The 57,165-nt window shown below is 69.7% G+C and carries 50 protein-coding genes and 3 tRNA genes (2 of these 53 running past the window's edge); 24 read left to right on the top strand and 29 right to left on the bottom strand.

The window, feature by feature from the left end; translation table 11 throughout:
* On the top strand, positions 1-10,573 hold the 3' portion of the coding sequence (locus AC4GYY_RS15885; protein WP_491121949.1) for a filamentous hemagglutinin family protein. The gene continues 2,723 nt to the left of window position 1, outside the view; the window shows 10,573 of its 13,296 coding nt (coding positions 2,724-13,296); its start codon lies beyond the left edge, outside the window; the stop codon is at positions 10,571-10,573.
* Positions 10,574-11,038: 465 nt separating this feature from the next.
* Here AC4GYY_RS15885 and AC4GYY_RS15880 read toward each other — a convergent pair whose 3' ends face one another.
* Positions 11,039-12,949: a substrate-binding domain-containing protein gene (locus AC4GYY_RS15880; protein ID WP_491121947.1), complete on the bottom strand. Its 1,911-nt coding sequence runs from the start codon at positions 12,947-12,949 to the stop codon at positions 11,039-11,041.
* Between the two features lie 418 nt (positions 12,950-13,367).
* Between AC4GYY_RS15880 and AC4GYY_RS15875 the strand changes: the two genes are divergently transcribed.
* From AC4GYY_RS15875 to AC4GYY_RS15820, 12 genes are all read left to right on the top strand, one after another.
* A complete protein-coding gene (locus AC4GYY_RS15875; RefSeq protein WP_491121945.1) occupies positions 13,368-15,053 on the top strand; it encodes a GspE/PulE family protein in 1,686 nt (561 codons plus the stop codon).
* 1 nt (position 15,054) lies between these two features.
* A complete protein-coding gene (locus tag AC4GYY_RS15870; protein ID WP_491121943.1) occupies positions 15,055-16,266 on the top strand; it encodes a type II secretion system F family protein in 1,212 nt (403 codons plus the stop codon).
* A complete protein-coding gene (gene gspG / locus AC4GYY_RS15865) occupies positions 16,263-16,760 on the top strand; it encodes a type II secretion system major pseudopilin GspG (protein WP_491121941.1) in 498 nt (165 codons plus the stop codon). Before AC4GYY_RS15870 ends, gspG begins: the two co-directional genes overlap by 4 nt.
* Entirely contained in the window at positions 16,744-17,160 is a 417-nt protein-coding gene (locus AC4GYY_RS15860; RefSeq protein WP_491121939.1) for a pilus assembly FimT family protein, read from the top strand. Before gspG ends, AC4GYY_RS15860 begins: the two co-directional genes overlap by 17 nt.
* Entirely contained in the window at positions 17,157-17,525 is a 369-nt protein-coding gene (locus AC4GYY_RS15855; protein ID WP_491121937.1) for a type II secretion system protein, read from the top strand. The genes AC4GYY_RS15860 and AC4GYY_RS15855 overlap by 4 nt, the downstream gene beginning before the upstream one ends.
* Entirely contained in the window at positions 17,522-18,184 is a 663-nt protein-coding gene (locus AC4GYY_RS15850; RefSeq protein WP_491121935.1) for a PulJ/GspJ family protein, read from the top strand. Before AC4GYY_RS15855 ends, AC4GYY_RS15850 begins: the two co-directional genes overlap by 4 nt.
* Complete coding sequence (locus tag AC4GYY_RS15845) at positions 18,181-19,164, top strand: hypothetical protein (protein WP_491121933.1); 984 nt, start codon at positions 18,181-18,183, stop codon at positions 19,162-19,164. Before AC4GYY_RS15850 ends, AC4GYY_RS15845 begins: the two co-directional genes overlap by 4 nt.
* The gene (gene gspM / locus AC4GYY_RS15840; protein WP_491121931.1) at positions 19,164-19,715 is read left to right on the top strand and encodes a type II secretion system protein GspM; all 552 of its coding nucleotides are present in this window, start codon (positions 19,164-19,166) and stop codon (positions 19,713-19,715) included. The genes AC4GYY_RS15845 and gspM overlap by 1 nt, the downstream gene beginning before the upstream one ends.
* A complete protein-coding gene (locus AC4GYY_RS15835) occupies positions 19,675-20,199 on the top strand; it encodes a hypothetical protein (RefSeq protein WP_491121930.1) in 525 nt (174 codons plus the stop codon). Before gspM ends, AC4GYY_RS15835 begins: the two co-directional genes overlap by 41 nt.
* Positions 20,199-22,277 (top strand): type II secretion system secretin GspD, encoded by a 2,079-nt coding sequence (gene gspD / locus AC4GYY_RS15830; RefSeq protein ID WP_491121928.1) that lies wholly within the window; start codon positions 20,199-20,201, stop codon positions 22,275-22,277. Before AC4GYY_RS15835 ends, gspD begins: the two co-directional genes overlap by 1 nt.
* Positions 22,274-23,125: a type II secretion system minor pseudopilin gene (locus tag AC4GYY_RS15825; protein WP_491121926.1), complete on the top strand. Its 852-nt coding sequence runs from the start codon at positions 22,274-22,276 to the stop codon at positions 23,123-23,125. The genes gspD and AC4GYY_RS15825 overlap by 4 nt, the downstream gene beginning before the upstream one ends.
* Positions 23,126-23,338: 213 nt before the next feature.
* Positions 23,339-23,665: a hypothetical protein gene (locus AC4GYY_RS15820; RefSeq protein WP_491121924.1), complete on the top strand. Its 327-nt coding sequence runs from the start codon at positions 23,339-23,341 to the stop codon at positions 23,663-23,665.
* Positions 23,666-23,672: 7 nt separating this feature from the next.
* Here AC4GYY_RS15820 and AC4GYY_RS15815 read toward each other — a convergent pair whose 3' ends face one another.
* Positions 23,673-24,389: a cell wall hydrolase gene (locus AC4GYY_RS15815; RefSeq protein WP_491121923.1), complete on the bottom strand. Its 717-nt coding sequence runs from the start codon at positions 24,387-24,389 to the stop codon at positions 23,673-23,675.
* A 138-nt stretch (positions 24,390-24,527) separates the two neighbouring features.
* Between AC4GYY_RS15815 and AC4GYY_RS15810 the strand changes: the two genes are divergently transcribed.
* Positions 24,528-25,052, top strand: coding sequence for a hypothetical protein (locus AC4GYY_RS15810; RefSeq protein ID WP_491121921.1), 525 nt, complete (start codon positions 24,528-24,530; stop codon positions 25,050-25,052).
* Here the strand turns inward: AC4GYY_RS15810 and AC4GYY_RS15805 are convergent.
* From AC4GYY_RS15805 to AC4GYY_RS15770, 8 genes are all read right to left on the bottom strand, one after another.
* Entirely contained in the window at positions 25,049-25,690 is a 642-nt protein-coding gene (locus tag AC4GYY_RS15805; RefSeq protein ID WP_491121919.1) for a 3-oxoacid CoA-transferase subunit B, read from the bottom strand. The two genes, AC4GYY_RS15810 and AC4GYY_RS15805, sit on opposite strands and share 4 nt — an antisense overlap.
* The gene (locus AC4GYY_RS15800; protein ID WP_491121917.1) at positions 25,690-25,998 is read right to left on the bottom strand and encodes a DUF5076 domain-containing protein; all 309 of its coding nucleotides are present in this window, start codon (positions 25,996-25,998) and stop codon (positions 25,690-25,692) included. The genes AC4GYY_RS15805 and AC4GYY_RS15800 overlap by 1 nt, the downstream gene beginning before the upstream one ends.
* A complete protein-coding gene (locus tag AC4GYY_RS15795) occupies positions 25,995-26,849 on the bottom strand; it encodes an HAD family acid phosphatase (RefSeq protein WP_491122028.1) in 855 nt (284 codons plus the stop codon). Before AC4GYY_RS15795 ends, AC4GYY_RS15800 begins: the two co-directional genes overlap by 4 nt.
* 161 nt (positions 26,850-27,010) lie before the next feature.
* Positions 27,011-27,742, bottom strand: a complete 732-nt coding sequence (locus AC4GYY_RS15790) for a CoA transferase subunit A (RefSeq protein ID WP_491122026.1) — start codon at positions 27,740-27,742, stop codon at positions 27,011-27,013.
* Positions 27,743-27,779: 37 nt separating this feature from the next.
* Entirely contained in the window at positions 27,780-28,430 is a 651-nt protein-coding gene (locus AC4GYY_RS15785; protein ID WP_491121915.1) for an HAD-IA family hydrolase, read from the bottom strand.
* A gap of 65 nt (positions 28,431-28,495) precedes the next feature.
* Positions 28,496-28,930, bottom strand: a complete 435-nt coding sequence (locus tag AC4GYY_RS15780) for a hypothetical protein (protein ID WP_491121914.1) — start codon at positions 28,928-28,930, stop codon at positions 28,496-28,498.
* Positions 28,927-30,141, bottom strand: a complete 1,215-nt coding sequence (locus AC4GYY_RS15775) for a DNA/RNA non-specific endonuclease (protein ID WP_491121912.1) — start codon at positions 30,139-30,141, stop codon at positions 28,927-28,929. The genes AC4GYY_RS15780 and AC4GYY_RS15775 overlap by 4 nt, the downstream gene beginning before the upstream one ends.
* A gap of 67 nt (positions 30,142-30,208) precedes the next feature.
* Positions 30,209-31,129, bottom strand: a complete 921-nt coding sequence (locus tag AC4GYY_RS15770) for an SMP-30/gluconolactonase/LRE family protein (RefSeq protein ID WP_491121910.1) — start codon at positions 31,127-31,129, stop codon at positions 30,209-30,211.
* Between the two features lie 53 nt (positions 31,130-31,182).
* Between AC4GYY_RS15770 and AC4GYY_RS15765 the strand changes: the two genes are divergently transcribed.
* Positions 31,183-32,823 carry a thiamine pyrophosphate-binding protein gene (locus AC4GYY_RS15765; protein ID WP_491121908.1) on the top strand — a complete coding sequence of 547 codons (1,641 nt, stop codon included), beginning with the start codon at positions 31,183-31,185 and terminating at the stop codon, positions 32,821-32,823.
* 38 nt (positions 32,824-32,861) lie between these two features.
* On the opposite strand, the gene AC4GYY_RS15760 is transcribed toward AC4GYY_RS15765, so the two are convergent.
* Complete coding sequence (locus tag AC4GYY_RS15760) at positions 32,862-34,151, bottom strand: sugar MFS transporter (protein ID WP_491121906.1); 1,290 nt, start codon at positions 34,149-34,151, stop codon at positions 32,862-32,864.
* 86 nt (positions 34,152-34,237) lie between these two features.
* Between AC4GYY_RS15760 and AC4GYY_RS15755 the strand changes: the two genes are divergently transcribed.
* Positions 34,238-34,771, top strand: coding sequence for a (2Fe-2S)-binding protein (locus tag AC4GYY_RS15755; RefSeq protein WP_491121904.1), 534 nt, complete (start codon positions 34,238-34,240; stop codon positions 34,769-34,771).
* Here AC4GYY_RS15755 and AC4GYY_RS15750 read toward each other — a convergent pair.
* Positions 34,768-36,036 carry an MFS transporter gene (locus AC4GYY_RS15750; RefSeq protein WP_491121903.1) on the bottom strand — a complete coding sequence of 423 codons (1,269 nt, stop codon included), beginning with the start codon at positions 36,034-36,036 and terminating at the stop codon, positions 34,768-34,770. The two genes, AC4GYY_RS15755 and AC4GYY_RS15750, sit on opposite strands and share 4 nt — an antisense overlap.
* 85 nt (positions 36,037-36,121) lie before the next feature.
* On the opposite strand from AC4GYY_RS15750, the gene AC4GYY_RS15745 reads away from it, so the two are divergent.
* Positions 36,122-36,550 (top strand): hypothetical protein, encoded by a 429-nt coding sequence (locus AC4GYY_RS15745; protein ID WP_491121901.1) that lies wholly within the window; start codon positions 36,122-36,124, stop codon positions 36,548-36,550.
* 134 nt (positions 36,551-36,684) lie between these two features.
* On the opposite strand, the gene murA is transcribed toward AC4GYY_RS15745, so the two are convergent.
* Positions 36,685-37,968, bottom strand: a complete 1,284-nt coding sequence (murA, locus tag AC4GYY_RS15740) for a UDP-N-acetylglucosamine 1-carboxyvinyltransferase (protein ID WP_491121899.1) — start codon at positions 37,966-37,968, stop codon at positions 36,685-36,687.
* A 172-nt stretch (positions 37,969-38,140) separates the two neighbouring features.
* Here murA and dapB point away from each other — a divergent pair, with 172 nt between their 5' ends.
* The 4 genes from dapB to AC4GYY_RS15720 all read left to right on the top strand — a co-directional run bounded on the left by dapB (position 38,141) and on the right by AC4GYY_RS15720 (position 40,045).
* On the top strand, positions 38,141-38,869 hold the full coding sequence (gene dapB / locus AC4GYY_RS15735; RefSeq protein ID WP_491121897.1) for a 4-hydroxy-tetrahydrodipicolinate reductase: 729 nt from the start codon (positions 38,141-38,143) through the stop codon (positions 38,867-38,869).
* 10 nt (positions 38,870-38,879) lie between these two features.
* Positions 38,880-39,542 carry an endonuclease III gene (nth, locus tag AC4GYY_RS15730; RefSeq protein ID WP_491121896.1) on the top strand — a complete coding sequence of 221 codons (663 nt, stop codon included), beginning with the start codon at positions 38,880-38,882 and terminating at the stop codon, positions 39,540-39,542.
* A 4-nt stretch (positions 39,543-39,546) separates the two neighbouring features.
* Positions 39,547-39,927 carry a hypothetical protein gene (locus AC4GYY_RS15725; protein ID WP_491121895.1) on the top strand — a complete coding sequence of 127 codons (381 nt, stop codon included), beginning with the start codon at positions 39,547-39,549 and terminating at the stop codon, positions 39,925-39,927.
* Between the two features lie 41 nt (positions 39,928-39,968).
* Positions 39,969-40,045: transfer RNA gene (locus tag AC4GYY_RS15720), tRNA-Arg, on the top strand.
* Between the two features lie 114 nt (positions 40,046-40,159).
* Here the strand turns inward: AC4GYY_RS15720 and AC4GYY_RS15715 are convergent.
* The 9 genes from AC4GYY_RS15715 to AC4GYY_RS15675 all read right to left on the bottom strand — a co-directional run bounded on the left by AC4GYY_RS15715 (position 40,160) and on the right by AC4GYY_RS15675 (position 52,054).
* A complete protein-coding gene (locus AC4GYY_RS15715) occupies positions 40,160-42,724 on the bottom strand; it encodes a S8 family serine peptidase (RefSeq protein WP_491121893.1) in 2,565 nt (854 codons plus the stop codon).
* Between the two features lie 129 nt (positions 42,725-42,853).
* A complete protein-coding gene (gene dctA, locus AC4GYY_RS15710; protein WP_491121891.1) occupies positions 42,854-44,134 on the bottom strand; it encodes a C4-dicarboxylate transporter DctA in 1,281 nt (426 codons plus the stop codon).
* 211 nt (positions 44,135-44,345) lie between these two features.
* On the bottom strand, positions 44,346-45,320 hold the full coding sequence (locus AC4GYY_RS15705) for an NAD(P)H-dependent flavin oxidoreductase (RefSeq protein WP_491121889.1): 975 nt from the start codon (positions 45,318-45,320) through the stop codon (positions 44,346-44,348).
* A gap of 75 nt (positions 45,321-45,395) precedes the next feature.
* On the bottom strand, positions 45,396-45,953 hold the full coding sequence (locus AC4GYY_RS15700) for a TetR/AcrR family transcriptional regulator (protein ID WP_491121887.1): 558 nt from the start codon (positions 45,951-45,953) through the stop codon (positions 45,396-45,398).
* Entirely contained in the window at positions 45,950-47,407 is a 1,458-nt protein-coding gene (locus AC4GYY_RS15695) for an efflux transporter outer membrane subunit (RefSeq protein WP_491121885.1), read from the bottom strand. Before AC4GYY_RS15695 ends, AC4GYY_RS15700 begins: the two co-directional genes overlap by 4 nt.
* Positions 47,407-48,993, bottom strand: coding sequence for a DHA2 family efflux MFS transporter permease subunit (locus AC4GYY_RS15690; protein WP_491121883.1), 1,587 nt, complete (start codon positions 48,991-48,993; stop codon positions 47,407-47,409). Before AC4GYY_RS15690 ends, AC4GYY_RS15695 begins: the two co-directional genes overlap by 1 nt.
* A 4-nt stretch (positions 48,994-48,997) precedes the next feature.
* Positions 48,998-50,167, bottom strand: a complete 1,170-nt coding sequence (locus AC4GYY_RS15685; protein ID WP_491121881.1) for an HlyD family secretion protein — start codon at positions 50,165-50,167, stop codon at positions 48,998-49,000.
* Positions 50,168-50,282: 115 nt separating this feature from the next.
* Complete coding sequence (locus AC4GYY_RS15680) at positions 50,283-51,245, bottom strand: response regulator (protein WP_491121880.1); 963 nt, start codon at positions 51,243-51,245, stop codon at positions 50,283-50,285.
* 176 nt (positions 51,246-51,421) lie between these two features.
* Complete coding sequence (locus AC4GYY_RS15675) at positions 51,422-52,054, bottom strand: DNA-3-methyladenine glycosylase family protein (protein WP_491121878.1); 633 nt, start codon at positions 52,052-52,054, stop codon at positions 51,422-51,424.
* Between the two features lie 54 nt (positions 52,055-52,108).
* Between AC4GYY_RS15675 and AC4GYY_RS15670 the strand changes: the two genes are divergently transcribed.
* On the top strand, positions 52,109-52,426 hold the full coding sequence (locus AC4GYY_RS15670; RefSeq protein ID WP_491121876.1) for a 2Fe-2S iron-sulfur cluster-binding protein: 318 nt from the start codon (positions 52,109-52,111) through the stop codon (positions 52,424-52,426).
* Between the two features lie 34 nt (positions 52,427-52,460).
* On the opposite strand, the gene rlmB is transcribed toward AC4GYY_RS15670, so the two are convergent.
* Positions 52,461-53,210: a 23S rRNA (guanosine(2251)-2'-O)-methyltransferase RlmB gene (rlmB, locus tag AC4GYY_RS15665; RefSeq protein ID WP_491121874.1), complete on the bottom strand. Its 750-nt coding sequence runs from the start codon at positions 53,208-53,210 to the stop codon at positions 52,461-52,463.
* A gap of 160 nt (positions 53,211-53,370) precedes the next feature.
* Between rlmB and AC4GYY_RS15660 the strand changes: the two genes are divergently transcribed.
* A tRNA-Tyr gene (locus tag AC4GYY_RS15660) sits at positions 53,371-53,457 on the top strand.
* 91 nt (positions 53,458-53,548) lie between these two features.
* Positions 53,549-53,622: transfer RNA gene (locus AC4GYY_RS15655), tRNA-Gly, on the top strand.
* 4 nt (positions 53,623-53,626) lie between these two features.
* On the opposite strand, the gene AC4GYY_RS15650 is transcribed toward AC4GYY_RS15655, so the two are convergent.
* The 6 genes in view from AC4GYY_RS15650 to cyoB are tightly spaced (each overlapping or abutting the next) and all read right to left on the bottom strand, a layout consistent with a single transcriptional unit that may run on beyond the window.
* Entirely contained in the window at positions 53,627-54,157 is a 531-nt protein-coding gene (locus AC4GYY_RS15650) for a response regulator transcription factor (RefSeq protein ID WP_491121872.1), read from the bottom strand.
* Entirely contained in the window at positions 54,154-55,431 is a 1,278-nt protein-coding gene (locus tag AC4GYY_RS15645) for an ATP-binding protein (protein WP_491121870.1), read from the bottom strand. Before AC4GYY_RS15645 ends, AC4GYY_RS15650 begins: the two co-directional genes overlap by 4 nt.
* On the bottom strand, positions 55,428-56,090 hold the full coding sequence (locus AC4GYY_RS15640) for an SURF1 family protein (RefSeq protein ID WP_491121868.1): 663 nt from the start codon (positions 56,088-56,090) through the stop codon (positions 55,428-55,430). The genes AC4GYY_RS15645 and AC4GYY_RS15640 overlap by 4 nt, the downstream gene beginning before the upstream one ends.
* The gene (cyoD, locus tag AC4GYY_RS15635; protein ID WP_491121866.1) at positions 56,087-56,467 is read right to left on the bottom strand and encodes a cytochrome o ubiquinol oxidase subunit IV; all 381 of its coding nucleotides are present in this window, start codon (positions 56,465-56,467) and stop codon (positions 56,087-56,089) included. The genes AC4GYY_RS15640 and cyoD overlap by 4 nt, the downstream gene beginning before the upstream one ends.
* Complete coding sequence (gene cyoC / locus AC4GYY_RS15630; RefSeq protein ID WP_491121864.1) at positions 56,464-57,093, bottom strand: cytochrome o ubiquinol oxidase subunit III; 630 nt, start codon at positions 57,091-57,093, stop codon at positions 56,464-56,466. Before cyoC ends, cyoD begins: the two co-directional genes overlap by 4 nt.
* Positions 57,090-57,165, bottom strand: partial view of a cytochrome o ubiquinol oxidase subunit I gene (gene cyoB / locus AC4GYY_RS15625; protein ID WP_491121862.1) — the end only. The gene runs 1,931 nt beyond the window's last position; only the last 76 of its 2,007 coding nucleotides appear in the window; the start codon falls outside the window, past its right edge; it ends in the stop codon at positions 57,090-57,092. The genes cyoC and cyoB overlap by 4 nt, the downstream gene beginning before the upstream one ends.

The following is a 57,165-nucleotide window of genomic DNA, read 5'->3' as shown; positions in this document are numbered from 1 at the left end:
GGGGAGCAAGCTGACCCTGGCGGATGGCGGAACGCTCACCGTCGATGCGGGGCGCGGCATCGCCTTCGACGGCGACGTCCGCATCGCCGGCGGCGCGATCAGAGCGCGGACCTACGAGTTCGCGGGCGCGCCGATCACGCTGAGGACCTTCACCAGCATCGGCTCGCCATTCCGCGACGACGACGACATCAGGCCAGTGTACGCGCTCGGCGACGTCTTGCCGCATCCCTACGACATCACCGTCAACGGCACGCTGTCGACCGCCGGGCGCTGGGTCAACGACTATGCCAGCGGCACGATGGCGCAGGGCGGCGCCTGGACCGACGGCGGCTCGATCAGCCTGACGGTCGCCCCCAAGGTGTTCGTGCAGCTCGCCCCGGGCGGTTCGACGATCCGCGACGCGGGGGATCTCAGCGGCAGCATCTCCATCGCTCCCGAGGCGATTCTCGACGTCTCGGCCGGCGGCTATATCGCGGCCGATCGCACGCTCCATCTCACGGCCCGGGGCGGCGCGATCGCGCTGATCAACGAGACGACCTACGCCTCGACCTCGAGCACGATCACCCCGCTCGCCGATCAGCCGGGCCGCAGCGACGCGCCGGTCGCGGGCGCGAATCAATCGGTCGATTTCACGCCGACCGACACCGTCGTGCCATCGCTGGTTCCGAGCGAGCGGGAAGCTCGGGTCAGCTTCTCGGTCGATTCACTGCGCGGCTTCGGCTTCAGCCAGGGCGGCGCCTTCACGCTCGTCGCGCCGGAGGTCGGTTTCGGGTCGACCATCTCGGCCGGAGGCGCGAACATCCCGCTCGATTTCTACGCTCGCACCGGCATGGGCGGGCTGAACGTCACGACATTCCACGCAACCACCGTCCAGGACATCTTCACCAACCCGCGCCAGGGCAATTCCGCGTTCTTCGACACGACCCAGTTCGTCGTCCGCGCGGGCGAGACGCTCGGTCTGACGACGACGCTGCTGCCGCGCTTCCTGGACGCCTTCCATGCGACCGCGCTGCTGGCGCTTCGCTCGGGCGGCGACGTCCGCTCGATCCTGACCCCGTCGGTGCCGACCGCAGGATTCGACCAGGTGGCCGCGACCCTGACGCTGGGCGGGCTGACCGAGCTGTCGGTCGAGGCCGGGGGCGTTATCGTCGGAGCGCCCGGCGCGGCGATCACGGTCCCCAAGCTGCTGAACGCCGGCACCATCAGCCTTCCCGGCGGCTCGATCACGCAGAAGACGGTGCTCCCGGTCAATCTCGCCACGCGGGGCTACGGCATCACCAATCTCAGCGACGTATTCGGTGCGGCCGATGCGAACGGTCAGTGGGACGAGAACGACCCGAACGTCGCGGGCCTCGTCGATCCGGCGACCGGGCAGGCGCTGACGCTGCGCGACCTGTTCAGTCGGCCCGACGTCGAGCGATTCCTCTATTTCACCGGCGCGCTCGGCGCCGATCAGGGGATCGTCCTGCGCTCCGGTAGCGTCACCGATCTTTCCGGCGTCGCTCTGATCAACCCGCGGGCGGGGCTGACCCCGGCGGGACAGCAGATCCTGACCGGCCGGATCCTCGACGGCGGGACGATCACGACGGCGACGCCGTTCAGCCCGTCGAGCACCAACGGCGCCTATGCGCTGTTCAGTACCCCGGTCTATGGCTCGCCGCGCTACGTCAACGTCGGCGAGACCTCGCTGCCGCCGCTGATCGGCATCACCCCCTCGCGCACGATCGACTTCAAGGGCGGGTCGATCGTCAAGCTGGCGGGGGCGAGCGCGCTGTTCGACCAGCAGGTCGGTCCCACCGCCTTCCAGCGGACGCTCCAGTGGAGCGACGGCGGCACGCTTTCGATCGGCGGTGAGGGCACCTTCGCCGGCGCGCTCATCGACGCCCATGGCGGCGCGGCGGCGGCGACCGGCGGCACGCTCACCTGGCTGCGTCCGACGATCAAGCAGGCGAACAGCGCGGCGCGGGAGTCGGGGGTGATCGCGGCGAACCAGATCGAGGACTCGGGTTTCGCGACACTGAATGCGCTGGGCGGCGTCACCTTCGACGGCGTCCCGAGCCTGTCGCTCGCCAAGGCCTTCACCGTCCAGTCCGCACCTTCCACCACCGGCGCGGCGATCGCCGACGAGGCGGCGGTGGTGATCTCGTCGTCCGGCGCGACCCGCACGGTGGTCGATGCGCCCTACATCCGCTTCGCCAGCCGGCTCGGGACCACTCCGATCCTCGGGCAGCAGGTCGATCCGGCGGACGGCCGCCTATCGTTCGTCGCCTCGGGCGGGATCGACTTCGTCGGCGGCGTCCTCTTCGATTCGTCGATCGCGTCGGTCAGCTTCAAGACCCCGGGCGACGTCCGCTTCATCGGCGTCGACGATCGCCCGGCGAACAGCACCGACCTGCCCTCGCTCGATGGCCGCGTGATCGCCTGGGGCGACATGCTGTTCGACGCCGGCCGCACCTATGCGACGACCGGCACCGGCAACCTCCAGCGCTTCATCGAGGATCAGCGCGCAGGCGTCGCCACGACCGCATCGCCGTATCTCGTCGCCGCGCTCGGCGACTCCAAGATCGCGTTCGGCGGCACCGATCTGAACGCCACCACGCCGCTCTCTGCGGGGTCGTACCTCAAGATCCAGGCGGCGACGATCGAACAGGGCGGCTATCTCGCCGCGCCGCTCGGCCTGCTCGAGATCGGCTCGAACAGCGCGCTCTCGATCGGTGGACAGACCGTCTCGGCGACACGCGACGTCACCTTCCTCCCCGGCAGCGTCACCACCGTCTCGGGCGCGGGGCTCACCATTCCCTACGGCTCGACCACCGACCTCACCGAATATTTCTTCTCGCCCAGCGTCGGCCTTCCGATCACCGCCACGCCGAGCGGCCAACTCAAGCTGAGCGGTGTTGCGGTCGACGTCCAGGCCGGCGCCACCGTCGACGGACGCGGCGGCGGCGACGTCTTCGCATTCGAGTTCGTCTCAGGAACGGGCGGCTCGCGCGACGTGCTCGACCGGATCAACCGCGACGCCTTCAGCGCCAACGCCTTCGATCCGGTCACGCGCACCGGGCTGCAATATGCCGACGGACGTCAGGTCTATGCGATCGTGCCCGCCGATCAGGCGCGCAGCATCGCCGCCTTCGATCCGATCTACTCCGCCGATTATCTAAGCGCGGCGGGCGGCGACCTCTACGGCGCCAACGTCGGCCGGGCGATCACGATCGACGGCGCCGCGGGGGGCATCCCGGCCGGCAACTACGTGCTCCTTCCCGCGCATTACGCGCTGCTGCCGGGCGCATATCGCGTCGTCGAGAATGTCGGGGTCGCGGCGCCCTCCGTCGGCACGTCGCAGACGCTGCTCGACGGCAGCGTCGTCGTCGGCGGCGTCTATGCGACTGCGGGCACGGGTCTGTCGGAATCGGCCCGGCGCTCCTTCACGATCCAGTCGAAGGACGTCTTCGGCAAATATTCGCAGCTGGCGACCACCAGCGGCACCGCCGCGGTCGTCGCGGCGGCGAACGCCGCCGGGATCACCCCGCCCCGCATTCCGCTCGACGCCGCGCGCGTGGTGATCGCGCCCCTCCACTCGCTCGCCGTCCAGGGCGCCTTCGACACCGCTCCCGCTAAGGGCGGCCGCGGCGCGCAGTTCGACATCCTGGGCACGAACATCGTCATCGCGCCCGACGCCGACGTCGAGGCGCCGACGAACGCGCTGGTCCTCACCGGCGACACCCTGACCCGCCTCGGTGCGAACAGCCTGTCGATCGGCGCCGAGCGCTCCGAGAACAAGGACGGCACGACCGTCCTCGGCGTCGTCGCGCGCTCGATCACGGTGGCGAGCGGCGTCTCGCTCTCGGCGCCCGAATTGCTGCTGAGCGTCGGCGGCAACAACTCGACCTTGACCGTTCAGAGTGGGGCGATCCTCACCGCGACCGGCACGCTCGACGACACCGCGACCGGCGACTACCTCATCCCCAGCCTGGCGACGCCGCCGCTCGGCTACCAATATGACGCGACCGGCATCGGCTCGGTGCTGCGCGTCTCGAGCGGGCCGGACCGGCTGATCACGCGCCAGGGCGACACCGCGCTGCGCAACACGCTCAAGTCGACCGTCCTGACGGTCGAGGACGCGACGATCGCAGGAAATGCGGTCGGCTTCGACAGCACCCAGGACGTGGCGATCGCGCGCAACGCGGCGATCGACGCCGAATTCCTCGCGCTCGGCGGCGACACTCTCCGGTTCGCCGGCGACCCGTTCACGAACCCGCTGCTTCGCCGGCTCGGCGACGCTCAGAACCTGACGCTCTATTCGCGCTCGCAGATCGCCTTTGGGTCGAGCGTCGAGATCGCTCCCGGCGACCCGGCGGTGCGCGAGTTCCGCTTCCACAATCTCACGCTCGACACTCCCGGCCTCGCGCTCGCCGGCGTCGCCCCGGTCCACGTGCGGCTGGTCGCCGACTCGATCACGCTTCGCAACAACGCCGCGAACACGCCGACGGGGACGTGCGACACCACCGGCGCGCTCGCCTGCGGGGCGAACACGCTGTCCCTGATCGCCGACACGCTGCACTTCGGCTCCGGCACGGTGCATACCTACGGCTTCGGCACGGGCACGAATATGGTCGCGCAGAGCGGCGCGTTCGTCGAGGGCAAGGGCGGGTTCGACATCGGCGGCGGGCTGTTGTCGGTCGCGACGCCCTTCCTCGCCGATCGCGCCCTCGTCGACGATCCGCGCGACGCTCCGGTCCGACCCGACTACACCTTCGCGACCACGGGCGATGTCCGCCTCATCCTCCCGGCCGGCGCACAGGCGGTCCTGCCGACGACCGGAGGGACACCGGGCGCACGAATCGCGTTCGGTTCCGCCGTCGCGCCGGTCGGAAGCATGACCGTCGACGGGGTCGCGATCCGCGCCACCGCAGGCGTGATCGACGTGCGCTCGAGCGGCGACGTGATCCTCCGCAACGGCGCGTCGCTCTTCGCCCCCGGCTATACGCGCACGTTCGGCGACGCGGTCGACTCGGTCACCGTCTCGGCCGACGGCGGAACGGTGTCGCTGACCTCGCTGAACGGGCGGATCGGGATCGGACCCGGGGCCCGGGTGTCCGCGGACAGCGGCATCGGCGCGGCGGGCGCGATCAACCTCCTTGCGAGCAATGGCGCGATCACCTTCGCGGACCTCTCGACCGCGTTCGGACCGGTCGGCGCCACTGCACGCGAGAGCTCCCTCACCCTCGACATGGGCCTGTCGGCCTTCGACCTGACCGGCTTCCTGTCGCGATACGGCAAGGCGTTCGGCGGCGACATTGCGGTGCGCAGCGGCGTCGGCGACCTCGACATCGCCGCCGGCCAGCTGCTCCGCGCCCGCAGTGTCGAGCTGGTCGCCGACGGGGGCATCGTCTCGGTCGCAGGCACGATCGACACCTCGGGGGTGTCGATCGCGGGGCTGGCGACCGCCGATCAGCAGGTCGCACGGGTCGATGGCGGGGACGTCACGCTCTACGGCGCGACCGGCGTCACGCTGGCGGCGAGCGGGCGGATCGATACCCACACCACCGGCTATGCCGCGAGCGACACGCGGCAGGCTGCGGGCGGCGACGTGACCCTCGGCGTCGGTACGGCGGGCGGCGCGATTACCCTTGCTGCCGGCTCGACCATCGACGTCGGCGCGCGACGCCCGGGCGACCGCCTGGTGGCGCAGGTGGTCAAGGACCCGGCATCGCTCGCACAGACCACGGTCTATCGCTACGCCGCAGGCGATACCGGGGGGAACGTCTCGTTCCGCGCGCCGGTGATCGAGGCGGATGGGACCGATCTCGTCGACGTCCGGCTCCATGGCGCGATCACGGGCGCGAACGAGATCACGGTCGAGGCATACAAGATCTGGAACCTCGACCAGATCGCCGCCGACGGCCTCTATTCGGGCGTGGGCGCGGTCGACGGCGGCGTCAGCCTCGACCTGTCTCAAACCGAAGCGGCGACCGGCAAGCTCAATTTCCTGACCGAGAATTTCCGCCGCGACGGCTTCGAGTCGGTTGTCAGCTACATCCGCTCGTTCGGCCTTCAGGCGAGCGACGGAAGCAGCCTCGCCGGAATGCGGCTGCGTCCAGGCATCGAGCTGACGTCGAGCGGCAACGTCTCGTTCGCCACCAATTGGAATCTCGGCGCTGGCATCCTGGACCAGCCCGCCGCGATCGCCGCCGGCCTGCTCGTCGCCATTCCCGAACTGGGCACCGATCCCGCGGGCAACGCCTATTACGCCGTCGCGTCGGGGCGCGAGGCCGATCTCATCGCCAATTACGTCAACATGATCTACCGCGTCGGCGGTCGCGCCGACGGCGAGGCGGGGATCGTCACGGTGCGCGCGCGCGGTACGCTGGACGTGTCGCACAGCATCAGCGACGGCTTCTTCTCGTTCGGCGACAGGACCGATCCCGGCTACATGAGCTATCAGCTCGGCGGCGGGAACCGCACGGTCGCGCCTGCGGTGATCTTCGGCTGCGGCACGAAGGACACCAACGACTGCAGCACGGTCAAGAACTTCGACAAGATCGTCGACAAGGGGAAGACACCCGAAAAGGAAGACGTCGTCACCATCTCGCTGATCTCCCCGGTCGCGGGGACCGATCTCTCGACGGGCATCCTGGCGCCGTACAGCGCCGCCGCCAATTCCGCCGCCGCGCTCGGCTCCGGCCAGGACGGCGCCGGTGACCCGCTCGGCGGGGCCGAGCTGTTCCCGCTGCTCGCCGACGGCACTCGCGCGATCCGCTCGACCTCGCTGCGTCTCGTCGGCGGCGCGGACGCGAAGAATTCCGCCAACCCGCTCCATGTCGACCGCGCCACCGGGGCGAGCGTCAAGATCTCGGGCGAGGCCAGCTACCAGATCGTGGCCGAGACCGGGAAATCGCATTTTGCCGGCGACCTCCAGCTCCAGCTGCGACCGAGCGCAGACAGTTCGGAGTTCACGCCGATCAGCGTCGCGCCCGAAGACTTCATCGACGCGGTCACGAGCTCGGAGAATGCGGAGAACATCAACCCGAACAAGGCCGACGGCTACTATACCGTCCTGAAGTGGGGCGACACCGGAAAGCTCGCCAAGACCACCCGTGACCGGGCGATGGCCTTCTTCGCGCAGAACTTCCCCGGCGCGATCTATCAGGGGAAGGCGGGCGACGAGACGGGGGTCGCGGCACCGCTGTCGGCGATCCTCGCCTTCCTCCAGGATTATGGTCCCGAATACGCGCAGAAGATCGTCTCGGGCGAGTTCAGGTCCGATCGCCCGGTCGCGCCCAAGCCGATCGATCTCGGCACGGGCGACACCGCCTACGTGGGGACGACGGTGCGCTCGGGCGACGGCAGCATCCGCGTCGCCGCGGCCAAGGACATCGACCTGCGCCGCACGCCCGAGGTCACCTACCGGACGGTGCTCAACACCACCAAGATCCCGACAAGCCTCCAGGTCGATCCGACGCTCTATCAGGTCGGCGGCAACGCCATCTACACCGCGGGCCATGCGCTCGCGAACGTGACGCGCGTCGCCACGGCGGTGGACGGCACCGTGATCGCGTTCAGCGGCGCTCTGGGCGCAGTCCCGATCGCCTTTGATCCCCTCTCCTACCAGCCCTCGAACAAGGGTCTGTTCCTGAACCAGCCGGTGCTGCTCGAGGGCGGCGGCGACGTCTCACTTCTCGCCGCCACCGGCGACGTGATCGGGCGGCGCGACGTGTGGGCGGAACAGGCGCTCGGCACGGGCACGGCCTACAACCGCAAGTCGATCGGGACCGGCTCCACCCAGCAATTCGCGACCTATCTGCCCGAAGGTCTCGTCGGCGCGGCGGACCAACGCTGGCGGTCTGGCCAAGTCGGCGAGGACACCGAGATCGCGATCGCGCCGCAGCTGTTCACCTCCGGCGTCGCCACCCTCGGCGGCGGCGACGTCAGCGTCCGCGCCGACGGCTCGATCGTCGACCTGACGTTGGCGGTCGACACGACCGTCGCGACCACCGATCCGCTGGTGCCGGGTCGAGCCGCGGGCGCGGCCGCGCCGGTGCTGCTGACGTTCGGTGGCGGCGACGCGACGGTGGTCGCGGGCCGCGACCTCGTGGGCGGCCAGTTCGATCTGGGCTCGGGCGTCGGTCGCGTCCGGGTCGGCGCGGATATCGTCTCCGCCGGCTTCCTGACCAAGTCGATCAAGGGCGAGGAAAACACGGGCGGCGTCAACGAACTGCGCGTCCGTGTCGGCGACGCCTATGTCGCGATCGACGCCGTGGGTTCGGCGACGATCGGCGGCGTCGGCGCGCTGGGCGTCCTCACCAGCGCCGACCCGCTCGTCCAGGACGCGGGCAAGGGCTATTTCTCGGCGCTTGCCGGCGTCGGCGTGTTCGCGAACGAGACGGTGACGCTGAACGCCAGCCGCCCCGAACTCGGCATCGGCAACTTCTCCGACATCAACCGCGATACGATCGGCCTCGTCCTGCCTCCGTCGTTGGCGCTCACCTCGCTCACCGGCGACATCTCGTTCGGCGGCGATGTGCCTCGGCTGCTCTATCCGAGCGCGGTCGGTCAGCTCTCGCTGCTCGCCGGCGGTCAGATCGAATCGCTCGCACTTGCGATGAGCGACGCCGATCCATCGCTGCTCCCCGGTGCCTTCTCGGTCCGGGGCGCCGACGCGACCTCCGGCAGCGGTGCCGGGCTGGACTTCGGGTTCGGCGGGGTGTTTCCGAACACCACGGACGTCGCGCTGCGTCTGCTCCACAACGAAACGCCGACCCATGCCGACGACGACGCTCCCGCGCGAGTCTATGCGGGCGGTTCGATCACCGGCGTCACGCTCTCGCTCGCCAAGCAGGCGCGCATCGGCGCCGGACTCGATATCGTCGACATGGTCTTCTATGGCCAGAACGTGCGCGACACCGACGTGACGCGGATCACCGCCGGGCGCGACATCATCGGCACCACGGCCTTCTCGGCGTCGCAGCGCCGGCCGTACATCAACGGCAACACGTTCACGCTCGGCGGCTATGGAACGCTGTCGATCGAGGCAGGCCGGAACCTGGGGCCGTTCCTCAACTCGGCGACGGTCGTCACCGGCGGCGCGGTGGAGAGCTTCGCCGGCGGCATCCGCACCGTCGGCAACGATCTCAACCCCTGGCTCGACACGCGCGGCGCGAGCATCGACGCCTTGTTCGGGATCGCGAAGGGGGCCGATTTCGACGCGCTCCAGGCAATCTATCTCGATCCGGCGAGTGCGGCGCTGCTCGACGGCGACCTGTTCGTGCAGGTCAGCGACGCCTCCGGCAATCTCAGCCCCGATCGCAGCCGTCCGATCTACGCGCCCATCCTCGCCGCCTGGCTTCGGGACAAGGACCCTGTAGCGTTCGCAACCATTTTCGGGGCCACGCCGCCGACCGGCGAGGCGCTGGCCGCGGCCGCCTATGCGCGGATGGGTGATCTCTACGCCGCCTTTGCCGGGCTCGACAATCTCACCCGGCGCGCCTTCCTGATCGATCAGCTCTACTTCAACGAGCTGTCGCAGACCGCCATCCCGACCAGCCCATCCTATCAGCAATATGTCCGCGGCTATCGCGCGACGCAGGTCCTGTTCCCCACCAGGCTCGGCTACACCGACAATCTCGCCCCCTACACGACCGATCCGGCGACGATCACCCCCGATCACCCGCTGGGCGTTCCCACCCGCAACGTCGTCGACGGTGAGCCGGTCGCCGCGACGCGCGTGCTGACGGGCAACGTCGACCTTCGATTGGCGACGATCGAGACCGAGCGCGGCGGTGACGTCACGATCCTGGGGCCAGGCGGCGACGTGCTGGCGGGTTCGGTCGTCCGCACCTCCGATCAGGCGGCGCGGCGTGCGACGCTGTTCGGCGTCGCACCCTCGGCCGCGCTCGAGAGCGGCGTCCTGTCGCGGCTGAACCAGCTACCCATTTCGGCGATCCCGATCGGGTTCGAAGGCGTGCTGACGCTCCGCGGCGGCACGATCCGCAGCGCAACCGACGGCGACTTCCGCCTCAACCAGAGCCGTCTGTTCACACTGGGCGGCGGCGACATCACGCTCTGGTCGTCGAACGGCGATCTCAACGCGGGCCAGGGCCCTCGGAGCGCGTCGAGCTTCCCGCCGGTCACAGTGCGCTTCGACCTGAACGGTCGCGGCGAAGTCGACAGCGCGGGCAGCGTGGCCGGCGCGGGCATCGGCGCGTTCAAGCCGGCGCCCGACTCGCCTGACGCCAATATCATCCTGATCGCTCCGGTCGGCGAGGTCGACGCAGGGGACGCGGGCGTGCGCGCCTCCGGCAACGTCTTCGTCGCCGCCGCCCGCGTCGCCAACGCGGACAATTTCTCCGCCGGCGGCGACATCTCGGGGGTCCCGAGCGCGACGGCGACCGCCGGCGCCGCGGTGCCGACCGATGCGGCGTCGTCGGTCGTGGGTGCGATTTCGGCGCTCGCGAACAATGCCGCGAACAACGCCGACAAGCTCTCGCTGATCTCGGTCGATGTCCTCGGCTTCCTCGGCGGCGACGACTGCGACGAGAAAGCGAAGGTCAACGGAGTCTGTCCGGTGAAGTGAGGAGACCGGCCGTCCACCGCGACTCGTTGAGCGTTCCTGCTAACTAGACCACGGTCGAAAACCGTCGGTCGCGCAGTCCTCCACACGTCCGATCGGCCAGACCCCCACGCAAGGGCCGCAGGAGCAGCGAGCCTGGGGCCTGGGACGACCTTAAGCCGCGCGCCGGACGGGCATATTACCGGCGCCTACCGGTCGCGGGCGAACACTCCGGGCCTATGCACTCGCCCGCCGCTGCCTCCGCCATAGATGCGCGCGTGCGCCTGGCTTCTGTGCGACGGCCAACGGCAGGTGCCTGGTCCGTCGTGCGGCCCGCCGCGGATCGCCACGTGATCGGATCGCGCCCGGTCCGGCGAGATCCGCTGGGACCGGAGCGCAGCGTCCCCCTTGCCGCTCGACAGAAAAAGGGGGCTCCGGATTTCTCCGGAGCCCCCCATTCATGAGATCGAAAGGCCGATCGAACGCCGATCAGGCGCCCTTGCCGGCGGTGCAGTCCGGGTTGGACTTGGCGTCTCCGGCCTTCCTCTTCGGCAGCTGATCCTGGATCCAGAGGTTGCGCCCGCCGAGGTTGGTCGAGTCCTTGACGAGGAACGTGTCGTGGATCGCACGCTGCCAGGCGGTCGGCATCGGCGCGAGGCCGAGCTGCGCGATCAGGCCGAGCGCCTTGTTGGTCGTGCCCGTCACTAGGGCGGTCGAGACCACGCCGTTCCGGGTGCTGTCGCCGATCTTGTTGCTGGTGAAGGTGGTCAGCATCAGGTCGACGGCCAGACGATCGGCGTCATCCGCATAGCAGGTGTAGCCGAGATACTGGGTCGTGCCGGTGATCGGGTAACCGAACTTCGGCAGCGCCAGGTTGTTCGCCGCATCCGAGTACAGCACGCTCGTCCAGTGCAGCGGGTTGGCGCGGTCGACGGTGACCGAACCCGGCTGGCCGTCCCGACGCGGACCCGTGCGGGCGTCGGACGGATCGTACGCGCCGCTGGCGCTGGTGGTCTGGGGCGGCAACGTGGTCTTGCCGAACGCGAGCAGCGCATCGGTGGTCGTCGGGCTGGCGTAGGCCTTGCCGGAACCGTTGATCTGCAGCGCCGCGCTGAACAGCGCCGCACCCGGCGCCGGCTTCACGAAATCGGCGCCGATGTAGCCGACCTTGCCGTTGAGCACGATCGTCTGGTCCGCCGTCGGATCGACCTGGTAGTTGATCGCGTCACGGACGCCCGACGAGCCGTCGGCCACCATGAACAGGCCCGGCTTCTCGGTGCCGAACGTCGTGTCGATGCGCGCCGGGTTGCCGCCCGCGGCACGGACGAACACCGCGCCGCTCAGCGACTGCACGGTGCCGGCGAAGGCCGCGGTGCTGCCCGGATAGTAACGGGTGTCCGAACGGAACTGACGCAGGTCGATGTTGCTGGTGTTGTCGAACGGCAGCGCCTCGGCGTTGGTGTCGAACTTGTTCACGGCGACGCCGGCCTGGCCGTCGCACGCCGCGGCGAGATGCCGTGTGAAGACGTCGGTGGTCCCCGAGTTGTCGAGACGACCGACCAGGCGGATCGGCGCGCCCTCGTTGGCCCAGCGGTTCGCCGAGTCCTTCTTGTCCTTCAGCGACTTGTTGGTTCCCGTCGTCTTGAACGCCGGATCGTTGAAGTTGGTGATGTAGCCGTTGAAGATCTGGCAATACATGTTGCGCGTGAGACGCAGGCCGCCGGTCGGGTTGCCGTTGTCGTCGGTGGTGACATAGGCGGGATTGACCTGCAGGGTCAGGTCGACGACGCCGTTGTCACCATCCCGGTAACGCGCATAGACCGGGTTGTAGGCGACCGCGACCGGAAGCACGTAGAGCGGGAACTGGATGGGCGCGCCGGCCTTGTTCGTGGCGTTGTTCGCACCGGCGTCATACGCCGCAAGGTCGCTCGCCGACGCCGGGGCATCAGAGAAGGCGAACTGCACGTTGGTCCAGTTGCCGAACGGGTTGATCTTGCCCGGCGAACCGTCGAGTTGGTTGACGAACGTCCGCCACCAGGCGCGGCCGGTGCCCGAACCCGTCGCGATATACTTGCCCTGGAAGTCCGGCTGGATCTCCTGGAGGTTGCAGTCGAAGTCGGGCGACTTGTCGCTCGGGCTCGCCTGAACGAACTTGCCCTCCGGAACGGCGCTGGTCGTGCCGTTGTTGGTGCCGAGCGGGTTGAGGTTGTCGGTGTTGCCGACGGCATGGCTGCCGGGGTTGCCGATGCAGTTCATGATCTGGACCTGCGCGGTCTGGATCGAGCTGGCGCCCGCGCCGCGGAGCTCGGCCGCCGGATAGGCGAACTGGGCCTGGGCGAGTGTCGGGCAGCCGGCGGCGACCACGGTCGCGGCGAGCAACTGCGCCTTCATGTGCTTCATGATGAAAATCCCCTGCGAATCGACCGGCCGCGGTATTGCGGCGGTCGGGAGTACGCAGTCGCGCACCCTGAAGCCCTCTCCGCAAACGAAGACGACGCAGGACCACGACTAGACCGCAGAAAGACCGATACGGATCGCCGCACCGCGGCGCCCGTCTCGATCGCTTCCTTGGACGTTATTCTGTTCGCCAGCAGATGGTCCGGTCTTCGCCGGATCATCGACTCGCACGCTTCGATTAGGCACGGTTGATGACAGATTGATGATACATTGACGCGGGTACGGTCCCAGCTTCGTGACATTTTCGTTGCAACGGCCGTCGCCATGATCAACTTCGCCGCGTGTCAAGAAATTGCAGCATATCTGTAGCAAACGCCACTCGCCGGGCGTAGAGTCGTCGGGACGTCCAGAGTTGAGATCCATGTCGCAGCCGTCCCCGTCCGAGACGTCGATCTCGCCCGCGCCTGCATCGCTCGAGGATTGGCTCGCCGCCCGCGGGCTGATCGCCGAGGACGCCCTGTCGCGGGCCAAGCTCGTCCGCGCCGAAAGCGGTGAGCGACTAGACGCCGTCGTCGCACGCCTCGGCCTGCTGTCGGAGGAGATCCTCGCCCGCGAGGCGGCGACCGCCGTCGGTCTGCCGCTGGTCGCAGCCGCCGCCTTCCCGGCGGAGCCCGTCGCCGGGCCGCCGCTGTCGATCGCCTTCCTGCACGATCAGCGCGCCCTGCCCATCGCGCTGACCGAGACGACGGTCCGCGTCGCCGTGAGCGATCCCTTCGCCGCCGTCGCCACCGAGGCGTTCCGTTTCGTCTTCGGCAGGCGTGTCGAACTGGTGGTCGCGCGCGGCTCGGACATCGACGGTGCGATCGACCGGCTCTACGGCGGGGTCGAGCCGGCCGATGCGCTCGACGAGACGCTCGACGACGACGATCTCGACCGCCTGAAGGACCTGGTCAGCGACGCGCCCGTCATCCGCGCGGTCAACCGCCTGATCGCGCAGGCGGTCGACGGGCGCGCGTCCGACATCCATGTCGAGCCGACCGAGGATTCGCTCACCGTCCGCTTCCGCGTCGACGGCGTGCTGCGCGAGGCGGCGCGGCTGCCGGCGGCCATGCGCGCGCCGCTGGTCAGCCGCGTCAAGGTGATGGCGAACCTGAACATCGCCGAGCGCCGCCTGCCCCAGGACGGGCGGATGCGGGTCGCCGTCCGCGGCCACGAGATCGACCTGCGCGTCGCCACCGCGCCCTCGATCCACGGCGAGAGCGTGGTGATGCGCATCCTCGATCGCTCCAAGCTGGCGCTCGATTTCGGCACATTGGGCTTCGACGAGGACCTGGCCGAGCGTCTGCGCGAGGCGATCCGCCGCCCCCACGGAATGGTGCTGGTCACCGGCCCCACCGGAAGCGGCAAGACGACGACGCTCTACGCCGCGCTGTCCGAACTCAATTCCTCGGACCGCAAGTTGCTGACGGTCGAGGATCCGATCGAATATCGCCTGCCCGGCGTGATCCAGACCCAGGTGAACCCCGGCATCGGCTTCACTTTCGGCAGCGCGCTGCGTTCGTTCCTGCGCCAGGACCCCGACGTGATGATGGTCGGCGAGATCCGCGACGGCGAAACGGCGGAGATCGCGGTCCAGGCGGCGCTGACCGGGCACATGATCCTCTCGACGCTCCACACCAACACCGCGGCGGGCGCGGTGACGCGGCTGCTCGACATGGGGGTGGAGCCTTTCCTGCTCGGTTCGGTGCTGGCGGGTGCGCTGGCGCAGCGGCTGGTCCGGCGGCTGTGCCCCGACTGCCGCGAAGCGTTCGAGCCCGATGCGGCGGTCGTCGCGGCGCTCAAGTTGACGGGTCGCCCGGTCTTCCACCGCGCGGTCGGTTGCGCCTCATGCGGCGACAGCGGCTACCAGGGCCGCGTCGCGCTGCTGGAGTTCATCCGTATCGACGACACGATCGCTCGGCTGATCCTCGCCCGCGCCGACACCGGCGCGATCGCCACGGCGGCGGCGGAGCGCGGCAACCGCACCCTGATGCAGGACGGGCTCGACAAGGTGCAGCACGGCCTCACTACCGTCGAGGAAGTCCTGCGCGTCGCGGTGGGCGACTGACTTGGCCCACTATCGCTACCGTGCCGTCCGCGCCGACGGCTCCGCCGCGACGGGCGAAGTCGAAGCGCCCGACCACGCCCGCGCGCTCGTGGCGGTGCGCCAGCTCGGCGCGACTCCGCTCGAACTCGTCCCAGCCGCGCCGATCAGCGACAAGCCCAAACGGATCGGCGGGGCGAAGGCGAACAAGGCGGCCGGCGCGATCGTCGCCGAGCTGGCGGTGCTGCTCGACGCCGGGCTCCAGCTCGACCGCGCGCTTGCGCTGGCGATCGAGAATGTCGAGGACCCCGCCTCCGCCACCCATTTCGCCTCGATTCTGAAGGCGGTGCGCGAGGGCGCCCCGCTCAGCCGCGCGATGGCGGCGCGCCCGGGGCTCTTCACCCCCACCGCGATCGCGATGGCCGAGGCAGGCGAGGCCAACGGCCGCCTCGCCCAGGCGCTCGGCCGGCTCGCCGAGATGATGGCGCGCGCCGAGGAGCTGCGCCGGATCGTCGGCAACGCGATGGTCTATCCGATTGCGCTCGCCGTGATCGCGGTCGGGGTGATCGCGATGATGCTGCTCTTCGTCGTCCCCCAGTTCGAGAGCCTGTTCGCCAGCTCGCGTGCCGAGCTTCCCGCCTCCTCGGTCGCGGTGATGGCGGCGAGCCGTTTCGTACGGCATCAGGGATTCCTGCTGCTCGGCGGGGTCGTCGTCGTCGGGTTCGGCATCCGCCAGGCGCTGCGGACCCCCGCTGCCCGCGCCGCGATCGACCGAGCCCTGCTCCGTGTGCCGCAGCTCGGCGAGCTGATCCGCCGCACCGAGACCGCGCGCTTCTCTCGCACGCTCGGCGCTTTGCTCGAAGGCGAGGTGCCGCTCCCCAACGCGCTCGCCATCGCCCAGCGCACCTTGTCGAACAGCGTGATGGCGTCGGCGATCGCGCGGATCGCGTCGGGCGTGCGCGAGGGCGGCGGGCTGACCGCCCCGCTCGCGGCGGCGAACATCTTTCCTCGGCTGGCGATCGGCTTCTTCCGCACCGGCGAGGAGACCTCGCGGCTCGGACCGATGGCGACCCGGCTCGCCGACGTGCTCGACCGCGACGTGCGGCTCAGGCTCGAACGGTTGATCGGCATCCTCACTCCGGCCATCACCGTGTTCCTCGGCACCGCGGTCGCGGCGATCATCGCCTCGATCATGTCCGCGATCCTCGGCTTCAACGATCTGGCAGTGAGCTCATGACCATCCATCCCACGCCGTTCGTGTCGAGCGCAGTCGAGACACCCGCGCCCCTCGCCGTCGCTCGGGACGAACCGGTGAGGGGTAAGCGTCGCCGCAACGGCTTCACCCTGCTCGAGCTGCTGGTCGTGCTCGCGATCCTCGGGCTTCTCGCCGCGATCGTCGGGCCGCAGGTGATCAAATACCTGGGCAGTTCCAAGACCCAGTCGGCGCAGGTCCAGGCGAAGAACGTCGTCGCCTCCTTGAACCTGTTCCGCCTCGACGCCGGTCGCTTCCCGACGCAAGCGGAGGGGCTCCAGGCGCTCATCAAGGCCCCGCCCTCCGTCCCCGACTGGAACGGCCCCTATCTCCCCGACGAAGCGGCGATCACCGATCCTTGGGGCAAGCCGTATCTGATGAAGATCCCCGGCGATCACGGCGAGGTGGACGTCTATTCCTACGGCTCCGACGGCGCCGCCGGCGGCACCGGGGAGGCCAAGGATGTCGGCAGCTGGTAAGGCCGCAGGCTTCACGCTGATCGAGATGCTCGTCGTGCTCGCGATCACCGGGCTGGTATCGGCGCTCGCCTTCCCGGCGATCGACCGCGCGATGCGCCGCCAGGCGTTCGAGGCGGCGGCGAACGCGATCGACCTCGGCCTGCGCGAGGCGCGCGCCGATGCGATCCGCACCAGCCGCCCGATCCGCTTCGTGCTCGGCGCGGACCGGCGCTCGATCGTCCGCGACGGCGCGGCCCCGATCGTCATCCCGCCCGACATGACCCTCTCGCTCCCGACCCGCGGCATCGGCTTCTACGGCGACGGCACCTCGACCGGCGGCGACGTCACGATCGGCGGCGTCGGGCGCGGGCGGCGGCTGTCGGTCGATCCCGGCTCGGGTGCGGTGGCGGCGCAGCGGTGAGCCGGCGTCCGCCCGTACGGCAGGCCGGCTTCGCGCTGGTCGAGGTGATCGTCGGCGCCGCGATCGTCGCGACGATAATGGCGCTGACCTATCGCTCGATCGCCGCCAACGCCTCCGCCGCGCGGCAGGTGGCGGAGCGGCGCCAAGCGGTGCTGCTCGCCCAGTCGGTGCTGGCGCAGGCGACCGCCTCCCCCGCCGCCGCCGCGCTCGCCCAGACCGGGCGCGACGGCGCGCTGTCGTGGCAGGTCGGGCGCGCGCCGTATGCCGGGCCGGAGGGCGGGCTGCCGATCGAGCAGGTCGCCGTCCGCATCAGCGACGCGACCGGGCCCGTGTTGACGCTGCGCACGTTGCGGGTCGTCCGGTGAGGCGCGCCGCCGGCTACACCCTGATCGAGTTGCTCGTCGGGCTCGCGATCCTCGGGATGGTGGCGGCGATGCTCGTCGCCGGACTCGGCACGAGCGGGCTGATGGCGGCACGTGCGCGCACCAGCGCCGACGCGATCGAGCCGATCGCCTCGGCGCAGATGGTGCTGCGGGCCCGCCTCGAACGGCTCCGTGCCGCACCCAAGCTCAGCTCCGCGCGCGCCATCGCCGACCTTGACGGCGAGCCGCAGGCGCTCGACTTCACCGGTGCGCCGCCCGACCGCGAGATGCCCGACGCGCTGTTCCGCTACCGGCTCGCGATCTCGAGCGCGGGCGACGTCACCCTGGTCTCCGCGCCCGTGATCGCGACCGAGAACGCGGACGCGGCCGGGCCGCGCCAGAGCTGGAGCTCGATCACCCTCGCACGCGGTGCCTCCGGCCTGTCGATCGCCTACTTCGGCGACGATCCGCTGTCCGGCGGCCGCAGCTGGCAGGGACATTGGTACGATCGCCCCCAGCCGCCCGACCTCATCCGCGTCCGCATCGCCTTCCCGGCCGGCGACAAGCGCCGTTGGCCGGACCTGGTCGCCCGCCCGCGCGCGACGGTGAACAACGCCTGCCGGATCGATCCGATGTCGGGTCGGTGCGAGAGCTCGTCATGAGCGGACGGGGAATCCTCGACGCCGACATGACCACCCTCGCCGGGTGGCTCCGTGACGGCCTTCGCTGGTGGCTGGACGAGCTGCGGGCGATGGTGCCCGAGCGGTTGCGCGACACGGGCCGCTCGCGGGCGCCGGTCCTGCCATGGGACGGCGGGGTCCTGATCGGCGCGCCGGTAGGGGCGTCGGTCTCGATCGCGCTCGATCCGGCGCTGTGCCTGGTCCGCATCGTCGAGCGGCCGGCGATGGGCGAGCGCGATCTCGAGCGGATGATCGCGCTCGACGCCGACCGCATCCTGCCGCTCCCCGCCGAGACGATGGTGGTCGCCTCGCGCATCGTCGCCCGCACCGGCGCGGGCGCCCGCGTCGCGGTCGCCGCCTTGCCGCGCGATCGGGCCGAGGCGCTCGCCGCCGCCGCCGCGCTGGCACAGGTCGTCCCGATCGACGTCCACCTCGCCACCGACGAGGGGCCGATCGCCTTCCTTCCCGCGCTCCGTCGCGCCGGCGTAATCGTTCGCAACCGCAGCGCCGCGCGCGGCTGGTGGGCGGCGGTCGCCTTCCTGTTTCTCCTGAACGGCGCGCTGCTGATCTGGCGTGACGCCGCCCGCAACGAACGGCTGGCGACCGTGGTGGAGGGACAGCGCCCCGCCGTCGCCGCCGCGCGCCGGATCACCAACCGCGTCCGCTCGGGCCAGCGGATCGCGCGCGCGTCGCTGGCCCGGCGAGAGGCGAGCGATCCCTTGTGGGTGATGGGCCAGGTCGCGAGCGCGCTGCCGCCCGGCGTCTGGCTCCAGCGTTACGGCTGGTCGGGCGAGACCCTGCGGCTCGCGGGCTACCGGCCGCGCGGCGCCGAAGTGGTGCAGGCGCTCCGCCGCACGCCCGGCTTCGTGGAGGTGCGCAACACCAATGCCGACACCGTCGCCGAAGTCCCCGCCGGCCAGCCGTTCGACGTGACCGCGCGCGTCCGGAAGCCGCGACCGTGATGCGGCCGACCACCCCGCGCGAGCGCCGGCTGGTCGCGGTCGGCGTGCTGATCGCGGTGATCGCGCTCGTCTGGATCGCGATCGTCGCGCCGATCGTCCGCGGCTTCGCCGCTCGCGCCGACGAGCGCGAGAACCTGCTGCTGGAATATCAGCACAACGTCCGCACCATCGCCGCCGTCCCGCGCCTGCGCCGCCAGGCCGAGCGCCAGCGCGCGGTGCTCGATCGCTTCGTGCTCGCCGCGCCCGATCTCGCCACCGCCACCCAGCGCCTGCGCGAGCGGGTCGAGCGGATCGTCACCGAAGTGGGCGGCGAGTTCCAGGCCGGAGAGGACGCCGACGCCCCCGCCGGCTGGATCGCGGTCCGGGCCAGCGCCCGGCTGACCCAGGACCAGCTCGCCCGCGCCCTCGCCCGCCTTCAGAACGAGCCGCCGTGGCTCGTCGTCACGGGACTCGACATCTCCGCCGATCAGGCGCTCGCCGACGGCCAGTCCCATCCGATGGAAACCAGCCTTGAACTCGCGATTCCGCTTCGCACCGCCCGGGCGCGCTGACGGCACCCTCCTCCCCGCCGCGCTCGCCGCGGTGCTGGGGGCGATGGCGATCGTCCAGCTCGTGCTGACCGATCCCGTCGATTTGCCGGAGAGCGGGCCGATCGGCGGCGGCGGGATGCAGACCGCCCTCGCCGATCCGGGCGCTCGCGGCGTGCCGCCGGCTTTCGCCTCCCGTACGCTGTTTTCGCCGGCCCGCGTCGGAGCGGCGGCGGGAGGAGCGCAGGCAGCGACGGACCCGCTCGGCGGCGCGGCGATCCTCGGCTTGGTCGGCGTCGGCCGCGCGCGATACCTCGTCGTCCAGCAAGGCGGCGCGACCCGCCGCGTCGCGGTCGGCGGCAGTATCGCGGGCTGGCGCGTGATCGGCGTCTCGGATAGCGCGGTGCTGCTCGCGCGCGGACGGGAGCGGCTCACCCGCCCGTTCGGGACGGGCGGGGCCGCCGCTGCCGGCAATGCTGAACCCCAGTCTTCGGAAGAGAGCGAGTGATGAAGCCAATCGCCATTGCGGGCGTCAGCCTGATCGCGCTCGCCACCTGCGGCGGAAAGCGCGCGCCGCAGCCGATCGAGCGACCCCCTACTCCGCAGATCGTCCAGGAGGCGGAGGCCGCCGAACCGCAGGTGCGCTCGACGATCGTCCCCGGCGACGCACCCGTCCCTGCGCCCCCGCCGGGGGCGATCACCGTCAATCCCAAGCGCGGCGACATCACCGTCAACTTTCCCGCCGCCGACGTCCGGATCGTCGCGAAGGCGGTGCTCGGCGACCTCTTGCGCGTTCAGTATTCGATCGCGCCGGGCGTCACGGGCAACATGGCCTTCGTCACGCCCGGCCCGGTCGCCAGATCGTCGCTGCTCGCCTTGTTCGAATCGGCGCTCAAATCCTCGAACCTTGCGCTCGTCGCCGAGGGCGGCGGGTTCCAGATCCAGCCCGCGACCGCCGCCAAGGGCAACGGCCCCGTCCCGGCGGGAACGATCGGCTACGGCAGCGAGCTGCTGACGCTCCAGTTCATCAGCGCGACCCAGCTCAAGACGTTGCTCGACTCGGTCCTGCCCGGTGTCGCCACCATCGGTGACGCGGGCACCAACACCATCACGATCGTCGGCACCACTGGCCAGCGGGCGAGCGCGCGCGACGTGATCCGCCAGTTCGACGTCAACTGGCTGCGCAACATGAGCTTCGCGCTCTACGTCCCCGAGCGCACCGACAGCCGCCTGATCGCGCCCGAGCTCGAGAAGCTGATCAACGCCGGCGACGCGCCGACCAAGGGCCTCGTCCGGCTGATCCAGATGGACCGGCTGAACGGCATCCTCGCGATTTCGGCCCAGCCCCAATATCTCGAAGACGTCCGCCGCTGGGTCGAGATCCTTGATCGTCAGGGCGAGGGCACCGAGGCGAAGCTGTTCGTCTACAAGGTCCAGAACGGGCGCGCGCGCGATCTCGCGACGACGCTCAACGCCGCGTTCGGCAACGCCACCGCCGGCGCCGCGCAGACCGGCAACACCGATCCGTTCGCGCAGAACAACGGGACGACCGGCACGACGACGACGGCCGGCTCGTCGACCACCTCGGCCTTGACCCAGCCGCCGGCGTCCACCCCCGCGAGCCCGGCCGCCGGCGCGCCGGCGGCGAACGGGGCGCCGGGGGGGGGCGGCGGCCAGACCAACGGTCGGATCACCGCCGACGAGGTCAACAACGCCATCCTCGTCTATGGCACGCCGCGCGAATATGCGATCGTCGAGGATGCGCTCCGCCGGCTCGACGTCCGCCCCGTGCAGGTGCTGATCGAGGCGGCGATCACCGAGGTCACGCTGAACGACAATCTCCGCTACGGCGTCCAGTGGAACTTCCAGTCGGGCACCAGCAACTTCGCCCAGGTCGCCGGCACGACGACCGCGCCGACCCGGATCACGCCGGGCTTTTCCTATTTCGTCGCACCCAACAGCGACATCAGCCTGACGCTCAACGCGCTCGAGGCGCAGACCAAGGTCAAGGTGATCTCGGCGCCCAAGATCACCGTGCTGAACAACCAGACCGCCGCGCTGCAGGTGGGCGACCAGGTGCCGATCACGACCGCGGCGGCGACGAACCTCAGCGGCGGCACCGATGCGGCGATCGTCAACTCGATCGAGTATCGCGACACCGGCGTGATCCTGAAGGTGACGCCCCGGGTCAACGCCAGCGGGCTGGTGCTGCTCGACATCTCGCAGGAGGTGAGCGACGTCGCCGGCGCGACCGGCAGCACCGAAGCCCAGACCCAATCGCCGACGATCACCACGCGGCGCATCTCGACCTCGATCGCCGCACAAGACGGGCAGGTGATCGCCTTGGGCGGGCTGTTCCGCAACGCGCAGACGTTCGGGAAGACCGGCATCCCGATCCTGTCGCGCATCCCCGTGCTGGGCGCGCTGTTCGGCACCCAGACGAACAATCAGGTCCGCACCGAGCTGATCGTGATCCTCAAGCCCACCGTGATCCGCACCGTCGACGACGGCACCGCGGTGACCGAGGAGCTGCGCGCCAAGCTGCGCACGCTCGAGCCGTTCAAGACCGGAGGACGGATCCCGTGACGCGGCCGCGCGGCGAGGAGGGCTATGCGCTCGTCGCCGCGGTCGCGAGCATCGTCGTGTTCGCGGCGATGGCGCTGGCGGTGCTGTCGGCGACGCGCGCGGCGATCGCGACCGGCGCGGCCGAGGTCGGCCAGGCGCGCGCGGCCGCGGCGGCGGACGCAGGAGTGGCGATCGCGCTCTCCGGCCTGCTCGCGACCGATCCGGACCGCCGCTGGCGGTTGGAAGCCCCCGCTCACGTCGTCGACTTCGCGGGCGCGCGCGTCGCGATCCGGGTCGAGGACGAACGCGGCAAGGTCCCGCTCAACCTCCTCGACGAGGAGATGGCGACGCGGTTGCTCCAGAAGTTCGGCTACGACGGCGACGCGCTGAAGATCGCACGCGACTCGCTGCTCGACTGGCTCGACGGCGACGACCAGGCACGCCCCTTTGGCGCGGAGAGCGCCTTCTACGCCGCGCTCGGCTATCGTCCGCGCAACGGTGCGCTCGCCTCGGTCGGCGAGCTCCGGCGCGTACGCGGGTTCGACGCGGGCGTGGTCGCACGGATGTCGCCGTATCTGACGGTCAATTTCGGTCGCGGCAATTTCGAACCCGGCCACGCCGATCCGATCGCGATCGAGATCGTCCAGGGGGACGAGGGCGCCGCCGAAGCGATCGACCGCGCGCGCGAGCTCGCCGGCCAGCGCGTCGCGCTCGACATCGCCAACGACAGCCGCGAGGATTTGACCGCGCACCCGCTGATGATCTCCGCGGTCGCGCAATATCCGGACGGCGCCCGCGCCGTGCGCCACCAGGTGATCGAGCTGACCGGATCCGCGCTGCGGCCGTACGTCGTGCGGAGCTACGACTGAGCGAGGCTTGACTCGCGGCCGATCTTGCCGTTGCTTGCCGCGCGGCGTCGCGAGTTCATGTGCGTTCCCTCTCTCAGCGGTGACACCATGCGACACCTGACTTACGGGTTGATCCTCCTTTCTGCTGCGACCGCGCTTTCGGGATGCGGAGCGAGCGGCCCGGGGGTTCTACCACCCCCACCGCCGCCCCCGCCCATCGCGACGGGTGTTCCGGTGAATGTCTACGTCTACCCGAACGCCGATGCGGCTTTCGCCGGCGAGAAGACCAACGTGATGAGCTACACCGGCTATGCTCCGGCGCCGAACCCGTGGGATCCGACGTGGCGCGAGCCCAAAGTGATCGAGATCTGGTACTCCGGAAATCGCAAACGGGCGGTAAGACTCTGCTGGATCGTCGGCGGGCCGGACCATGGTTCGGTGATCCGCAAGGTCGGCGGAGCGGCGACGCCGCCGATGGTGGCGGTGCACCTGCCCAAGAGCAGGCCTCCAGCCGATGACGACACGTCGGACAACTGCACCGACGGCCCTCCCGCGCCTTGAGCACATCCTACCGCTGGGCGGCGGGTTTGAGCCCCCACAACGAGAACGTCGGCGGCGGAGCCGCGGCAGCTCCCGCAGGCGCGATCTTCGCCGTCGCCGCCGACAATGCGGCCAGTGCACCGATCACCGGCTCGCCCTTGGCGCTGAAGACGCCAGGGCCGATCATGCGATCACCCAGCCCCGGCGCGCGGTAGAAGATGTGCGCGCCGATCGTCGCCACGCGCACCAGGCTCGGCGCCCAATAGGGCGACACGTAATTGGCGTGATACCAGGCGGCCCCGCTCACCCGGGTCGGATTGCGCCCGTCGATCGCCGCCTCGGCCACGGCGCGGGTCGCCGCCAGCACCCGATCCGGCAACCGGCGGCGGAGCGAGCCGTCGCAGGTGAAGGTGAACTGGCACCCCGTCCGCCGCTCCGATCCGGCGAACACCACCCCGCACACGGTCTTGGCCGCCGCGGGATCGCGCGAGAAGACGCCTGCGCGCGCACGGTTGAGGATCACCTCCGCCACCGCCTGCTGCCCCGCCAACGGCTCGTTTGCCGCCTCATAGGCGATCGCGGTCGCCAGACACTGGACGGCGCGCGCGCGGTCTTCGTCCACGGTCACCGGACCCCCAGCTGCGGCCGACGGCGCGACCCCGGGCGACGGCACGAGCTGCGCCTGCGCATGGCCGGCCACCGTCGCCGTGAACCCCGCCACGCAGAGATGGATCGAACGAATCATCGGTTTCCGAAAAAGATCCCGCCACGCTCCGCGACGTCAGGTCGCCCTGGCAGCCGCACGTTGCACTTTCTTGACTGTTCCGGATCGCGCGACAAGCCCTGTCGCCCAAGCGACACATTCCCGCGCTAGGTGCAGGAGATGACCGTGACGCGCACACCTCTCCTCGCCGCCGCCTTGCTGTGCGTCGGCGCCGCCCCCGCTCCGTCCACGACCCGCATGATCCCGGAACGGCTGCTCACGTGCGTGCTGTCGCGGATGACGAACTTCGATCCGACGGCGCAGCAATCCGCCGCCGACATCACCTACGAGGGGAGATATCCGCTCGCGCTTCGCCTTCCCGCCACGCCGGTCCGCACCGCGCCGCCGCCGGACATCACCGATCCCGCCGAGCCGGTCGACCCGCGGACCGCGATCGTCGCCGATCCGTCCGGCTTGACCAAGGATTTTCCGAACCGCTTCAACCGCGTCGTCGATCTCTGGCCTGACCGCGTCGAGATGACGAGCGTGATCGATCAGCCGCTGGTCAACATGATCATCGTCCACCCGATCGACCCCGCGAAGGGAACGGCGTCGCTGTTCATGACCCGCGCGAAGGACCTCAACGCCTACGACACCGATCACATGTATTCGGGCGAGTGCCGGATCGAGACGCCGAAGCGCTAGAGCGCGACGTCGTAGGCCGCGGTGGTCTTCGCCGCGACCTCGTCCGCGGTGACGCCGGGGGCGAGTTCGACCAGCCGGAAGGGCGCTTTGTGGTCCGCGCGGCGAAACACCGCGAGGTCGGTGACGATCATGTCGACGACGTTGCGCCCGGTGAGCGGCAGCGTGCAATCGGGAATGAACTTCGGCGTGCCGTCCTTCGCGGTGTGCTCCATCACGACGATGATCGTCTTGACCCCGGCGACCAGGTCCATCGCCCCGCCCATCCCCTTGATCATCTTGCCGGGGATCATCCAGTTGGCGATGTCGCCCGCCTGGCTCACTTCCATCGCGCCGAGCACGGTCAGGTCGATGTGCCCGCCACGGATCATCGCGAAGCTCTGCTCGCTGCCGAAATAGGCCGATTGGGGCAGCTCGCTGATCGTCTGCTTGCCCGCGTTGATCAGGTCCGGATCCTCCTCGCCCTCATAGGGGAACGGACCGATGCCCAGCATCCCGTTCTCGCTCTGGAGCGTGACGGTCATGCCCGCTGGGATGTTGTTCGCGACCAGCGTCGGGATGCCGATGCCGAGATTGACGTAATAGCCGTCGCGCAGCTCCTTCGCCGCGCGCGCCGCCATGCCGTTGCGGTCCCAGGGCATCAGTTCAGCGTCCCCGGAACGCGGTCGAGCGTGGCGAACTGGTCGCGCAGTTCGGCGGCGACTCCGTCGACGATCGCCTGGAGCATCTCGGCCTCGTCGCCTGCGCGGGCCTCGGAATAGGCGCGGGCGGCGTGCCGGATCGTGTCGGCCATCAGGTAACCGAACACTTCGGGGTCCTCCAGCACGTCGGGCATGATGAACACGGTCGCGCCGCCGCCGTCGGTGATCCAGACGCGCGCGACCTCGACCGACTCGTCGGTCAGGCCGGCTCCGTCGTCGAGCGGGATCGCTCCGGGATGATCGGTCATTGCGGCGGACTCCATCTCATGTCCTGCGGGAAGACGTCGTCGAACCCGCCCTTCAGCGCGGTGCCGTACACCGGATTGGGGAACAGGAACCACCCCGCGCCGAACCGCGCGTTGACGGGGGTCGACAGCGTCTCCGCGCGCCGCCCCGCCGGCCCCTGCTGGGCGTTGAACAGATCGGAGAAGTCGCCGAGCTGGTCGCCGGCCATCGCAAGGACGCAGTATTTCGCCGCGATCGCCCACCGGCGCTTGTCCTTGAGCGCGCCGGCGTCGTCGTCGCCTTGAAGGTACAGCGTCTCGCCGTGCCTGGCCGACCCCAGTTCCGCCTCGACCAGCGCGGCGGCGGTGGCGTCGGCGTTGGCGGCGGTGCGGTTGGAGTTGAACACGACCTCGACGCCCATGGTCCTCAGCGTCCGGAGCGCCGCGGACGCGCCCGGCGTCGCCACCACCTTTTCCGCGCCGCTCCTTTCCCAGGCGTCCCATCGCGCCGCGTCGTACGGATGGCCCTGCGCGGTGTCGTATTCGAAGCCGAGGTTGAGCAGCACCGTCTCGTCGATGTCGAACACCGCGGCGGGCGGCTTCTTGCCGCACGGCACCCACTTCGGCTCGGCGAGGGTCGATCCTTCGGCGAGCACGACGCTGTCCTTGGGCCGCTTCAGCGCCTTGTCGGCGACGTGACGGATCAGCGCGCGCCAGGTCTGCATCGACGCGGCGGCTGCCTCGCCCGAGCCGTAGAGATATTGCATCCCCGGCGGCACCGACGGGGGAGGTGCGACCGGCAGGGCCGGTGCGGGCGGGCTTGCGGCCGCGCCGTCCGGGGCGGGAAGCTGGGAGCCCGCCGGCAGCAGGGTCAACCGCCCGGAGGCCGGCGCCTCGCCCGCGCGCTTGTGGCCGCGGTCCTTGCGGACGGCCTTGCGCCCGATCGTCGCGCCGGCTGCGAGGGGCACCGCCGCCACGGCGACGCATCCGGTCAGCAGCCCACCCGCCGCCAGCGCCGCCAGCGCCGAGCGCGCGCTCACGCTTCGACCTGCTCCCCGGCCTGGACCGGGCGCGGGCGGGTCAGGCGGAACTCGATCTTCTTGTCATAGGGTGCGCCGACGATCAGCCGTTTCACGTAGATGCCGGGCAGGTGGATCGCATCGGGGTCCAGCGTCCCGACCGGCACCACCTCCTCGACCTCGGCGACGCAGACGTCCGCAGCCGTCGCCATCGGCTGGTTGAAGTTGCGCGCGGTCTTGCGGAACTGGAGGTTGCCGCTCTCGTCGGCGCGCCAGCCCTTGATGATCGACAGGTCGGCGCGGATGCCGCGTTCGAGGATATACTCCTCCCCGTCGAACATCTTCACCTCCTTGCCCTCGGCGACGAGCGTGCCGACCCCGGTCTTGGTGTAGAAGCCGGGAATCCCCGCCCCGCCCGCACGGCAGCGCTCGGCCAGCGTCCCCTGCGGGCAGAACTCGACCTCCAGCTCGCCGGCGAGATACTGGCGCTCGAACTCCTTGTTCTCACCGACATAGGACGAGATCATCTTCCTGACCTGCCGGGTGCGGAGCAGCTTGCCCAGCCCCTCGCCGTCGATCCCGGCGTTGTTCGACGCGATCGTCAGATCCTTGACCCCGCTGTCGCGGATCGCGTCGATCAGCCGCTCGGGAATGCCGCACAGGCCGAACCCGCCCGCGCAGATCGACATGCCGTCGCGGAGCAGTCCGTCGAGCGCGGCGGCGGCGTCGGGATAGAGCTTCTTCATGATCGCAGGCGTTACCGCCATCGCGGCCCCGCGGAAAGGGTCAGAACAGCGCCGGATCGACCCCCAGCGCCTTCGCCAGATCGGCCAGCGCCGCATCCTCGGTCGTCACCTTGATCGCGATCATTCCCATCTCCGCCGCCGGCTTGCAGTTGATGCCCAGGTCGTCGAGGTAGATGCAGTGATCGGGCTTCTTGCCCAGATGCTCGCACATCATCGCATAGATCCGCGGATCGGGCTTGCGGATCCCGACCTTTGACGATTCGATGACGTGATCGAACCGCCTGAGGATCTCCGAGACCGCCTTCGCCTTCTCGGCGGTGCGCGCCATCCCCGCGCCTTCGCCCGCGGGCACGTTGTTGGTGATGCAGCCCAGGTGATAGCCGTGGCGCTTCAACCAGTCGAGCGCGTGGACCATGCGCGGCCGCACGTCGCCCGCGAGCACCCCCAGCACATCCTCGCCGCGCAGCTCGTGGCCCAGCGCCTTGGCCTCCTCGGCGAACGCGACGTCGAAATGCCGCGCGTCGATCTCGGCGCGCTCGAACCGCGCCCAGGCGTTGTCGTCGCCGCGGGTCGCATTGACCCGGCGGATGAAGTCGGTCGGCAGCCCGCGCTCGCGCTCCAGGCGATTGAACGCCTCGAACGGCGACGAGGTGATCACCCCGCCGAAATCGAAGATCACCGTATCGCGCACTCGCCCCTCCCGCTTGGAGGGCCGGCGCTATGCCGTGCCGGTCGGCTAATCAAGACCAGGAGGTGTCAGGGGCGCAGCGTCTCCACCATCTCGGCGTGGTTCGCGGGCGTCACCGTCCAGTCGGCATCGCCGTCGTAATCGAACTCGACCTTCAGCTCGGGCGCCCCGCTCGCCTCCCGCTTGATCTTCAGGAGACAGCGCCGCCATCGCTCGCCCGCATCGGTCGCCATCGCGTCGGCAAGCGCTTGAGCGCGCGCGATCACGTCGAAGTCGTCGGGGGTCTCGGCTTCCCAATCGTCCGCATCGTACACGAATCCGTACATCCGCTTGCGCGGCGCGATCTCGACCACCAGCGCGATCCCGCGCCAGTCGCGGTGGGCGTAGTTCGGATCGGCCAAGATCGCCTGGCCCAGATCGTGGACCGCCGCGTCGGCACGGCTCTGGTCGGCAGGGGTCATCGCACTCACTCCCAACAGCATCGCCGCAAGGCCGGCGATCACTTGCCGAGCATCGCGCGAATGTCCTTGCCCGATACTCGGTCGAACGTCTGCCCGGCCGCGTTGTCGAACAGTTCGGTGTTCTTATAGACGCGCTTGCCGGCGTCGTTGAAGACCTCGTACACCACGCCGACCTGGTCCGGCCGAGCCCCGTTCCCGCCCTTGAGCGCCACGTTGACCTTCACCGTGCCGCCGGCCTCGATCCAGCCAGCCCATTCGTTTTCCATGGTCTTGTAGGCGGAGCGGTTGAAGTTGAAGTTCTGCGGAAACATGTTCCGCTCGCCCTGGTCGCCGGTGAAGCGGTGGCCGATGATGTGGCCCGCGTCGTCGTCGATCTTGCCCCGGCCGCGCACCGCATCCTGCGCACCCGTCTCCGCGCTGCCGCGCGGCGCGCCTTTCGGTTGCAGTTCGGACAGCGTGGCGGTGGCGGTGGTCGGCCGACCCTTGGCGTCGAGCGTCCACTGCACCTCGTTCTTCCCGACCTTGGCCGAGGCGGTTCCGAGTGCGGCGACGTCGTCGGCCTTTTTCGCCGCCGTGCCGCCGAGCTCGTCGATCTGGCGCTTCATCGAGGTGAGCGTGTCGCGGGCGGACTGCGGCAGTGCGTCCAGCACTTTCTTCGGGGCTGCGCCGATCGCGTTGGAGATCGCGTCGAGCGCGGGCTTCGCCGCTTTGGCGAAGGCGCTGTCCGTCTTCGCCAGATCCACGGCGTGCGCGACGGTCTTGGCCCAGTTGCCGAGCTTCCCCAGCTTCGCCGCGTCGCCGATATAGGGGATCATCGACACCGCCGAGATGCCCGCGCCCAGGAAGTCGCCGCGCAGCAGCGAGATCACGCCGTTCGCGCCGTCCGACACCGGCGTCGGATCGAACAAGCCGGCGACGTCGAGCCCCATCTGGGTCAGATCGAGCGCGAGGTCCTTCTGCGATCCGGCAAGTCCCTTGGGCGCCGCGGCCCCGGCGCGTTGGGCGTCGGAGATCGCTTGCGGCAGGGCGCGGTCGAACTCGCCGCGTTCGACGGGATTGAGTCCCTTACGGGCCGACTCGATCGCATCGGCCGCGCCTCTCGGATCGCGCTGGGCAAGCTGCGCCAGATCGCGCGACAGGCCGCCGACGTCGACGCCCCTGCCGCTCCTGTTGGCGAGCAACAACGCCTCGCCCAGCCCGCCGCCGCGCGCGAGTCCGCCTGCCGCAGTGCCGATTCCCGTGACGCCGACCATCGTTCGCTCCCGCTGGTTCGACCCGCCAGATAGGCGGACCGGCGTGGGCGCGCACTCATCGTTCCGACTAGTAGGCGAGCTTCAGCCCCGGCCGCGCCCAGCGCGTCTTCACCAGCCGCCCGGTTCCCGAGAGCGTGATGTACGCATCGCGCAGGTCCTCGCCGCCGAAGCAGATGTTGGTGGTGAAGATATCGTCGGTCGCGACGAACTCCACGAGCTCGCCCGCGGGCGAGATCACGCTGATCCCGCACTCGCCGATCGTCGCGACGCACACGTTGCCGCCCGCCTCGACACCCAGCGAATCGAAGAACTTGTAGCCCGCGGGGCGGTACAGCGGGATGCCGGGGCCGCCCGGCCCGGCATCGGGCGCGACCTTGCCGGGGGCGGTGACGTTGAACTTCATCAGCCGACAGGTGTAGGTCTCCGCCGCGTAAAGCGTGTCTCCGTCGGGCGAGAGGCCGATGCCGTTCGGATTGTTTGAGGGGAAGATCACTTCCTCCAGATGGCTGCCGTCGGCCCTGGCGTAGAAGATCCCGACGATGTCGTGGCACCGCTTGGCGTAGTCGACCTTGCCGTGATCGGTGAACCAGAAGCCGCCGTGCGCGTCGAACACGATGTCGTTCGGCCCGCGCAGCGTGCAGCCGAAGTCGCCGAACTTGTAGAGCACCTCGACCGCGCCGGTCGCGGGATCGATCCGCTCGATCCGTCCTCCGGCGTAGTCGCTCGCGATCCCGTGCGGGGCGAGGTAGCCGCCGGTCTCGTTCCAGTCGAAGCCGCCGTTGTTGCAGCAATAGAGCTTGCCGTCCGGCCCCATCGCCAGCCCGTTCGGCCCGCCGCCCGGCTCCGCCACCGTCTCCTTGCGGCCGTCCGGGTGAACGCGCGTGATCCGGCCGGGTTCGATCTCGACCAGCACGATGCTGCCGTCGGGCATCCACACCGGCCCCTCGGGAAAGCGCAGCCCGTCGGTCACCAGCTCGAAGTCCGCCATGATCCTCTCCACTCTCTTTTGCCGACACGATAACGACGCGCTAAGCGCTGTCCATGACCCAGAGAACAGGCGGCCGCATCCTCGTCGATCAACTCGTGGCGCAGGGCTGCGACCGCATCTTCACCGTGCCGGGGGAGAGCTTCCTCGCGGTGCTCGATGCGCTCCACGACACCCCGTCGATCGAGGTCGTGACGTGCCGGCAGGAGGGCGGCGTCGCCTTCATGGCCTGCGCCGACGGCGCGCTGACCCACCGGCCGGGGATCGCCTTCGTCACCCGCGGCCCCGGCGCGACCAACGCCTCGATCGGCGTCCACGTCGCGATGCAGGACTCGCAGCCGATGATCCTGTTCGTCGGCGACGTCGACCGCGGCACGCGCGATCGCGAAGCGTTTCAGGAGATCGACTTCGAGGCGTTCTTCGGCCCCATCGCCAAATGGGCGGCGCGGATCGACGATCCGAAGCGCATCCCCGAGTACGTCGCCCGCGCCTACGCCACCGCGATCTCCGGCCGCCCCGGCCCGGTGGTGCTGGCGCTGCCCGAGGACATGCTGCTCGAGGAGGCCGAGGCGGTCGACCGCCCGCGCGTCGAGCGGGTCGCGCAGGGCGTCGACGCCGACGCGCTCGACCACCTCGCCGATCTGCTCGCCACCGCCGAGCGGCCGATCGCCATCGTCGGCGGGGCGGGCTGGGACCAGGTCGCCGCGCAGGACTTCGCCGCCTGGGCCGACCGCGTCGGCGTCCCCACCGTCGCCGCGTTCCGCCGGCAGGACGCGATCCCCAACGATTGCCCCGCCTATGCCGGCAACCTCGGCTACGGCCCCAACCCGAAGCTCGTCGCGCGGGTCAAGGCGGCGGACCTGCTGCTCGTCGTCGGCGCGCGGCTCGGCGAGGCGACGACCGACGGCTACACGCTGATCACGCCGGAGCATCCCGGCCAGCGCCTCGTCCACGTCCACCCCGATCCGAGCGAATTGAGGATGACCTACCGCACCGACCTCGCGCTCTGCGCCGGGATGGCGGAGTTCACCCAGACGCTTGCGCTCGTCGACGGCCCCGCTCACTCGCTCGCCGCCGAGGCGCGCGCCGAGTACCTCGCCTGGACCGAACCGCAGCCGCGCGAGATCGCGATGGACCTGGGCCCCTGCGTCGCGACGATGCGCGAGACGCTGCCGGCCGATACGATCATCTGCAACGGTGCGGGCAATTTCTCGGGCTGGTGGCACCGCTATTGGCGCTACGCCGGCCCCGGCACGCAGCTCGCGCCGACCGCGGGGGCGATGGGCTACGGCGTGCCCGCCGCCGTCGCCGCGTCGCTCCGCCGCCCCGAGCGGACCGTGGTCGCGCTGGCCGGTGATGGCGACTTCCTGATGAACGGGCAGGAGCTGGCGACCGCGGTCCAGCACGGCTGCCAGATGCTGGTCATCGTCGTCGACAACGGCGCCTACGGCACGATCCGGATGCACCAGGAGCGCGAGTTCCCCGGCCGGGTCTCGGCGACCGTGCTCCAGAACCCCGACTTCGCCGCCCTCGCCCGCGCCTACGGCTGCTGGGCGGACACCGTCGAGCGAACCGAGGACTTCCGCCGCTCGCTCGCCCGCTCGATGGTGCAGCCGGGAGTGAAGCTGCTCCACCTCAAGACCGACGTCGAGGCGATCACCGCGGGGACGACCCTGAGCGCGGTGGCGCGGCGCTGATCCGGTCTTCCCCCCCCCCGCCCGGGGAGGACCGTCGATCAAACCGCCGGGCGCCTCGCATAGACTCCGTATGCGCAGATCACCGCATAGCAGAGCCCCGGTAGGATCATCGCCGCCGCGAGGCTCCCGCTCGAATCGGCGAGCGCGCCGGTCGCGAGCGGGATCACCGCGCCGCCGAAGATCGCGATGTTGATGATCCCCGATCCGTCCGCGGCACGCCCGCCCAGCCCTTCCGAGGCGAGCGAGAAGATCGTCGGGAACATGATCGAGTTCATCAACCCGATCGCGAGCAGGCTGTAGCCGGACACCGCGCCGCTGGTATGCGTCGAGATCAGCAGCAGCGTGATCGCCCCGGCGGCGACGCCCGCGAGCAGCTTGCCCGGGCTCACCACCCGCAGCAGCGCCGAGCCGACGAACCGCCCGAGCATCGCGCCGCCCCAGTAGAAGCCGATCAGCTTGCCCGCCGCCGCGCCGTCGAGCCCCAGCACGCGCGCCTGCCCGAGATAGCTGACGATCAGCGAACCGATCGAGACCTCGGCCCCCACGTAGAGGAAGATGCACAGCGCGCCGAAGCCGAAGCGCGTGCGCTTGAGCAGGTCGAGCCCGGCGAGTCCGCTGCTCGCCTCGTGCCGTTCGCCCGGAAGGCTGTTGCGGAAGCCCCAGACCACCGCCGCCACGACGGCGAGCGCGACGGCGAGGCCCAAATAGCCCTGCCAGATCGCCTCGGTCTCGCGCGCGCGGTAGGCGTCGAGCGCCGGTCCGGACAGGTCGCCGGCGCTGACGCTCGCCAGGCTGCCGAGGATCAGGATCGAGCCGACGATCGGGAAGATCGTCGTGCCGAGCGAGTTGAACGCCTGCGCGAAGGTGAGCCGGCTGTGCGCGGTCCGCGCCGGGCCCAGCAGCGAGATCAGCGGGTTCGCCACCACCTGGACGATCACCACCCCGCTCGCCAGGACGAACAGCGCGGTCAGGAACAGGCCGTAGGTCGCGGTCTGCGACGCCGGAATGAACAAAAGACAGCCCAGCATCATGATGCCGAGACCCGCCACCGCCCCGCGCATGTAGCCGATCCGCTTGACCAGCTTCGCACCCGGAATGCCGATCACCAGATAGGCGGTGAAGAAACAGAACTGGATCAGCATCGCCTGCGTGTAGTTGAGCGTGAACAGCTCCTTCAGCTTCGGGATGATGACATCGTTCAGGCTGGTGATGCCGCCGAAGATGAAGAACAGGGCGAAGACGAACAGCCGCAGGTTCGGCGCGTTGATGCCGTCTCCCGCGCGCTCCGCGGCGGCGGGGTCGGTGGAACTGGTGGTGTCGACGTGCATGGGTCCTCCGTGCCGGCGCTTGCGGCCGGTTCACGCCGCGCACCATGGCGGGTGCGCGCGAAACCGCAAGTCGCTAGGACGCGGGCGTGACCAAGCTGACCGTCAACAACGAGGCCGTCGAGTACCGCCTGCCCGCCGACACGCCGCTACTCTGGGCGCTGCGCGACGCCTCGAACCTGACCGGAACGAAGTATGGCTGCGACACCGGCGAGTGCGGCGCCTGCACGGTCGACGTGGACGGCAAGGCAGTGCGGGCCTGCCGGCTGACGATCGGGGCGGCGGAGGGCAGCTTCGTCACCACGATCGAGGGGCTCTCGCGCGAGCGCACCCATCCGGTCCAGCTCGCGCTGCTCGCGAACAACGTCGTCCAGTGCGGCTATTGCATCCCCGGCATCGTCATGGCGGCGGCGGTGCTGCTGAAGGCGAACCGCAACCCCGACGAGGGCGCGATCAAGGCGGCGATCCCGAATCTCTGCCGCTGCGGCATCTATCCTCGTCTCGTAGACGCCATCCAACGCGCCGCCGCGGGCGTCCGGGGCGACGAGACGCTGCCGGCCGGGGCGCGTCCGGGGATCGATCCGACCGACGCGGCACGGGTGGTGCCGGCGCTGAAACCCTAATCCTCGGCGATCCGGCTCGTCGCCTTCGTGTCGCGCATCCGCAGATACACCACCAGCGACACCGCGATGGTGGCGGTGACATACCAGTAGAACCCCTGCTCCCACCCGCTCTTCTTGAACTGAAGCGCGACCGCCTCCGCCGTCCCGCCGAACAGCGCGTTGGCGCAGGCGTAAGGGAAAGCGACGCCCAGCGCGCGGATGTGGGCGGGGAACAGCTCGGCCTTCACCACCGCGTTGATCGAGGTGTAGCCGGTGACGATCACCAGCGCGCCGAGCACGATCGCGAACGCCGTCCACGGATCGCGCGTCCCCTCCAGCGCGGCGAAGATCGGATAGGTCAGCAGCGTCCCGAGCACCCCGAATCCGACCATCAGCGGCTTGCGCCCGACGCGATCGGACAGCGCGCCGGCAACCGGCTGGAGCAGCATGAACACGAACAGCGTCCCCGCGCTGATCGCGCTCGCGGTCTGGCGGCTGAACCCCGCGGAGTTCGCCAGGAACTTCTGCATGTAGATCGAATAGGCATAGAAGGCGAGCGTGCCGCCCGCGGTCATCAGCATCACGGTCATGAACTCGCGCGGATGCTCGCGCAGCAGTGCGCCGAGGCTCGATCCCCCGCCCCCGCGCTTGTCGAAGCTCTCGGTCTCGGCCAGCCGCCGCCGCAGCCAGTAGACGCCGACCGCCAGCACGCCGCCGATCGCAAAGGGAATGCGCCAGCCCCAGGCGTCGAGCGCCGCCTCGCTCATCGTCCGCTGGAGCACCAGCAGCACCAGCAGCGCGACCAGCTGACCCGCGATGAGCGTCACGTACTGGAAGCTCGAGAAGAAGCCGCGGTGCTCGCGCCCGGCCATCTCGGACAGATAGGTCGCGCTCGCGCCATATTCACCGCCGACCGACAGCCCCTGCATCAACCGGGCGATCACCAGGATCGCGGGCGCGGCGCGGCCGATCGTCTCATAGCCGGGCGTCAGCGCGATCAGCAGCGATCCGGCGCACATCAGCGTCACCGACAAGGTCAGCCCGGCCTTACGCCCGTGGCGATCGGCATAGACCCCCATGATCCACCCGCCGACCGGCCGCATCACGAAGCCGACCGCGAAGACGATGGCGGTGCTCAGCAGCTCGGTCGTCCGGTCGCCCGACGGAAAGAAGTGCCGGGCGAAGTAGAGGGTGAAGGCCGAATAGGCGTACCAGTCGTACCACTCGACCAGATTGCCCGCCGAGCCGCCGAGGATCGAGGTGAGGCGCGAGCGCGGCTTCGTCATCGCGCGACGCTAGCCTGTCGCGATCGCCCCTTGAAGCCCACGCCAACGTGTCTTACATCAGTGACACACCTGGAGATCGACGACGATGGCGAAGACGAAGTTCCCGAAGGACGTGGGCGGCGTAGCGATGCCGGAGGACGTGCGCCGCGCGGCCGATGCGCTGATCAAGCGGGTCGACTCGCGGCTCGGTCGCGAGGCGCTGACCGCCGGGCTGACGCTCGCAGCGGCCGCGGTCGTCGCCGCGTCGGGCAAGGGCAAGGTCTCGTTCGACTTCGACGACGACGCACCCGATGCGCCCGAGCCTCCCACTCCGCCCGAGCCGCCGGTCGCGCCCGTTCCGCCGACGCCGCCGACCCCGCCCGAGCCGCCGGTCCGCCCCGAACCGCTCCGCCCGCAGCCACGTCCGGCCGCGCCGCCGATCAGCCCGGCGCAGGCGCAGGCCGTCGCGGACGCGCTCGGCAACGTCGCCCAGGCGGCGCTGACCCGGTTCCTGAGCTCGAAGCGCGGCTTCTGAACACAGGCCGTTCGTCCTGAGTAGAGACTGAGCAAAGCCAAGGCTCATATCTAAGGACCGCGAGGCTCGGGTCCTTCGATCCAGGTCTTCGCTGCGCTCAGCCCTTCCTCAGGACGAACGGTACCGGGCGCCGTTCACCCGTCCCCGGCGCGCTCGATGTCGGCGCCTACCGCCGACAGCTTCTCCTCGAGGCGCTCGTAGCCGCGATCGAGGTGATAGACGCGGTTGACCACCGTCTCGCCCTCGGCCGCGAGACCGGCGAGGATCAGACTCATCGAGGCGCGCAAGTCGGTCGCCATCACCTGCGCGCCGGTCAGCCGCTCGACGCCGCGGACGACCGCCGTCCGGCCATTGACCTGGATGTCGGCGCTCATCCGCGCCAGTTCGGGCACGTGCATGTAGCGGTTCTCGAAGATGGTCTCGGTCAGCACGCTCGCGCCGTCGGCCCTGCACAGCATCGCCATGAACTGCGCCTGCATGTCGGTCGCGAAGCCCGGGAACGGCGCGGTCGACAAGGTCAGCGGCCTGAGCGGCCCGTCGGCGGCGACGCGGATCGACGACTTGCCCTCCTCCACCGTCACCCCGGCGTCGCGCAGCGCGTGCAGCGTCGCGCCCATGTCGGCCCCGGCGACGCCGGTGAGCTCCAGGTCGCCGCCGGTAATCGCCGCGGCGCAGGCATAGCTCCCCGCCTCGATCCGGTCGGGCATGACCGAATAGGTCGCGCCGTGCAGCCGGTCGACGCCCTCGATCTCGAGCGTCGCCGTCCCGATCCCGTCGATGTGCGCACCCATCTGGGCGAGGCAACGGCACAGGTCGACGATCTCGGGCTCGCGCGCGGCGTTCTCCAATCGGGTTGAGCCCTTGGCGGTCACCGCCGCCATCACCGCATTCTCGGTCGCGCCGACCGACACCACGGGGAAGGTGTAGCGTCCCCCCGCCAGGCGCCCGCCGGGCGCGCGCGCGGTGACGTAGCCGGCGCTGGTCTCCAGCTCCGCCCCCAACGCCTCGAGCACCTTGAGGTGGAGGTCGATGGGCCGATTGCCGATCGCGCAGCCACCCGGCAGCGACACCCTCGCCTCGCCCGCCCGCGCCAGGATCGGCCCGAGCACAAGAATGGAGGCACGCATTTTCCGCACGATGTCATAGGGCGCCTCGGTCGAGGTCAGCCGGCCCGCGCGGATCGTCATCACTCGCCCGAAGTCTTCGGGACGCGCGCCCTCGATCGCGGTCGACGCGCCGAGCTGGTTGAGCAGATGCCCGAAGCTGTCGACGTCGGCCAGCCGCGGCAGGTTGCGCAGCGTCAGCGGCTCGTCGGTCAGCAGCGCGCAGGGAAGGAGGGTGAGCGCGGCGTTCTTCGCGCCCGAGATCGGCAGCTTGCCCGACAGGCGATGGCCGCCGCGAATGAGAATGCGGTCCATCGGCCGTCCCCTATCGCCCCCGTGCGCCCGCGCCAAGCGGCGTGGAGAAGCGAACGACACGCTGGCCCGCGCCCGGCGCGAGGACCGTCCCATCCCGCTCCGTCCACCGCACGGGACTTCTCCGCACGGCGGGGTTGTGCCACAGCGCCGCCGCGCATTCGGGAGCAGCGGCGTGACGGCGATCGGCATCTACGGCAGCGCGGGGCGGATGGGCCGGGCGATCGCCCAGGTCGCCGCCGAAGAGCGCGTGACGATCGCCGGCGGAGCCGACGCAGGCGACGACGCACTGCCCCTGGCCCGAGCCGCCGACGTCCTGGTCGACTTCTCCACCGCCGGCGCGGTCGAGGCGCATCTTGCGGCGGCGGTCGAGGCGGGAACGCCCATCGTCGTCGGCACCACCGGGCTTACCCCCCGTCATCACGCCGCCGTCGCCGCCGCCGCCGAACGGGTGGCCGTGCTGCAGACCGGCAACACCTCGCTGGGCGTCACCCTGCTCGAGATCCTGGTGCGCGACGCGGCCAGCCGGCTCGGCCCCGAATGGGACATTGAGATCGTCGAGACCCACCACCGCCACAAGGTCGACGCGCCCTCGGGCACCGCGCTGCTGCTCGGCGAGGCCGCGGCGGCCGCCCGCGGCGCGACGCTCGCCGAGACCCGCGTCGACAGCCGCGCCGGTCTGGTCGGCGCCCGCAGCGAGGGGACGATCGGGTTCGCGTCGATCCGCGGCGGGTCGGTCATCGGCGACCACAATGTCATCTTCGCGACGGAAGGCGAGCGAATCGAGCTCGGGCATCGCGGCGAGGACCGCGTGATCTTCGCCCGCGGCGCGGTGCGCGCGGCGCTGTGGCTCGCCGGGCAGGCGCCCGGACGGTACCGGATGGCGGACGTGCTGGGGCTGTGACGCCGGCGTCATGACACGGGCCGACATCGCCAAGGTCTTCCGCCGGCTCGCCGAGGCCGATCCCGATCCGCGGACCGAGCTGGAGTCGGGCAACACCTATCAACTGCTCGTTGCGGTCGTGCTTTCGGCGCAGTCGACCGATGCCGGGGTCAACAAGGCGACGCGGGCGCTGTTCGCCGAGGTGGAAACGCCCGCGCAGATGGTCGCGCTCGGCGAGGCGGGGTTGAAGCAGCACATCAAGACGATCGGCCTGTTCAACACCAAGGCGAAGCACGTCATCGCGCTGTCCGAGGCGCTGGTCCGCGATCACGGCGGCGTCGTCCCCGGCGACCGCGCCGCGCTCGAGGCGCTCCCCGGCGTCGGCCGCAAGACCGCCAACGTCGTGCTCAACACCGCCTTCGCCCAAGAGACGTTCGCGGTCGACACCCACATCTTCCGGGTCTGCAACCGGATCGGACTCGCACCGGGCAGGACCCCGCTGGCGGTCGAACTGGCGCTCGAGAGGGTCGTGCCGCGACCCTTTCGGCTCGGCGCGCACCACTGGCTGATCCTGCATGGCCGCTACACCTGCAAGGCCCGCAAACCGGAATGCTGGCGGTGCATCGTCGCGGATCTCTGCGCGTTCAGCCCCAAGACAGTCGCGCCGACGCAGGCTGCCCGATACAAGGAGTAGGATCATGCGCGCTTCGCTCTGGGCGGCGATCGCCCTCGCCGCCACCGCCGCACCAGGCGCCGCACGGGACCTCAACGCGGTTCCCGCAGCAACGCCGACCGGGCCGGCCCGCACCTGCGTTCCGCTCAGCGAGCTCCGCGAGAGTCTCGTCCGGAACGATTCGGTGATCGATTTCCGGATCTCGGGCGATCGATATTACCGGGTCACCCTGCCCCAGGCCTGTCCGCAACTCGGGTTCGAAAAGAGGTTCTCCTATGAGACCTCGCTCAGCCAGCTTTGTGCCCAGGACATCATCACCGTCTTCACGACCTCGCCGCCGATGCGCGGCGCAAGCTGCGGCCTGGCCCTGTTCCAACCGGTGACGATCGCGAAGACGGTGAAATAGGGTAGCGCCCCGGCGCGCTCCGCGCTAATCGGAGGGTCCACGCACCCGTAGCTCAGCTGGATAGAGCGCTGCCCTCCGAAGGCAGAGGCCAGAGGTTCGAATCCTCTCGGGTGCGCCAGCTTCCCCAAATCGTACGTTCGACGTTGCCATATGCGTGGCGGCCGGGAGAACCTCGGGACACTTCGCCGGCGAAGGGCCGGGGCGGGGTCGACCCGCCCCGGCCTGCCGGTCCTCAGGCGAGGACCAGCATGTGCGCGCCCATCCGTGCCTCGTGCCACCCCGCGAACTGCGCGGAGTCGAGCGTCGCGTGCAGGTCGCCGGCGGCAGCTTGGGCGGTGGTCGCCGCCGGGATGAACGCCGAGGCGTCGACCGTCGGGCTGGTGTGGCTGTTGACCGACCCCACCGGCACGCTGCTGAGCGCCTCGCCCGACAGCGCGATCGCGTTGGTCAGCTTGGCGGCGTCGCTCAGCGCGTAATAGACCACGCCTCCCTCGTCGGCGATAAGGTGGAGCACCGCCCCGCCTTCACCCTTGAGGATCAGCGTGTCGCCACTGTCGTTGTCGAACTCGAACACCCCGTCGCCGTTCGCATCGGCGGTGAAGGTGATCGTCGTCCCCAGGTCCTTGGTGACGGCGATCAGATCGCTCTTGGAGAAATCGACGACGGTATCGGTGCCGTTCGCCTGGCCGAAGTCATAGTAGAAGACGTCCTGCCCTTTCCCGCCTGTGAGCAGGTCCGCGCCCTGCCCGCCGACGATGAAATCGTCGCCGGTGAGGCCGAAGATCGTGTCGTCGCCACGCATCCCCAACAGATGGTTGCCGGCGTCGTTGCCGAGGAACCGGTCCGCGCCGTCGCCGCCCACCGCATCCTCGATCAGCGTCTCCGCGCCGATCAGGACCTTGCCGCCGTCGAACTTGAGAGTGCCCCCGGCGCTCAGCACCGCCTTGATATCCCCGGTGACGGCGGCGAGATCGAGCCAATCGGTCCCTCCGGTGTCCGTCAGCGACAGCCGCCCGCCCTCGCCCGCGATCTTGATCATCGTGCGGAACTCGTCGGTGTAATGATAGACATCGTCGTCGGTCGGAGCCGTGCCGTACACGTCGAGCGTGATGTTCTTGAGCGTCGAGCCGTGGTTCTTCACCTGATCGGTGATCGCGACCGTCCACGTCCCGGCGGACTGTTCGCCGCGGAACCCTTCGAGACCGAGCACCTCGCTGATCAGCGTCCCCGCCTTGCCGTAATTCCCCTCGTCGGCGAGCGTGCTCGTCGTGTAGGTCGTGCCGTCGGGCGAGGTGATCGTGAACAGGAAACCGTCGGTGGTCGCAGCCTTGGTGTCGCCGCTCAGGTACGACAGCGTCATGTCGATGTGCTCGAGGTCGAGCACCGACGAGACGTTGAGCGTGAAGGTCGCGGTCTTCAAATCGCCGATGGACGTGTCGTAGTCGAACGACTGGGTGAAGTGCTGCTCGTTCGCGGATGTCTGCGCCGCGCCGAACAGGTTCCACACCTCCGCCATCCGGGTCGCGCCGAACGCATAGACCGCGCCGTAACCGTAATCGGTGCTGTAATGGTAGCCGCCGCCGTTGACCGTGTGCGTATCGCCGCCGCCGGTCAGGTGGAAGCTGTCCTCGTTGAGCGAGTAGGATCGTCCGCCGGATTTGTAGCTGGTCGGCCCGGTCTCGAACGCCACCGGCATGCGCGCCGAGGCGGCCAGGATGTTCTTGACGTCGCGCCATCCCAGGTCGGGGTTCGCCTCCAGCACCAGCCCGAGCGCGCCGCTCGTGATCGGCGTCGCCGCGGACGTGCCACCGAAACCGTCGGTATAGTCGCCCGGGCTGTAGCCGTCGGCGCCCTTGACGTCGGTGGTCCAGATGCCGGTCCCGCCGACCTGCGCATAATCGTTCGAGGGCGCGGCGATCAGCAGCTGCGCGCCGCGAGTGCTGTACGACGAGGCGCTGCCGTCGATCTCGCGGAACGCCGCGACCGCGATGATGTGGCGATCCGACGAGACGCTGTCGCCCTCGCCGTCGATGCCGGGGGTGAGCACGTCGACCAGGTGGAAGCCGCTGTTGCCGGCCGCCTTGACCGTGATCGTTCCCAGCCCGTCGCGCCCCGTCTCCGTCGCGAAGGTGACCGCGTCGACGTAATTCTTGGCGAAGCTGCCCTCGACCAGCCGGTTGTCGCCCGGCGCACGGCTGAACGGGTCGGACCCCCAGCTGTTGCTGGAGATGTCATATTTGTTCCCCGCCGCGACTGCGCGGAAGAACAGTGTCGGATCGCTCGCGTTGACGTAGATTCCGGACGCGGGATCGAAGATGTTGACGCTCGCATAATGCGAATCGAAGCTCACGCCGACGGTCTCGTTGCCGTCGGCGGCCGCGCCGATCAGCCCGGCGACCGAGGTTCCGTGCGGCCCCGACGCCGCTCGGTAGGATCCGTCGTACCGGACGCCGTCGAGCACGATCTCCTTGTTCTTGGCGTATCCCTCGTCGAACGCGGAGAGCCTTGTGTCCACGCCTGCGTCGTAGATGCCGTAGAGAACGCCCTTGCCGGTATAGTCCTGCCACAGCGTCGCGAGATCGCCGAGGAAGCCGAGGTGCCACTGCTCCCCGGCGAGATCGTCGGTCAGGAACTTGGTGATCGCCTTGAGGTCGCCCTTGGCGTCCTTGTTCAGCGCGCCCGCGCCGGGCCCGACCAGGATCGGATCGTGGATCGGCTGGTCGCGAAACATGTGGTATCCGCCGAACGTGAGATCGGTGGCATCGGGCGCAGTCCGCCCGCTCGTGATGAACGCCATGATTGTCCCCTGTCGAATGTGCGGACTCCCGATCCGCCCCATGGCGCAACTTCGCGTGGCGCGGCGGCGCTGGCAAGCGCGGAAATTGCCCCGGACCAGTGCCGGACGACGTTTCGTTCCCGATCCGCGTCAGGCCGCGCCCAATGCTGCGGCGAGCTTCACTTGATCGAGCCGCCCTTCCCAGCGCGACACCACCACGGTCGCCACCGCATTGCCGATGAAGTTGGTGAGGCTTCGGCACTCCGACATGAAGCGATCCACGCCCAGGATCAGCGCCATGCCCGCGACCGGCACGCTCGGCACGATCGACAGCGTCGCCGCCAGCGTGACGAACCCGGCTCCCGTCACTCCCGCAGCGCCTTTCGATGACAGCATCGCGACGCCCAGCAGCAGCAACTGCTCGCCCAGCGACAGATGGACGTTGGTCGCCTGCGCGATGAACAGCGCCGCCAGCGTCATGTAGAGGTTGGTCCCGTCCAGGTTGAAGCTGTAGCCGGTCGGCACGACCAGCCCGACCACCTCCTTCGGGCAGCCCGCCGCCTCCATCTTCTCGATCAGCAGCGGCAAGGCGCTTTCGGACGACGACGTGCCGAGCACCAGCAGCAGCTCGGACTTGAGATAGGCGAGCAGCCGCAGGATCGAGAAGCCGCACACCCGCGCCACCAGCCCCAGCACCACCAGCACGAAGACGATCGCGGTCGCATAGAAGGTCGCGACCAGCGCGGCGAGATTGGCGAGCGCGCCGACGCCGTACTTGCCGACCGTGAACGCCATCGCCCCGAACGCGCCGATCGGCGCCGCCTTCATCAGGATCGCGACCAGCCGGAACACCACCGCCGATAGGTCCTCGAGCGCCGTCGTCAGCCGCTCGCCCCGCTCGCCGACCAGCGTCAGCGCGATGCCGAACAGCACCGCGACGAACAGCACCTGGAGGATGTTGTCGCCAGTCAGCGCCGAGACGAGCGTCGTCGGGATCACGTCCATCAGGAACCCGGTCAGCGTCGTCGCATGCGCTTTGGCCGCATAGTCCGCGACCTTGCCGGCATCGAGCGTCGCCGGATCGATGTTGAGCCCCGCCCCCGGCCGCACCGTGTTGGCGACGACCAGCCCGACGACGAGGGCCAGCGTCGAGAAGGTCAGGAAATAGGCGAACGCCTTCGCCGCCACCCGCCCGACCGAGCCGAGATCTCGCATCCCGGCGATCCCGGTGACGATCGTCAGGAAGATCACCGGCGCGATGATCATCTTGACCAGCTTGATGAAGGCGTCGCCCAGCGGCTTGAGCGCGTCGGCGCTGCCCGGGACGAAATGCCCGACTGTCGCGCCGGCGGCGATCGCGACGAGGACCCAGAGGTAGAGGTGCGCGTACCAGGGGCGGCGGGCGGTGGGTGCTTGAATGGGAGAGGTCACGCGAGTTGCATACGTTGCCGCCTTTCAGTTGTCCTCACCCGCAACCGTTCGTCCTGAGTAGAGACTGAGCGAAGCGCAGCGAAGTCGAAGGCTCGTATCGAAGGACCTGGGGCAGACTGTCCTTCGATACGGGTCTTCGCTACCCTCAGCCCCTACTCAGGACGAACGGAAGGATTTGCGGTCCAGACTCTCAGGGCGGACGATGACGGTCCTAAGCCGCCAGCGCGCGCTCCAGCCGCTCGCGGATCAGCCCTTCCGCCTCGCGCATGATCCGGTCGATCAGCTCCTTGACGCTCGGCACGTCGTGGATCAGCCCTTGGACCATTCCGGCGGACCAGATGCCGTGCTCGGGATCGCCGTTCTGGAGTCCCTCGCGCCCGCGCGTGCCCTTCACCAGATGGCTGATCGCCTCGAACGGGTGGCCCTCGCGCTCGATCCGCACCGCCTCGACCGCGACGGTGTTTTTCGCCACCCGAGCGGTGTTCCGGTAGCTTCTGAACATCAACTCGGTCGCGCGCTCGTCGTTGGCGACGATCTGCTGCTTGATGCCGTCGTGGATCGGCGCTTCCTTGGTCGCGCAGAAGCGCGTGCCCATGTTGATCCCGTCCGCGCCCAGCGCCAGCGCGGCGACGAGGCCCCGCCCGTCGCCAAATCCGCCAGATGCCAGCATCGGGATCTTCACCTGGTCCGCCGCCGCCGGGATCAGGATCAGCCCGGGGATATCGTCCTCGCCGGGATGCCCGGCGCATTCGAACCCGTCGATCGAGATCGCGTCGACACCCTTGCGCTCCGCGGACAGCGCGTGGCGGACGGAGGTGCATTTGTGGATGATCTTGAGCCCCGCCGCCTTGAACATCGCCCATTGCTCGGCGACAGCCGGCGTGCCCGCGGTCTCGACCACCTTGACCCCACCGTCGATGATCGCCTGCGCATAGGCGTTGTAGTCGGGCGCGTTGATCGTCGGGAACACCGTCAGGTTCACCCCGAACGGCTTGTCCGTCATCCCCTTGCACCGTTCGATCTCGGCGGCGAGCGCCTCGGGCGTCGGCTGGGTCAGCGCGGTCAGGAAGCCGAGCCCACCGGCATTGGCGACCGCGGAGACCAGCTCCGCCGTCCCCACCCACTGCATCCCGCCCTGCGCGATCGGATGCTCGATCCCGAACGTCTCGGTGAACCGCGTCTTCATGCCCGTCCCTCTCCAGCTGTTTGCGCGGACGCTGGCGGAAGCGGCGCTCCGGATCAAGAGACTAAAACGAGCGGCTTACCGATCGCCTCCCGTCAGATAATCCTGGATCACCGCGCCGATCCGCCGGATCAGCACGTCGCGCTCCAGCGCCACCACCGTCGGGACGCGCAGCACATAGCGGGTCAGCGCCAGACCGCCGAGCTGGGTCGAGCAGAGCGCCATGCAGGTCTCGACGCGGTCGGCGGCGCAAATCGCCGCCACCATCGGCCGCACCTGCCGGTCCATCGCCGACAGGTATTTGTCGCGCGCGCCCTCGTGGCTGGCGGCGGCGCGGAGCATGATCGGCATCTCCTCGCCCGCATCCGGCCCCTCCCAGCGATCGAGGAAGCGCGCGACGATCGTCTCGCCCCGTCGGTGCTCCGGGACGGACACCAGATCGGTGACCCGCAGGTCGATCTCGGTCGCTGCGGCGAACAGTCCTTCCTTGCTCCGATAATAGCGCATGACCATCGCCGGGTTGATCGCCGCCGCCGCCGCGACCTGGCGGATCGTCGTACGCTCGAAACCCTGCTCGCCGAACAGGGCGCGTGCCGCATCCAGGATCCGCTCGCGGGTCGCGTCGCCGCGCTTCATCGTCCGGGTCCCGCGTCGCTCCAGCCGCCGCCCAGCGCCTTGAACAGCGCGACGGTCTGACGACGCAGCTCGGCGTCGCTCGACGCCTGCCGCTCCCGTGCCGCGAGCACGTCGATCTCGGCCTGGAGCAACTGGTCCTGCGCCACGAACCCGGTCTTATACTGCGCCTCGATCGCGGTCGCGCTCTCCAGCCGATCGTTGACCGCGCGAGCGAGCGCCTCGTTGCGGGCGCGTTCGGCGGCGAGCCGGCCGAGCGCGTCCTCGACGTCGCGGTACGCGCCCAGCACCGTGCGCCGCCAATCCTGATAGGCCTGCTCGGCGTCCTCACGGCGCAGCTTCACCGTCGAGCGCCGCCGGCCCCAGTCGAGAACCGGGAACATCGCCTGGCCGCTGCCGGTCAGCTGGACGCTGTCGCCGGTGAACAGATTGCCCAGCGCCGAGGAGATCAGCTGCGCCATCCCGGTCAGCGTGAAACGCGGGTAAAGATCGGCGGTCGCCACCCCGATGTCCGCGGTCGCCGCCGCCAGCCGCTGCTCGGCCGCGCGCACGTCGGGTCGCCTGCGGATCAGGTCGGCGGGCAGCCCGGCCGGCACCGCCGGCACCGCCGCGGTCGAATCGCCCGGTGCGACCGAGAAGCCTTCCGGCGCGGTCCCGAGCAGCACCGCGAGCGCATGGACCTGGACGGTCGCGTCCGCCCGGAGCGGCGCCATCCGCGCCTCGATATCGGTGATCGACGCGCGCTGCCGGGTGACGTCGTTCTGCGGGACCAGCCCGGCCTTGGCCGTGTTGCCGCTGATCTCCAGCGCACGGTTCTGGCGCGTGAGTTCATCCTTGAGCACGTCGATCTGAAGCTGATCGAGCCGCAGCTGGAAGTAGGTCGAGGCGACCTCGCTCGCCAGCGTGACCGCCGCGTCGCGCCCGGTCCAGACCGCCGCCGCCGTCCGCGCGCGGGCCGCCTCGACCTGGCGCCGGGCGCCGCCGAACAGGTCGAGCTCCCACGACGCATCGAAGCCCAGCGAATAGGTGGTGATCCCCGATCCGGGCAGGGTGATCCCGCCCGGCGCGCCGCCGCCCGACGCCCCGCCGCCCGAGAATTGCTCGATCAGCGAGGAGAAGCCTGCGTTCTTCGACAATTCGATATGGGTCGCACCCGCCTGAGCGCTCAGCGTCGGCTTGTCCGCCGCGCCTGCGATCACCTCCTGCAATCGCGCCTGACGGACGCGCGAGGCGGCGGTATCGATGTCGGGCGAATGCTCGATCGCCCGCGCGACCAGAGCGTCGAGCACCGGATCGCGGAACGATCGCCACCACGTCGCCAGGTCGACCGGATCGGCGGCCGCAGGCTGCGGCTCGGCGAAGGCGGTCGGCGCCTTGACCTCGGGCGGGCGGTAGTTCGGCCCGACGGTGCAGGCTGCAACCGCAAGGGGCAGCACGAAGGGGATGAGCCGCCGCATCAATGCGCCCCCCCGCCCTGAACGTTCTTCGACGGTTTGAGGAACAGGACGACGGGCGTCAGCACCAGCACCAGCACCATCATGCTCCTGAACACGTCGAGGAACGAGAGCATCGCCGCCTGTTCCTGAACCTGGCCGAACAACTGCCCCAGCGCGGGCGTCGCTCCGCTCGCCGGGTCGGGCACACCGGGCGCGACCTGCCCCGCCTTGCCGAGCCAGTCCGTATAGTTCGGATTGAGCGGGTTGAGCCCCGCGACCAGCTCCGACTGATGCTGCTGGAGCTGGCGGGCCAGGATCACCTGCGCGAACGCGATCCCGAACGATCCGCCCAAATTGCGTGCGACGTTGAGCAGCGCCGACGCCTGTGCCGAGTCCGATTGCTTCAGCCCGTTATAGGCGATCGCCGACACCGGCACGAACAGGAACGGCAGCCCCGCCGCCTGATACAGCCGCGCGACCGCCGCGTCGGCGAAGGTCAGTTGATCGCTCAGGCTCGCCAGATTCCACAGCGCCGCCGCCTGGACCAGCAGCGCCGGTCCCAGGATGAAGCGCACGTCGACCTTGCCCACGATATTGCCCGCGAACGGCACCGCCACCAGCGTCGCGATCCCGCCGAAGGTCAGCGCCAGCCCGGCGTCGAAGGCAGTATAGCCCAGCACCGACTGGAGCAGCTGCGGGATCAGCTGCGTCGTCCCGAACAGCACCGCGCCGGTGATCGTCATCACCGCGATCGTCGCCGCGAAATTGGCGTTCTTGAACAGCTTGAGGTCGACGACCGGGTCCTTGTGGTTCAGCTCCCACACGATCAGCGCCAGGATGGCGGTGGCGGAGACTGCGGCGGTGGCGATGATCGTCCCGCTCGCGAACCAGTCCTCGCGCTGCCCCCGGTCGAGCGTGATCTCGAGACAGCCGAGCCCCAGCGCGACCAGCGCGACGCCGATGTAATCGATCTTCAGCCCGCCCTTCAGCTTCTTCTTGCGCTCCTGCTCGATCGCCTTGGGCTCGTCGACGAAGGTCGCGACCATGAAGAAGGCGGCAATGCCGATCGGCACGTTGATCAGGAAGATCCAGTGCCAGGTCGAGTTCTCGACGATGTACCCGCCCAGCACCGGACCCAGCACCGGGCCGACGACGACCACGATCGCGAACGCCGCGAACGCCATCGCCCGCTTTTCCGGCGGGAAGGTGTCGGCGAGCATCGACTGCTCGACCGGGGCCAGCCCGCCGCCGCCGATCCCCTGGAACACGCGCGCCAGCACCAGCATCGTCAGGTTCTGCGAGATGCCGCACACCAGCGACGAGATCGTGAACAGCGCGATCGAGATCAGGAAATAGCGCTTCCGCCCGATCGCGTCGGACAACCAACCCGAGATCGGGATGACGATCGCATTGGCGACCAGATAGCTCGTCAGCACCCAGGTTGCCTGGTCGGTCGAGACCGACAGTCCGCCGGCGATATGATCGAGCGCGACGTTGGCGATCGACGTGTCGAGCACCTCCATGAATGTCGGGATCGAGATGATCGCGACGATCAGCCAGGGGTTGTAGTTGCCGGCCGCCGATCGGCTCTTGTCCCATTTGGCCACGGGCTCAGCGCACCTTCACGGTCGGCACGACCGACATGCCCGGCCCGATCGGGTACTTCCGCGGATCGGGGCCGTTCTTCACGTCGAAGGTGATCCGCACCGGCACGCGCTGCACCACTTTCACGTAATTGCCGGTGGCATTCTGCGGCGGCAGCAGCGCGAACGCCTGCCCCGCCCCGCGCTGGACCGAGTCGACATGGCCCTTGAACTCCACGCTGGGGAATGCGTCGACCTTGATCGATACCGGCTGCCCGATCCGCATCTCGGCGAGCTGCGTCTCCTTGAAATTGGCGGTGATCCACATCGTATCGGGGACGATCGCCATCAGCTGCGCGCCCGGTGCGACGTAGCTGCCCAGGTTCACCTGCCGGTTGACCACTTGCCCGCTGACCGGCGCGGTCAGCCGGAGATTGCCCAGCGTCACGTCCGCCTGCTGCACCGCCGCCTGGCGCGCCCCGATCGTCGCTCGCGACGCCCTCGCCGCCCGCCGGGCGACCTCGACCTGGGCATCGGCCTGCGCCACCTGCCGCCGCGCGGCCGCGGCCTCGGCCGCCATCGCCCGCGCGGCGGCGCGCGCCTGATCGAGCTGCTGCTGCGCCACCGCCTTCGGATCGAGCCGGAGCAGCGTCTCGTAGCGGGCGAGGTCCTGCCGCGCCTTCACCGCGTTGGCGAGCGGAGCCTGCGACTGCGCCGCCGCCTGCTCGCGGGTGCGGATCGCGGCGAGGATATCGGCGTCGGCCTGGCTCGCCTGCGCGCGGGCCTGGCCCACGTTGGCGACCGCCTCCGCGCGCGTCGCCACCGCGCCGTTGGGCTGGACCACCGCGAGCAGCTGCCCCGCCTCGACATGGCGGTTGTCGATGTTCGCGACCTGGACCAGCTGCCCCGCTTCCTGCGCGGCGATCCGGACGATGTGCGCGTCGACGAAGGCGTCGTCGGTCGATTCGAACTGTCGCGCATGAAGGTAGTACAGCGTCCCGCCGACCGCGAGCGCGGCGACGACCACGATCAGGATGATCCAGAACAGCGGCCTTCTGAACAGCGACGGCTTGTCCTCGCCACCGTCGTCGTCCGCGTCCTTTTCGGCAGATCCCCCGCCCGACTCCTCGGCCTCGCCGGACGGTCGGTCGTCGGCGTCCTGCTTGTCGTCCGTGGGCCGCTCGCTGTCGTCGCTCACCGGAGTCCCCTTCGGCGTGGTTCGATGCGCGACGTAGCGGCACGATGGGCTCAATGCAAACAGCTGTTTGCTTTTCTTTGCCCCGGGCCGTCGGGCTCGACGGCACGACCTCCGCTCAGGCGGCGAGCGGGACCCGCGGGTCGATCATTTCACCGACGATCTCGGCCAAGCCGGCCAGTTGATCGACGACGTGCCCGGCGACCGGCCGGACGCGCGTGTCGATGATGCAGAGCGCCGCGATGGTCACGCCCGCGGCGTTCACGACCGGATGGCCGGCGTAGGATCGGATGCCCGGAAGACCGGTCACGAGCGGGTTGTTGGCGAACCTCTCGTCGGTCGCGGCGTTCGCGACGACGAACGTCCCCCCCTGCGAGATCGTGTAATTGCAGAAGGCCTGATTTCGCGGCGTGCTCTCCACCTCCAGACCGTAAGCGGATTTGATCCACTGGGTATCGCGGTCGATGATGGTCAACAGACTGGCGGGAAACGCCGTCACCTTCGCGACATGCCGGGTGACCAGATCCAGCTGTCGCTCGCGCCGTGCATTCGCGAGCCGACGTTGGCGGAGGAAATCGAGCCGCGGGCTCTCGTCCGGCGGCACCGGAAAGGCGATGGCTGGCGGCGCCTGGAGGATCGCGGCGCCGTCACCCGGGTCCGGGCGGCGGCGCCGCAATTCGTGCGCGTCCGCCGCCGCGTTGAGCTTCTTGAAGAAGCCTGCCGTGTCCTGGATCAGATGGCTCTTGGCGAGACACGCCGACGCCCCGGCGTCCAGTAATTTGGCGGTCATCAGCAGATTGCTGAGCGAGCGGTCCGAGACGACGATCTTGCAGATGTCCGTCAGATCGCGAATGATCTCCAGCAACGCGGCCCCGTCCAGATAGGGCATGCACAGGTCGATGGTGACGACATCCGGCAAGAGCCGGCGGATCATTTCGCCCGCGGTGGTGGCGTCGCTGGCGAAGCCGACCACCTGAAAGTCGCTGCGCTTGCTGAATGCAGTGTCTAGCAGGGCCTGGACCGTTCGCGAGTCATCCACGATGACCACGCGCCGGGGCAGTCTCGAACGCGGCATCGACATCCCTCTCTATGGATTGGCAAGCGCCGCAGCCTGCATAAGTCGTGATAATCGCGAGGGTATTTCCAACTCTTTAAGAGAAATAAAACCACTTTGGGTGGATCGAGGCACCGGACCATCCGGTGCGCGCGTCGCCGCATCCTCATCCGCCGTTGCGTCGCCCCGACGAGCGCTATGCCTCACACCGGCGCCGCGCCTGCCTCCGCCTTCGCGCCGTAGTGATGCCAGGCGAAGATCGCGAGCGCGCCGCGGCGCGGCCGCCACGCCTCTGCCAGCTCGCGCGTCAGCGCCTCGCTCGGCCGCGCCTCGTGACCCAGCAACCGCCCCAGCTCGATCTGCACCGCCAGGTCTCCTGCCGGCCAGATGTCGCCGCGTCCCTCCGCGAACAGCAGGTAGATTTCCGCCGACCAGCGCCCGATCCCCTTGACCCGGGTCAGCGCCGCGATCGCCGCCTCGTCGTCACCCGGAAGATTTGCGAGATCGAGCCGCCCGCTCGTCACCTCCTCGGCCAGGCTCCGCGCATAGCCCGCCTTCTGCCGCGAGAACCCGCAGGCGCGCAGTTCCTCGTCGCTGTGCCCCGCCACCACCGTCGGATCGGTCGGATCGCCCAGCGCCTCGAGCTTGCGCCACACCGATGCGGCCGCGGCGACGCTGACCTGTTGCCCCACGATCGTGCGCAGCAGGGTCGCATAGCCGCGTTCGCGGATACGCGGCTCGGGATAACCGACCCGCGCCAGCCCCGCGGCGAAGCCGGGCTCGATCGCGGCAAGCGCATCCAGGTCCAGGCGAAGCCGTTCGGCGGTCAGCCCCATTGCGGAGCCTTCCGCAGCGCGGCATGGACCACGCAAATCTTCAGGGAGCAGGACATGGCCAAGCTTATCGTCGTCACGCGCGAGGGGGAAGAACGAGAGTTGGCGGCCGAGGTCGGCCTGTCGGTAATGGAAATCGCCCGCGACGGCGGCGTCGACGAGATCCTGGCGCTGTGCGGCGGCTGCTGCTCCTGCGCGACCTGCCACGTCCACGTCGATCCCGAGTGGTTCGGCAAGCTCGCACCGATGAGCGAGGACGAGAACGACCTGCTCGAATCCTCCTCGGACCGGAACGAGACCTCGCGCCTCTCCTGCCAGATCCAGTTCACCTCGGCGCTCGACGGGCTGAAGGTGACGGTCGCCGCGGAGGATTGAACGCCTCTCCCTCTTTCGTCCGGGGAGAGGGAGTTCACCGCGCTGTCACGGCATAGAGCGCCACCGCGGCGGCGTTCGACACGTTCAGGCTCTCCACCTTGGCGCTGATCGGCAGCTTCGCCAGCTCGTCGCAATGCGCCTCGGTGTTCTGGCGCATCCCCTCGCCTTCGGCGCCGAGCACGAGCGCCACCCGCCCCTCGCCGAGCACCTCGCCCAGCGTCCGTTTGGCGTGGCCGGTCAGCCCCACGCGCCAGAAGCCCGCCTCGGCGATCTCCTCGAGCGCGCGGGCGAGGTTCACCACCCGCACCCACGGCACCGTCTCCAACGCGCCCGAGGCGGCGCGGGCGACGGTCCCGGACTCGGGCGGGGCGTGCCGGTCCTGCGTCACGATCCCCAGCGCGTCAAACGCCGCCGCCGAGCGCAGGATGGCGCCGACGTTGTGCGGGTCGGTGACCTGGTCGAGCACGAGCAGCGGCCTGCGGTCGCCCTCCCCCTGCCCCTGGTCCAGCAGGTCGCCCAGCCACACCTCCTCCAGCGGGTCGACCTCGATCACCAGTCCCTGGTGCGGTGCGTCGGCCGGCACCATCCGCCCGAGATCGGTCACTTCGGCGCGCACGACCGGGATCACCGGCGGCAGGTTGAGCGCCGCCAGCGCCTCCTGCGTTCCCCAGACCTTGCGCACGGTGCGCTCGGGGTTGGCGAGTGCGGCCGTCACCGCGTGCCGCCCCCACAGGCGCGGCCGCTGGCCCGGAGTCTGGGACGGACGATGCCCGCGCTTCGCCATCAGCGGCGCTCCGTCGGGGTCAGGCGAAAGGTCGGCACGCGGCGGTCTCCGGATTGGTCGTCGGCACCGCTATGCGTCAGCGGATCGCGCCCCCGCAACCGCGTTGACACCGCCGCCCCCGTTCGGCATGGGGCGCCCTCGCTTTCGGCGAGCGACCCGTGGAAGGGTGGCCGAGTGGTTAAAGGCAGCAGACTGTAAATCTGCCCGTTTCTGACGTACGCTGGTTCGAATCCAGCCCCTTCCACCAGTTTGCCGGGTCAAGTGATCGTCCAGGGGACGATCACCCCGGCAAACTCCCGAGCGACAGCGAGGGGCCGGGGTGCTAGGAAGCGAAGTACGCGGGTATAGCACAATGGTAGTGCAGCAGCCTTCCAAGCTGAATACGCGGGTTCGATTCCCGCTACCCGCTCCACCCCTTAGTCGATCCGCCGCTTCTCCAACTTCCGCGCCAGCGTCCGGCGGTGCATCCCGAGCCGCCGCGCGGTCTCGGAGACGTTGAAGCCGGTCTCCGCGAGCATCTCGTTGATCCGCTCCCACTCGATCGTCTTGATCGTCGTCGGCCGCGCGCCGATCGGCACGTCGGCGGACCCCTCGGTCATCCCGAACGCGCGTTCGATGTCGTCGGTGTTGGCGGGCTTGGCGAGATAGGAGGTCGCGCCCAGCTTGATCGCCTGCACCGCGGTGGCGATGCTGGCATAGCCGGTCAGCACGACGACGACCGTCGCCGGGTCGGCGGCATGGAGCCGCTCGACGCAGGCGAGTCCCGAGGAGCCGGCGAGCTTCAGGTCGACCACCGCGAACGCCGGCGCGCCGGCCCCGAGCAGCGCCTCCATCTCGACCGGGCCGGGCGCGACGCTGACGCGATAGCCGCGCCGCTCGAACGAACGGGCGAGGGTCCGCGCGAAGGCGGCGTCGTCCTCGACGATCAACAGCGATCGGTCGGTCATGCTCCACCCTCCAGCGCCAGCGCGGCGATCGGCAGCCGCAACTCGACCTCGGCCCCACCGCCCTCGCGATTGCGCGCGGACAGCGCGCCGTCGAGCGTCCGCGCGACATTGCCGACCAGGAACAGCCCCAGGCCGCGGCCGAGCTGGGGCTTGGTGCTGTTGTAAGGTCGCCCGAGGTTCGCCAGCGCCTCCTCGGCGAACCCCGGTCCGCGATCGGCCACGGTCAGCACCAGCGCCTCCCCCTCGCGCGCCAGCCGCACGTCGAAGCCGTCGGGCGAGACCTCCGCCGCATTGTCGAGCAGGTTGAACACCGCCTGCTGAAGCACCGCATCCGACGCGATGCGGATGTCGCGCCCGAACCGATCGCCATAGGTCATCCCGGCCACCCCTCGGGCGCCCTGCCAGTCCGCCACCACGCGCTCGAAGAAGCCGCGCACCGTCGTCGCGGCCGAGCCCTCGCCGCGGGCGTCGCCCGACGAGAGCAGGATCCCGGTGACGATCGCCTTGCAGCGCTGGACCTCCGCCTGCATCTCCTCGACCTCCCCGGCGAGGTCAAGGTCCGCCGCGATCGCGGGGACGCGCCGCCAGTCGCCCAGGATCACCGACAGGGTCGACAACGGGGTCCCGAGCTCATGCGCCGCCCCCGAGGCGAGCGTGCCGATCCGCACGATATGCTCCTTCTCCGCGGCCTGGCGCCGCACGTCCGCCAGCCGCGCGTCGCGCGCGCGCAGGCCGCTCGTGATCCGCGTCACGAACAGCACCAGCAGCACCGCGATCAGCGCGAAGCAGACGACCGAACCCTTGATGTAGAGCTCGAACGAGGACGTCCCGAGCGCCGCCGGCAGCGCCAGCGGCCGGTGCGTCGCGGTCAGCAGCGCGAAGGCGAAGCAGGTCGCGCCGACGATCGTCCAGCTCGACCAGCGATCGAGCAGGATCGACCCCAGCACCACCTGAAGCAGGAACAGCGACACGAACGGGTTGGTTGCCCCGCCCGAGAGCCATAGCTGCGCCGCCAGCGCCCCGACGTCGAGGAGCAGCGCGGCGAAGATCGTGCTGTTCGCGACGGGGCGGTCCAGGTTCAGCAGCGGCGTCGTCGTCACGTTGAGCGTCACCAGCCCGGCCAGCACCCCGAACATCGGCGCCAGCGGCAATCGGATCGCGAACACGAAATGGGTGAGCAGGATGGTCGCGAGCTGCCCGGCCACGGCCAGCCAGCGCAGGTTGATCAACTGGCGCAGCGCGTCGTGGCCCGCGATATCGGGCGCGTCGCTCACCGGCGAAGGAGGCGGTAGAGGGCGTAGCCGGTCATCGCCGCCAGGCTATACCAGGTCAGCGCATAGACGAGGTGGTTGTTGGCGAAGCGCACCACCGTCAGACCGCCGATCGGCGCCCGCGGTCCGCGGGCGGTCGTCTCGGCGTCGATGAAATAGGGCGCGACCGGGCCGACGCCGCGGCGCTGCGCGATCGCGGCGACGTCGCGCGAGAACCAGCGATCGGCGGCGGGCTGGTTGCTCTGGAGGAAGCCGCCGCCCGGCTCGGTGACGCGCAGCAGGCCGGCGACCCGCGCCGGTCCGGGCTCCGGCGCGGCGTCGCGCCGGGGGCGGAAGCCGCGGTTGATCAGGATCGTCCGGCCGTCGGCGGCGACGAGCGGGGTCAGCACCCAGAAGCCGGCGCCGCGCTCGGTCACCGCGCGGACGTAGGTGTCCCGGCCGGGAAGGTACCGCCCGGCCGTCGCCACGCGGAGATAGGCGTCCTCCTTGCCGCGGATCGTCAGCGGCGGCGCGACCGGCGCCGCGTGGACCCGCGCCTCGACTTGCGCGATCAACGCGCGCTTCCATGCCAGCCGGCGCACCTGCCAGGTGCCCAGCCCCAGCAACACGGCCAGTGTGACGGCGAGCGCCAACGCCGCCGGCCAGCGGCGACGCGGGCTCACCCCATCTGGCTCATGTCGCCGGCGGGCATCATGTTGAGGTTCATGTGGTACATCACCCAGAGCGAACCGGAGAGCGCGATCACCACGACGACGACGGTGAAGATCAACGCCATCATCTGCCAGCCGCCTTCCGCCTTGCGCGTCATGTGGAGGAAGAAGACCATGTGGACGATCACCTGCACCGCGGCGAGGGCCATGATCAGCAGCGCGGTCGCCTGGGTCGACAGCGCACCCTTCATCACCAGCCAGAACGGGACGGCGGTGAGGACGACCGACAGGCCGAACCCGATCAGATATCCCCTGAGCGAGCCGTGCGGCGCGCCATCGTCGTGATGCGCGTCGCCGTGATCGGCGTGGCCGTGCGTGTCCGCGCTCATCGCAGCATCCCCATGAGATAGACGAAGGTGAAGACGCCGATCCAGATGACGTCGAGGAAGTGCCAGAACAGCGACAGGCACATCAGCCGCCGCCGGTTGGCCGGGATCAGGCCCTTCCGCTGCACCTGCACCATCAGCACGACGAGCCAGATCGAGCCGAACGTGACGTGCAGCCCATGGGTGCCGACCAGCGTGAAGAACGACGACAGGAAGGCGCTCTGCGTGGGTCCGTGACCCTCGCGGATGAGGTTGCCGAACTCGTAGAGCTCGATGCCGAGGAACGCCGCCCCGAACAGCAGGGTGACGAACAGCCATGCCTGGGTCCGCCCGCGCTTCCCGTCGGCCATCGCCAGCATGGCGAAGCCGTAGGTGATCGACGAGAACAGCAGCATCGAGGTGTTGAGCGCGACCAGCGGCAGCTCGAACAGCTGCCTGGGTCCCGGCCCGCCGGCGTAGGAGGTGCCGAGCACGCCGTAGGTCGCGAACAGCATCGCGAAGATCAGGCAGTCGCTCATCAGGTACATCCAGAAGCCGAGCATCGTGCTCGACCCCTCCGGATGGTGCGGCTCCTCCGCGAGGTGGAAGACGTCGGGGTCGTAATCCCCGCTCAGGGCGTGGCCGCTCATGCCCGGACCTCCGCCAGCTGCGCGGTGCGCGCATTCTCGACCGCGGTCACCTCCGCTGAGGGAATGTGGAAG

It is taken from the genome of Sphingomonas sp. SP6, assembly GCF_058313435.1.
The sequence above is the reverse complement of the archived record's forward strand: the minus strand, read 5'-3'. Positions and strand labels throughout refer to the sequence as shown.

Bases quoted from the DNA above. Each gene is read 5' to 3' on its own strand.
- AC4GYY_RS15670 (WP_491121876.1), top strand. From the start codon at position 52,109: ATGGCCAAGCTTATCGTCGTCACGCGCGAGGGGGAAGAACGAGAGTTG.
- AC4GYY_RS15800 (WP_491121917.1), bottom strand. From the start codon at position 25,998: ATGACCGATCATCCCGGAGCGATCCCGCTCGACGACGGAGCCGGCCTG.
- AC4GYY_RS15810 (WP_491121921.1), top strand. From the start codon at position 24,528: ATGACCGTGACGCGCACACCTCTCCTCGCCGCCGCCTTGCTGTGCGTC.
- AC4GYY_RS15765 (WP_491121908.1), top strand. From the start codon at position 31,183: ATGACCCAGAGAACAGGCGGCCGCATCCTCGTCGATCAACTCGTGGCG.
- AC4GYY_RS15860 (WP_491121939.1), top strand. From the start codon at position 16,744: ATGTCGGCAGCTGGTAAGGCCGCAGGCTTCACGCTGATCGAGATGCTC.
- AC4GYY_RS15745 (WP_491121901.1), top strand. From the start codon at position 36,122: ATGGCGAAGACGAAGTTCCCGAAGGACGTGGGCGGCGTAGCGATGCCG.
- murA (WP_491121899.1), bottom strand. From the start codon at position 37,968: ATGGACCGCATTCTCATTCGCGGCGGCCATCGCCTGTCGGGCAAGCTG.
- AC4GYY_RS15750 (WP_491121903.1), bottom strand. From the start codon at position 36,036: ATGACGAAGCCGCGCTCGCGCCTCACCTCGATCCTCGGCGGCTCGGCG.
- AC4GYY_RS15770 (WP_491121910.1), bottom strand. From the start codon at position 31,129: ATGGCGGACTTCGAGCTGGTGACCGACGGGCTGCGCTTTCCCGAGGGG.
- AC4GYY_RS15815 (WP_491121923.1), bottom strand. From the start codon at position 24,389: ATGATTCGTTCGATCCATCTCTGCGTGGCGGGGTTCACGGCGACGGTG.
- nth (WP_491121896.1), top strand. From the start codon at position 38,880: ATGACACGGGCCGACATCGCCAAGGTCTTCCGCCGGCTCGCCGAGGCC.
- gspM (WP_491121931.1), top strand. From the start codon at position 19,164: ATGCGGCCGACCACCCCGCGCGAGCGCCGGCTGGTCGCGGTCGGCGTG.
- AC4GYY_RS15650 (WP_491121872.1), bottom strand. From the start codon at position 54,157: ATGACCGACCGATCGCTGTTGATCGTCGAGGACGACGCCGCCTTCGCG.
- AC4GYY_RS15880 (WP_491121947.1), bottom strand. From the start codon at position 12,949: ATGAAGCACATGAAGGCGCAGTTGCTCGCCGCGACCGTGGTCGCCGCC.
- gspG (WP_491121941.1), top strand. From the start codon at position 16,263: ATGACCATCCATCCCACGCCGTTCGTGTCGAGCGCAGTCGAGACACCC.
- AC4GYY_RS15695 (WP_491121885.1), bottom strand. From the start codon at position 47,407: ATGCGGCGGCTCATCCCCTTCGTGCTGCCCCTTGCGGTTGCAGCCTGC.
- cyoC (WP_491121864.1), bottom strand. From the start codon at position 57,093: ATGAGCGGCCACGCCCTGAGCGGGGATTACGACCCCGACGTCTTCCAC.
- AC4GYY_RS15700 (WP_491121887.1), bottom strand. From the start codon at position 45,953: ATGAAGCGCGGCGACGCGACCCGCGAGCGGATCCTGGATGCGGCACGC.
- AC4GYY_RS15875 (WP_491121945.1), top strand. From the start codon at position 13,368: ATGTCGCAGCCGTCCCCGTCCGAGACGTCGATCTCGCCCGCGCCTGCA.
- AC4GYY_RS15760 (WP_491121906.1), bottom strand. From the start codon at position 34,151: ATGCACGTCGACACCACCAGTTCCACCGACCCCGCCGCCGCGGAGCGC.
- gspD (WP_491121928.1), top strand. From the start codon at position 20,199: ATGAAGCCAATCGCCATTGCGGGCGTCAGCCTGATCGCGCTCGCCACC.
- AC4GYY_RS15675 (WP_491121878.1), bottom strand. From the start codon at position 52,054: ATGGGGCTGACCGCCGAACGGCTTCGCCTGGACCTGGATGCGCTTGCC.
- AC4GYY_RS15845 (WP_491121933.1), top strand. From the start codon at position 18,181: ATGAGCGGACGGGGAATCCTCGACGCCGACATGACCACCCTCGCCGGG.
- cyoD (WP_491121866.1), bottom strand. From the start codon at position 56,467: ATGAGCGCGGACACGCACGGCCACGCCGATCACGGCGACGCGCATCAC.
- AC4GYY_RS15705 (WP_491121889.1), bottom strand. From the start codon at position 45,320: ATGAAGACGCGGTTCACCGAGACGTTCGGGATCGAGCATCCGATCGCG.
- rlmB (WP_491121874.1), bottom strand. From the start codon at position 53,210: ATGGCGAAGCGCGGGCATCGTCCGTCCCAGACTCCGGGCCAGCGGCCG.
- AC4GYY_RS15715 (WP_491121893.1), bottom strand. From the start codon at position 42,724: ATGGCGTTCATCACGAGCGGGCGGACTGCGCCCGATGCCACCGATCTC.
- AC4GYY_RS15680 (WP_491121880.1), bottom strand. From the start codon at position 51,245: ATGTCGATGCCGCGTTCGAGACTGCCCCGGCGCGTGGTCATCGTGGAT.
- AC4GYY_RS15775 (WP_491121912.1), bottom strand. From the start codon at position 30,141: ATGGTCGGCGTCACGGGAATCGGCACTGCGGCAGGCGGACTCGCGCGC.
- AC4GYY_RS15805 (WP_491121919.1), bottom strand. From the start codon at position 25,690: ATGCCCTGGGACCGCAACGGCATGGCGGCGCGCGCGGCGAAGGAGCTG.
- AC4GYY_RS15725 (WP_491121895.1), top strand. From the start codon at position 39,547: ATGCGCGCTTCGCTCTGGGCGGCGATCGCCCTCGCCGCCACCGCCGCA.